General features: G+C 38.2%; 54 protein-coding genes, 1 pseudogene and 1 riboswitch (2 of these 56 cut by a window edge). Of the genes and pseudogenes, 41 read left to right on the forward strand and 14 right to left on the reverse strand.

The features are described 5' to 3' along the window. The 5 genes from AC0C45_RS24200 to AC0C45_RS24220 form a co-directional block, all read left to right on the forward strand. On the forward strand, window positions 1–735 hold the 3' portion of the coding sequence (locus tag AC0C45_RS24200) for a YitT family protein (protein ID WP_013055060.1). It extends 81 nt beyond the left edge of the window; only the last 735 of its 816 coding nucleotides appear in the window; the start codon falls outside the window, past its left edge; the stop codon is at window positions 733–735. A 195-nt stretch (window positions 736–930) separates the two neighbouring features. After that, a complete protein-coding gene (locus tag AC0C45_RS24205) occupies window positions 931–3,669 on the forward strand; it encodes a GTPase domain-containing protein (protein WP_016762786.1) in 2,739 nt (912 codons plus the stop codon). Between the two features lie 13 nt (window positions 3,670–3,682). After that, a complete protein-coding gene (locus tag AC0C45_RS24210; protein ID WP_013055062.1) occupies window positions 3,683–3,913 on the forward strand; it encodes a helix-turn-helix domain-containing protein in 231 nt (76 codons plus the stop codon). Window positions 3,914–4,085: 172 nt separating this feature from the next. Continuing rightward, window positions 4,086–5,069: a BMP family ABC transporter substrate-binding protein gene (locus AC0C45_RS24215; protein WP_016762788.1), complete on the forward strand. Its 984-nt coding sequence runs from the start codon at window positions 4,086–4,088 to the stop codon at window positions 5,067–5,069. Between the two features lie 23 nt (window positions 5,070–5,092). Continuing rightward, on the forward strand, window positions 5,093–6,898 hold the full coding sequence (locus AC0C45_RS24220) for an ATP-binding protein (protein ID WP_472928922.1): 1,806 nt from the start codon (window positions 5,093–5,095) through the stop codon (window positions 6,896–6,898). A gap of 27 nt (window positions 6,899–6,925) precedes the next feature. On the opposite strand, the gene map is transcribed toward AC0C45_RS24220, so the two are convergent. Beyond that, a complete protein-coding gene (map, locus tag AC0C45_RS24225; protein ID WP_034654693.1) occupies window positions 6,926–7,672 on the reverse strand; it encodes a type I methionyl aminopeptidase in 747 nt (248 codons plus the stop codon). A 333-nt stretch (window positions 7,673–8,005) separates the two neighbouring features. Between map and AC0C45_RS24230 the strand changes: the two genes are divergently transcribed. The 4 genes from AC0C45_RS24230 to AC0C45_RS24245 all read left to right on the forward strand — a co-directional run bounded on the left by AC0C45_RS24230 (window position 8,006) and on the right by AC0C45_RS24245 (window position 12,509). Beyond that, a complete protein-coding gene (locus AC0C45_RS24230; RefSeq protein ID WP_013081462.1) occupies window positions 8,006–9,070 on the forward strand; it encodes a lactonase family protein in 1,065 nt (354 codons plus the stop codon). Between the two features lie 252 nt (window positions 9,071–9,322). Continuing rightward, the gene (locus AC0C45_RS24235) at window positions 9,323–10,336 is read left to right on the forward strand and encodes a nitronate monooxygenase (protein ID WP_336439298.1); all 1,014 of its coding nucleotides are present in this window, start codon (window positions 9,323–9,325) and stop codon (window positions 10,334–10,336) included. Between the two features lie 63 nt (window positions 10,337–10,399). Then, complete coding sequence (locus AC0C45_RS24240) at window positions 10,400–11,221, forward strand: MerR family transcriptional regulator (protein ID WP_034654697.1); 822 nt, start codon at window positions 10,400–10,402, stop codon at window positions 11,219–11,221. Between the two features lie 67 nt (window positions 11,222–11,288). Continuing rightward, window positions 11,289–12,509, forward strand: coding sequence for a multidrug effflux MFS transporter (locus AC0C45_RS24245; protein ID WP_034654699.1), 1,221 nt, complete (start codon window positions 11,289–11,291; stop codon window positions 12,507–12,509). A 40-nt stretch (window positions 12,510–12,549) separates the two neighbouring features. On the opposite strand, the gene AC0C45_RS24250 is transcribed toward AC0C45_RS24245, so the two are convergent. Next, window positions 12,550–13,203 (reverse strand): hypothetical protein, encoded by a 654-nt coding sequence (locus AC0C45_RS24250; protein WP_257064072.1) that lies wholly within the window; start codon window positions 13,201–13,203, stop codon window positions 12,550–12,552. Between the two features lie 214 nt (window positions 13,204–13,417). On the opposite strand from AC0C45_RS24250, the gene AC0C45_RS24255 reads away from it, so the two are divergent. From AC0C45_RS24255 to AC0C45_RS24285, 7 genes are all read left to right on the forward strand, one after another. Next, on the forward strand, window positions 13,418–13,939 hold the full coding sequence (locus AC0C45_RS24255) for a M15 family metallopeptidase (RefSeq protein WP_047931856.1): 522 nt from the start codon (window positions 13,418–13,420) through the stop codon (window positions 13,937–13,939). 466 nt (window positions 13,940–14,405) lie between these two features. Beyond that, window positions 14,406–15,134, forward strand: coding sequence for an amino acid ABC transporter ATP-binding protein (locus tag AC0C45_RS24260; RefSeq protein WP_237893319.1), 729 nt, complete (start codon window positions 14,406–14,408; stop codon window positions 15,132–15,134). A 21-nt stretch (window positions 15,135–15,155) separates the two neighbouring features. Beyond that, window positions 15,156–15,971, forward strand: coding sequence for a transporter substrate-binding domain-containing protein (locus tag AC0C45_RS24265; protein ID WP_013055073.1), 816 nt, complete (start codon window positions 15,156–15,158; stop codon window positions 15,969–15,971). Window positions 15,972–16,045: 74 nt separating this feature from the next. Continuing rightward, window positions 16,046–16,684 carry an amino acid ABC transporter permease gene (locus AC0C45_RS24270; RefSeq protein WP_047931858.1) on the forward strand — a complete coding sequence of 213 codons (639 nt, stop codon included), beginning with the start codon at window positions 16,046–16,048 and terminating at the stop codon, window positions 16,682–16,684. A 14-nt stretch (window positions 16,685–16,698) separates the two neighbouring features. Next, entirely contained in the window at window positions 16,699–17,349 is a 651-nt protein-coding gene (locus AC0C45_RS24275) for an amino acid ABC transporter permease (RefSeq protein WP_013081471.1), read from the forward strand. A gap of 223 nt (window positions 17,350–17,572) precedes the next feature. Continuing rightward, window positions 17,573–18,928 carry an amino acid permease gene (locus tag AC0C45_RS24280; protein ID WP_047931860.1) on the forward strand — a complete coding sequence of 452 codons (1,356 nt, stop codon included), beginning with the start codon at window positions 17,573–17,575 and terminating at the stop codon, window positions 18,926–18,928. A gap of 127 nt (window positions 18,929–19,055) precedes the next feature. Beyond that, window positions 19,056–20,333 carry a DUF445 domain-containing protein gene (locus AC0C45_RS24285; protein ID WP_047931861.1) on the forward strand — a complete coding sequence of 426 codons (1,278 nt, stop codon included), beginning with the start codon at window positions 19,056–19,058 and terminating at the stop codon, window positions 20,331–20,333. Between the two features lie 38 nt (window positions 20,334–20,371). Here AC0C45_RS24285 and AC0C45_RS24290 read toward each other — a convergent pair whose 3' ends face one another. From AC0C45_RS24290 to AC0C45_RS24315, 6 genes are all read right to left on the reverse strand, one after another. Further along, window positions 20,372–20,911, reverse strand: a complete 540-nt coding sequence (locus tag AC0C45_RS24290; RefSeq protein ID WP_047931862.1) for a PepSY domain-containing protein — start codon at window positions 20,909–20,911, stop codon at window positions 20,372–20,374. 133 nt (window positions 20,912–21,044) lie between these two features. Further along, on the reverse strand, window positions 21,045–21,620 hold the full coding sequence (locus AC0C45_RS24295; protein WP_047931863.1) for a PepSY domain-containing protein: 576 nt from the start codon (window positions 21,618–21,620) through the stop codon (window positions 21,045–21,047). 72 nt (window positions 21,621–21,692) lie between these two features. Next, window positions 21,693–23,039 (reverse strand): HAMP domain-containing sensor histidine kinase, encoded by a 1,347-nt coding sequence (locus tag AC0C45_RS24300; protein WP_237893327.1) that lies wholly within the window; start codon window positions 23,037–23,039, stop codon window positions 21,693–21,695. 3 nt (window positions 23,040–23,042) lie between these two features. Next, window positions 23,043–23,735: a response regulator transcription factor gene (locus AC0C45_RS24305; protein WP_013081476.1), complete on the reverse strand. Its 693-nt coding sequence runs from the start codon at window positions 23,733–23,735 to the stop codon at window positions 23,043–23,045. A gap of 81 nt (window positions 23,736–23,816) precedes the next feature. Continuing rightward, window positions 23,817–25,571: a sensor histidine kinase gene (locus AC0C45_RS24310; protein WP_472928925.1), complete on the reverse strand. Its 1,755-nt coding sequence runs from the start codon at window positions 25,569–25,571 to the stop codon at window positions 23,817–23,819. Beyond that, window positions 25,568–26,293, reverse strand: coding sequence for a response regulator transcription factor (locus AC0C45_RS24315; RefSeq protein WP_047931866.1), 726 nt, complete (start codon window positions 26,291–26,293; stop codon window positions 25,568–25,570). Before AC0C45_RS24315 ends, AC0C45_RS24310 begins: the two co-directional genes overlap by 4 nt. Window positions 26,294–26,463: 170 nt before the next feature. Here AC0C45_RS24315 and AC0C45_RS24320 point away from each other — a divergent pair, with 170 nt between their 5' ends. The 7 genes from AC0C45_RS24320 (at window position 26,464) to AC0C45_RS24350 (ending at window position 33,255) form a co-directional block, all read left to right on the forward strand. Further along, window positions 26,464–27,678 (forward strand): DUF418 domain-containing protein, encoded by a 1,215-nt coding sequence (locus tag AC0C45_RS24320; protein ID WP_034654721.1) that lies wholly within the window; start codon window positions 26,464–26,466, stop codon window positions 27,676–27,678. 35 nt (window positions 27,679–27,713) lie between these two features. Next, window positions 27,714–28,397, forward strand: a complete 684-nt coding sequence (locus tag AC0C45_RS24325) for an ABC transporter permease (protein ID WP_047931867.1) — start codon at window positions 27,714–27,716, stop codon at window positions 28,395–28,397. Between the two features lies 1 nt (window position 28,398). Further along, window positions 28,399–29,331, forward strand: a complete 933-nt coding sequence (locus AC0C45_RS24330) for an ABC transporter ATP-binding protein (RefSeq protein WP_034654726.1) — start codon at window positions 28,399–28,401, stop codon at window positions 29,329–29,331. Window positions 29,332–29,476: 145 nt separating this feature from the next. After that, window positions 29,477–30,070: an undecaprenyl-diphosphatase gene (locus AC0C45_RS24335; protein ID WP_047931868.1), complete on the forward strand. Its 594-nt coding sequence runs from the start codon at window positions 29,477–29,479 to the stop codon at window positions 30,068–30,070. 152 nt (window positions 30,071–30,222) lie between these two features. Further along, entirely contained in the window at window positions 30,223–30,642 is a 420-nt protein-coding gene (locus AC0C45_RS24340; protein ID WP_047931869.1) for an organic hydroperoxide resistance protein, read from the forward strand. Between the two features lie 105 nt (window positions 30,643–30,747). Further along, a riboswitch (cobalamin riboswitch) is annotated at window positions 30,748–30,930 on the forward strand. 134 nt (window positions 30,931–31,064) lie between these two features. Further along, complete coding sequence (locus AC0C45_RS24345; RefSeq protein WP_047931870.1) at window positions 31,065–31,862, forward strand: HoxN/HupN/NixA family nickel/cobalt transporter; 798 nt, start codon at window positions 31,065–31,067, stop codon at window positions 31,860–31,862. 229 nt (window positions 31,863–32,091) lie between these two features. Then, complete coding sequence (locus AC0C45_RS24350; protein ID WP_034654731.1) at window positions 32,092–33,255, forward strand: M20 family metallopeptidase; 1,164 nt, start codon at window positions 32,092–32,094, stop codon at window positions 33,253–33,255. A 69-nt stretch (window positions 33,256–33,324) separates the two neighbouring features. On the opposite strand, the gene AC0C45_RS24355 is transcribed toward AC0C45_RS24350, so the two are convergent. Continuing rightward, a complete protein-coding gene (locus AC0C45_RS24355) occupies window positions 33,325–33,747 on the reverse strand; it encodes a DoxX family protein (protein WP_016762814.1) in 423 nt (140 codons plus the stop codon). A 305-nt stretch (window positions 33,748–34,052) separates the two neighbouring features. On the opposite strand from AC0C45_RS24355, the gene AC0C45_RS24360 reads away from it, so the two are divergent. Then, a complete protein-coding gene (locus AC0C45_RS24360) occupies window positions 34,053–34,577 on the forward strand; it encodes a type 1 glutamine amidotransferase domain-containing protein (RefSeq protein WP_013055087.1) in 525 nt (174 codons plus the stop codon). Here the strand turns inward: AC0C45_RS24360 and AC0C45_RS24365 are convergent. Further along, on the reverse strand, window positions 34,538–34,864 hold the full coding sequence (locus AC0C45_RS24365; protein WP_013081486.1) for a hypothetical protein: 327 nt from the start codon (window positions 34,862–34,864) through the stop codon (window positions 34,538–34,540). The genes AC0C45_RS24360 and AC0C45_RS24365 overlap by 40 nt on opposite strands. Window positions 34,865–35,210: 346 nt before the next feature. Here AC0C45_RS24365 and AC0C45_RS24370 point away from each other — a divergent pair, with 346 nt between their 5' ends. Further along, window positions 35,211–35,699 (forward strand): DinB family protein, encoded by a 489-nt coding sequence (locus tag AC0C45_RS24370; protein ID WP_013081487.1) that lies wholly within the window; start codon window positions 35,211–35,213, stop codon window positions 35,697–35,699. A 25-nt stretch (window positions 35,700–35,724) separates the two neighbouring features. On the opposite strand, the gene AC0C45_RS24375 is transcribed toward AC0C45_RS24370, so the two are convergent. Further along, window positions 35,725–36,477 (reverse strand): lipase family protein, encoded by a 753-nt coding sequence (locus tag AC0C45_RS24375; RefSeq protein WP_013081488.1) that lies wholly within the window; start codon window positions 36,475–36,477, stop codon window positions 35,725–35,727. A gap of 254 nt (window positions 36,478–36,731) precedes the next feature. On the opposite strand from AC0C45_RS24375, the gene AC0C45_RS24380 reads away from it, so the two are divergent. Further along, window positions 36,732–38,186, forward strand: a complete 1,455-nt coding sequence (locus tag AC0C45_RS24380; protein WP_047931873.1) for an alanine/glycine:cation symporter family protein — start codon at window positions 36,732–36,734, stop codon at window positions 38,184–38,186. 32 nt (window positions 38,187–38,218) lie between these two features. Here the strand turns inward: AC0C45_RS24380 and AC0C45_RS24385 are convergent, their stop codons facing one another. Then, entirely contained in the window at window positions 38,219–39,274 is a 1,056-nt protein-coding gene (locus AC0C45_RS24385) for an aromatic acid exporter family protein (RefSeq protein WP_472928926.1), read from the reverse strand. Window positions 39,275–39,417: 143 nt separating this feature from the next. On the opposite strand from AC0C45_RS24385, the gene AC0C45_RS24390 reads away from it, so the two are divergent. Beyond that, the gene (locus AC0C45_RS24390; RefSeq protein WP_280168798.1) at window positions 39,418–40,584 is read left to right on the forward strand and encodes a M20 family metallopeptidase; all 1,167 of its coding nucleotides are present in this window, start codon (window positions 39,418–39,420) and stop codon (window positions 40,582–40,584) included. 48 nt (window positions 40,585–40,632) lie between these two features. Here AC0C45_RS24390 and AC0C45_RS24395 read toward each other — a convergent pair whose 3' ends face one another. Next, window positions 40,633–41,088: a ferritin-like domain-containing protein gene (locus AC0C45_RS24395; RefSeq protein WP_016762818.1), complete on the reverse strand. Its 456-nt coding sequence runs from the start codon at window positions 41,086–41,088 to the stop codon at window positions 40,633–40,635. A 151-nt stretch (window positions 41,089–41,239) separates the two neighbouring features. On the opposite strand from AC0C45_RS24395, the gene corA reads away from it, so the two are divergent. From corA to AC0C45_RS24410, 3 genes and pseudogenes are all read left to right on the forward strand, one after another. After that, window positions 41,240–42,205 (forward strand): magnesium/cobalt transporter CorA, encoded by a 966-nt coding sequence (gene corA / locus AC0C45_RS24400; RefSeq protein WP_034654740.1) that lies wholly within the window; start codon window positions 41,240–41,242, stop codon window positions 42,203–42,205. 154 nt (window positions 42,206–42,359) lie between these two features. Then, window positions 42,360–43,946: a DcuS/MalK family sensor histidine kinase gene (gene dcuS, locus AC0C45_RS24405; RefSeq protein ID WP_047931910.1), complete on the forward strand. Its 1,587-nt coding sequence runs from the start codon at window positions 42,360–42,362 to the stop codon at window positions 43,944–43,946. Continuing rightward, window positions 43,939–44,271: pseudogene (locus tag AC0C45_RS24410) on the forward strand (response regulator); the annotation flags it as partial. The gene dcuS and the pseudogene AC0C45_RS24410, both read left to right, overlap by 8 nt. 241 nt (window positions 44,272–44,512) lie before the next feature. Here the strand turns inward: AC0C45_RS24410 and AC0C45_RS24415 are convergent. Further along, complete coding sequence (locus AC0C45_RS24415; RefSeq protein ID WP_350494489.1) at window positions 44,513–44,662, reverse strand: DUF952 domain-containing protein; 150 nt, start codon at window positions 44,660–44,662, stop codon at window positions 44,513–44,515. A 142-nt stretch (window positions 44,663–44,804) separates the two neighbouring features. Between AC0C45_RS24415 and AC0C45_RS24420 the strand changes: the two genes are divergently transcribed. The 11 genes from AC0C45_RS24420 to essC form a co-directional block, all read left to right on the forward strand. Further along, entirely contained in the window at window positions 44,805–45,464 is a 660-nt protein-coding gene (locus tag AC0C45_RS24420) for a cobalamin B12-binding domain-containing protein (protein ID WP_013055098.1), read from the forward strand. After that, a complete protein-coding gene (locus AC0C45_RS24425) occupies window positions 45,451–46,203 on the forward strand; it encodes an STAS domain-containing protein (protein WP_034654746.1) in 753 nt (250 codons plus the stop codon). Before AC0C45_RS24420 ends, AC0C45_RS24425 begins: the two co-directional genes overlap by 14 nt. A gap of 80 nt (window positions 46,204–46,283) precedes the next feature. Then, window positions 46,284–47,591 carry an ATP-binding protein gene (locus AC0C45_RS24430; RefSeq protein WP_013081497.1) on the forward strand — a complete coding sequence of 436 codons (1,308 nt, stop codon included), beginning with the start codon at window positions 46,284–46,286 and terminating at the stop codon, window positions 47,589–47,591. Window positions 47,592–47,956: 365 nt separating this feature from the next. Then, the gene (locus tag AC0C45_RS24435) at window positions 47,957–49,162 is read left to right on the forward strand and encodes a DEAD/DEAH box helicase (RefSeq protein WP_034654749.1); all 1,206 of its coding nucleotides are present in this window, start codon (window positions 47,957–47,959) and stop codon (window positions 49,160–49,162) included. A 251-nt stretch (window positions 49,163–49,413) separates the two neighbouring features. Beyond that, window positions 49,414–49,731: a hypothetical protein gene (locus AC0C45_RS24440; RefSeq protein ID WP_013055102.1), complete on the forward strand. Its 318-nt coding sequence runs from the start codon at window positions 49,414–49,416 to the stop codon at window positions 49,729–49,731. Window positions 49,732–49,840: 109 nt separating this feature from the next. Further along, window positions 49,841–50,440, forward strand: a complete 600-nt coding sequence (locus AC0C45_RS24445) for a WXG100 family type VII secretion target (protein WP_472928927.1) — start codon at window positions 49,841–49,843, stop codon at window positions 50,438–50,440. A gap of 61 nt (window positions 50,441–50,501) precedes the next feature. Further along, window positions 50,502–50,894 (forward strand): SseB family protein, encoded by a 393-nt coding sequence (locus tag AC0C45_RS24450; protein WP_013055104.1) that lies wholly within the window; start codon window positions 50,502–50,504, stop codon window positions 50,892–50,894. A 372-nt stretch (window positions 50,895–51,266) separates the two neighbouring features. Beyond that, window positions 51,267–51,560 (forward strand): WXG100 family type VII secretion target, encoded by a 294-nt coding sequence (locus tag AC0C45_RS24455; RefSeq protein ID WP_013055105.1) that lies wholly within the window; start codon window positions 51,267–51,269, stop codon window positions 51,558–51,560. A 93-nt stretch (window positions 51,561–51,653) separates the two neighbouring features. Further along, complete coding sequence (gene yukD, locus AC0C45_RS24460; RefSeq protein ID WP_013055106.1) at window positions 51,654–51,893, forward strand: ESX secretion system protein YukD; 240 nt, start codon at window positions 51,654–51,656, stop codon at window positions 51,891–51,893. A gap of 14 nt (window positions 51,894–51,907) precedes the next feature. Next, entirely contained in the window at window positions 51,908–53,212 is a 1,305-nt protein-coding gene (gene essB / locus AC0C45_RS24465; RefSeq protein ID WP_237893338.1) for a type VII secretion protein EssB, read from the forward strand. A gap of 12 nt (window positions 53,213–53,224) precedes the next feature. Beyond that, on the forward strand, window positions 53,225–57,671 hold the 5' portion of the coding sequence (gene essC / locus AC0C45_RS24470) for a type VII secretion protein EssC (protein ID WP_047931881.1). The gene runs 32 nt beyond the window's last position; 4,447 of the gene's 4,479 nt are visible here — the first part of the coding sequence; it begins with the start codon at window positions 53,225–53,227; the stop codon falls past the right edge of the window.

The raw sequence follows: 57,671 nt of genomic DNA on the forward strand, positions 1-57,671 counted from the left end.
CTAAGCAGCGGTATTAGCGGTATTGCTATGATTATAGGAATTTTAACGCCTGCAAGCACGGGAACAATGAATTTTTTGTTGAATTTACCCCTTTTAATTATTGGTTTTATGAAGTTAGGAAAGCGGTTTGTCTTACATACGCTGCTGTCCGTTGTGGCTTTATCAATTGCTTTATACGTGATTCCCTTGAGAGCTGTTAGTACAGACCCCATTCTGTCAGCTGTTTTTGGAGGAGTTTTAACTGGAATTGGCGTAGGGTTTGTTTTTCGTCAGTCAGCTTCGACAGGTGGATTTGATATTATTGCGATGCTTCTTACGCATAAAAAAGAATTTCCTCTTGGCGCTATATTATCAGCGATGAATGCCGTGGTTGTATTTGTTTCAGGTTTCTTTGTGAATTGGGACGCGGCTTTATATACGATGCTTTCGATTTTCGTCACAGGAAAAGTAGTGGATGCGATTCATACTCGCCATATTAAGCTTACTTTAACCATTATTACGAGAAAAGGCGAAGAAATGAAGCAGCAGCTTCTTACCAATTTAGTGCGCGGCGTGACGTTAATGAACGGTGAAGGAGCTTATTCAAGAGAAGACCGTAAAATATTAATGACGGTGATTTCGCGCTATGAGCTTGCAAACCTCAAGCAGTTAATTCAATCGGTGGATCCCGAAGCTTTCGTAAATATTACGGAAACGGTAGAAGTAATGGGGCTGTTTCGACGGGATGCTTATTAATATATTTGTTATTTCAGCGCGGATTTATGATAAATAGCCATTTTTATAGTATAAAAGTTATAAAAAAAGCCTTAAGAGTAGTTCTTGAGGCTTTTTTTGCGTAAAATATGAGTAAGAAAATATCGTGTATGAAAAGTATAAAAAAGGGAATTTGATAGAGTACATAAAATATTGACATCAAAAAGGAGAGACTATATGACGGTAGAATATCAGTTAACGAAAAAGAAATATTACGAAACGTTTATGCAAGAAAATGAAAATCAGCCGCCTGTAAAAGTCCTTGGACAAGCTTATTACGAAGAGCAGCAAAAAGAGTGGTACGACTTATCGCTCATTCGCTTAGCGCAGGGAGAAGTGTACTTCCATAACCAAGATTTTGAATCCGCGATTTTTAAGTGGGAGAATGTAAATGGCGAGTTTAAGCTGTGGGCGAAGAAAAATACAGCCGACGCACATTATGAATTGGGGTTGTCTACGCTCGCTGAAGAGCTTTACCTATCCATCGAAACGGATTCAAAAGTATTAAAAGCTGAAATAGCGCTAAAGCTGTTTTCACTTTATACGGATCATAACAATATTGAACGAGCTTATGAAGTCATTAACGAGCTGGTTGCTTCTCAGCCAGATTATCCAAACGTCACGGCGATTGCACGCAGATTTTATGAAGAGCAAGAAGACTTTAACAGCGCAGTGGAGCTTGCGGTAGATGAGTGTATTCGGACAGAATCGTTGAATTGGTTTGCGGTATTAAAGACTTACGTAGATAAAGGATATACAGCAAACTTTATCCCTAACTATTTTTATCAAGTGATGATTGCATTTTACAAAGTGGATCAAGTGTATTTCAAACAGCTTGTCTCAGCTTTATGGAAACAATATAAGAGTCAGCCTCCTTATCTTGCTTGGATTAAAACCATCAATGATATTTTCTTGAATATTGAAGTGGGCCTCTATGATTATTGGCAAGAGATTTCAACTCTTTATCAAGAGACGTATACCGACTTGATGGAAAGTGATCATTCTGTAAAGGAATTGCATGAAGTCATTCCGAACGTATTAACAAACTGGCTTAAAATTACCAATAAGTCACGTGCGTTATTTCCGTCTGCGGCCGTGCTTTCATGGAATGAAAAGTTTCCGTCAACTATTGATACCATTACAATCGAAAATGCAGGCAGATTAATTTTTGAGGCGCGTAACGACATTGATGGTCTTGAATATCACTATAAGCTTTGCCATGGCATTATTAAATGGGCTAATGAAAATGGTTTAGAAGTGGGGCACACCTTTAAATGGTGGGTAGATTTTTTATTAGATGCTCATACGACACACTTATTAATTACAGGAACAAATGCTGCAACGTCTTCATTTGTGGGATCGATTACGGAAGAAAAGGTACCGCAAAATCACGAAACAACCTTTGTGTTCATTCATGATGAGGAAGAATCTATCCAGCAAATCGCTGATCAAGAAATCATTCCGATGGAAACGATTGACGGAGCGGAGCAATCTCCTCACCAGGCGCTTGTAGAAGTGAAACAACCTTTTGTGTTCCTTGAGAAGCATAATTGTTCATGCATTGTTACGCCAAGCTTTACAGAACAAGAGGCACGTGAGCAGGATGCATTTAAATATGCTCCTTTAGCAGATGGTTTACTGTTTGTGCTTGATGCAAAAGAATCGCTGCTTGATGAAGAAAGAGAATTATTGCTGGAGATCAAAGAGCATGCGCCAAATACGCCAGTTCATTTTGTCATCAATAATATGGACAGTCTTTATAATCAAGCAACGATTGAGCGAATTACAAAAGAATTTGAAGCAAGCATTGGAGCTGATTTCCCGCAGGCGCATGTATTAGCCTATACGCCTCACTACGTATCGAGTCAGCACCACGGAGACTTGGCTCAGTTTATTAAAGCTAATTTCTATTACGATCCAAACGACGTTGGAGTAGAAGAGCGTGCGCGCAGACTGTTGTTCTTCATTCAAAACATGCTAAAGAGCTTAGTGGAGAAGAGAAATCAAACAGAAAATCATTTGATCGAAAGTATTAAATGGAACGAAGATATGCTTGTACGATTAAATGGCTTCTTGCATCGAGTGGATGACTTAGAACAAGAAAAAGCAAGCAGTATTGTTTCGGCTTATCACGGCATCAAAGAGGATATTAGCAAAAAGCTAAAAAATAAAATTCCTCGTTTACTCAAAAAGTCTTCAGAATTAGTGAAGGAAGACAGTGATTTTAGTACGGTTCATATTGAGCTGAATAAACAAATGAATATGCGCGTGGAAGAGCACTTGCAGCAAGATGTCCTGCCCAAGTTCCGCATTTCTTTAAAGGACTGGATTGCTACATCAAATGAAGAGCTGATTGCGAGTCAAGTAGATATTGAAGAAGTAGCAGAGTCATTAAATAAGATGTACAATGAGCAAAAATTAACGTTAGCCTGCGATTTTAAAGTGCTGGACGACTGGCGCCGCGACGTTAATCGTATGGCTAATCGGGTTCAGCTGGATGAAGAAAATATTTTACTTCGCGTTAATCCAACGCAGCTCTTGTTAAAAGGAGCAGGAAAACTGTTTTCTTCCATTCTTCAAAACCAAACGCTGCTTTATAATCAATATAAAAAATACATTGAAAGTCAAGACTATCAAGATATCACGGAATCAATGCTGGCAAAGTTTTTTATGCAATTTAATTTATTTGAGAAAAATTTAGAAGTTGATATTGAACTATTCTTTGAAAAGCCAAAAGAGGTTTTAAAAGAAACGATTGAAGAAACACAGGCGCATATTAATGAAAATCAAGACGTGTTAAGTCATATGAAAGCCAATCCTGAAGCTTACTATGATCCGTTAACATTATTCCAGCTTCGCTTGCGTCAGTATGAGTTAATGGTTAAAGCTACAGAAGAAGTACACTACAACGTATAAAAGGTGGAGCAGGATGTATTTAACGATAAAAGAAGCAGCAGAGTATCTATCTTTTCCTGAAGAATATGTGCAGAAATTGATTCAAGAAGGAAAAGTACGAGCTATATTTGATGGTGAAAACTACTTATTAAATAAAGAGCAGTTTAACACCCATTTAGAGCAAATGGAAAAGTACAAAAAACAAATTGAAGAATACTTAAATGAGCCTATCCCTGAAGATATGGACGTAAAAGATGAAGATTGAAGGCAGAAGCAGAAAACAGATGTTTTCTGCTTTTTTCTTTTGGAGTGAAAGTGTTAAAAAAGGTAAGATATGAAAGAAATGTCGAAAAAAGTTGGAATTTCGTTAAAGATGTAGTCTTTTTAGATGCTTTTTTTATATAATGAAAGTATGCTAAACAAAAAGGAGAAGGTCTATGCAACGATCAAGACAGTTAAGGCTGATTTTATTGCTTGCCCTGATTGTTGTCGCTTCGTTTTTAATTATTATTATTTCGAAAACACATGGGATTATAAGTCAGCAAACGACAAAAAAAGTAGAAAACACAAGCGTTGCAATTCTCACCTCTGATGTACTGACGGATCAAAGCTGGGGCAGTCTAGCTTATAAAGGAAAAATCAACATTGAGCAGCAGTATCCTGTTTCGGCTCAAGTTATTAGCGAAGTAAATACGAACCAAAAAATGAAGGAAGCTGCTGAAAAAGTTATTCAAAATGGAACAAAAGTCGTAATTGGACATGGAAGAGAATTTTCTACCGTTTTTACAGAACTAGCTCCTAAGTATCCTCATGTTCATTTCGTCACCATTCACGGTACTTCAATGTATAAAAACCAAACTGTATATACATTTGATCAAACAAAAATAGAGCACCTGGCAGGCATGGCAGCTGCCATGAAGACAAAAACGAAAAAAATTGGATTACTCGATACATTTGCAAAAGAAAAAAATCCAGGATTTGAACAAGGAATCAAAGCGTATGATTCATCGATTGCTTTTTATTATCGAGTTGTAAACAGCCGAGACGATGGAGCAAAAGCAGTAAAGCTGCTCCGTGAGTTAAAAGATCAAGGTGTTGATATCGTCTATGCTAAAGGAAATTCGTATAATCAAGAAGTTATTCAAGAAGCAAAAACACAAGGAATGTACGTAATAGGGTATTTAGATGATCAGGCGTACATGGGTAGGTCTGTTATTTTAACCAGCGTGATCAACGATGTTCCTCAAGCTTACAACGTGATTATGAAAGACTATTTCAGTAAAAAAGGTCTTCCATCTGGAGAAGTCAAGCTTGACGCCAGGGATGGTGTTTATAAACTAGCGCCTTTTGGACCGATGTACAGTAAACGGGAAAAACAAATTTTATATTCGAAAGTTAGAATGTCTACACAGCCGAAGTAACTATGAAAAAGAAAGAGATGATTATGAATCAATTATTTCGCAACATGTCATTCCGTAGCCAAATATTAACGATTCTTCTTTTGATTACATTTATATTAAGCGGGTTCTCTTTAGTTTTAGTGCATGCCATTGATAAAATGAATCATGTAAGCAACGAAATTAAAGATGAAGATGTTCCTCAAATGGTGTGGCTTTCTTATTGGGAAGAGCAGCTGAACATAAAAGAATACATTGTGAAAAATAATCTAAAGAACCCCACTGTCTCTTTGATAGAAGAATATCAATCATATGATACAAGAGTTATTGAAGACAATGAAAAGTATAAGCAGCCTGTGCCAAAATCGTTGATTCCACTGAAGGAAAAAATAGAGCTGCTTGATTTTAAGATTTCTAATAACGTGCAGGGACTGTTGAAGTACGGAGATATAGAGGGAGCAAAAGAGTATCTTAAGAGAAATTATTTGCCGGATCTGCACCAGATAAAAAAAGATATTAATAGTTCAAAAGAAGAGACGGTTGATTCACTTGATACACTATCAGATACACTGTCTGTCATTATTAAAGATTCATTATTTTTACTATTAATTTTAACCGTAAGTGCTATTGTGGCTTCTCTTTATGTTTCTTATCGCATGAGTGCGAGCCTTACGAAACCAATTGAACAAATGATTGAAAAAGTGAATGACATTGCAGACGGAGAATACGGTCTTGTTCTTCAAGACACAAAGCAAATTGAGCTGAAGCAGCTTTCGGCTTCTATCAATCAAATGTCGGTTAGTTTAGAAGATTCATTTTGGAAAATCATTAAAGATAAAGCGTATCGCCAGCAGATTTTAAATTCACTGCCTGTTGGAATTATCACAATGGAAGATGAGACAAATAGTATATTTGCCAATACCTCAGCAAAGCAGTTTTTAGATCTCGACGAAAAGGATATTTGCGGGTATATGGAAGAATGTCCTGAATATAATACTGAATTTTGGAGCATGTTGAATTCGGGAGAAATTCACGAAAATAAAAAAGTGTTATTTGGCACGAAAGATACGTGCTATTGCTTTTTAGTCTCTCAAACGCAGCTGTTTAATGAGAAGAACGAGAGCATCGGAAGAATTTTTTATTTTATTGATATATCGGATACCGAAGAATTAGAAAAGCGAATGCATCAGTCTGAAAAACTTGCCCTGGTTGGAGAAGTGGCAGCCGGAGCTGCTCATGAGATTCGTAATCCTCTTGCCGTGATTCATGGATTTATATCTCTTATGAGTCAGTCTCTTTCTGATGAGGAGAAAAAGCGTTTTTACCTGCCTCTGCTTATGAAAGAGCTAGAGAGGATTAATTACATCATCGAAGAAATGCTGTTGTTATCAAAACCAGGGACTCCGGTGATGAAAAAAGTCAGCATGCAGGATATTATTAACGAGCTATTGCCTTTGATTACTCACTCAAGTAAATTTACAGAAAAAGATAAGCTTATCTTTGATGTGAAACTGCAGCCGCATATACTAAAGGTAGATGAAAAACAAATCAAACAAGTTCTTCATAATTTAATTCGAAACAGTATGGAAGCCATGGATGGTGAAGGAGTCATTACAATCTATTCACAGGTTCATGATGATAATTATTGTCTGTATATTGAAGATAATGGAAAAGGAATTCCTTTGCATATGCAGAAGTCGCTGTACCAGCCGTTTTCCACTTCAAAAGATAGCGGAACAGGTCTTGGTCTGCCAATTGCTCAGCGTATTTTAGAAAGCCACAGAGGACAGATTAAATTATTATCTACTTCTTCCCGCGGCACAGTTTTTGTTATTAAACTTCCTCTAAATTAAGAAAACAGCCTCAAAAGGGCTGTTTTCTTAATGTGCCGTTAAAATAAGAGGACCGTTTTTCGTAATCGCAAGCGTATGTTCAAATTGAGCGGATAATTTACCATCTGTTGTACGAGCAGTCCAACCGTTTTTATCCATTTTAGAATGCCATGTACCAGCGTTTACCATTGGCTCAATTGTAATAACCATACCTTCTTTTAAACGTGTACCTTTGCCAGCTTTTCCATAGTGAAGAATTGTAGGCGCTTCGTGCATGGTATTTCCAATTCCGTGTCCTGTGAAGTCGCGTACCACAGAGAATTTTTCGCCTTCTACATAGCTTTGAATAGCGTGGCCAATGTCACCTGTGCGATTTCCTGGCTGTGCTTGCTCGATTCCTTTTAAAAGCGCTTCGTATGTAACATCTACTAGACGCTGCGCTTCGTCTGAAATCTCTCCAACGGTATGAGTCCATGCGGAATCTGCTAAGCCTCCGTTTAAATTTACAACCATATCAATGGTTACAATATCCCCGTCTTTTAACGGTTTAGTTGTTGGAAAACCGTGGCAAATTTCATCATTTAAAGAAGCGCACGTTGCATATTGATATCCTTTGTATCCTTTTTGTTCCGGCGTTGCTCCGTGCTTTGCTAAGTACTCTTCAACAAATTTATCAATTTGCATTGTTGTTACGCCTGGTTTGATCATTTTAGCGATTTCTTTATGACAAGAAGCTAATAATTTACCTGCTTCGTGCATTAAATTAATTTCGCGTTCACTTTTTAATGTGATCATTGTTGTTCACTCCTTTTTTGATGTAACTTTACGAAAAAAGTTGAGCAGCGGTTATAGCGATGGAAGTCGACTATTCATCAGTTCATTCTTCTTTATTTGAAAATCTAAGAAATACAGGAACCGTCTGCTATTGGGCGATATAAAATCATCCTTAATCATAACGCCCAATGGTAGGAAAATGCAAGATGCAGGCTTTAAAAGGAAGGGTTTGACGATAGGCATGTAGGGAAAACTGATAAATGAACGTTGAATTGGAGCATTCTCTATAACAAATGCGATATGATATAGTAAAATAAATGAAACAAAACAATTCTTTAGGAGGGGTATAGGAAAATGAGTGAACATGGAAAATTTATTGGGTTTGCAGGTACATATACAAAAGCAGGCAGTGAAGGGGTCTATACATTTACGTTAGATACGAAGGCTAAAAAGATTGTAGAAGTAAAAGCCGTGGCTAAAATTGAAAATCCTACATACTTAAATGCAAGCAAAGACAACAAACATCTTTATACAGTTATTAAAGAAGGAGAAAAAGGCGGAGTAGCTGCTTTTAAGATTGATCCAAACACAGGGCAATTAAAATTTGTAAATAGACAGCTGCTAGACGGTGCGCCTCCTTGCTACGTTTCAGTGAATGAAGATAATACGCTTGTTTTATCTGCTAATTTTCATAAAGGGAGCGTTGAGACGTATTCTGTTAATGAAGAAACAGGAGAAATTGAATATGTAGCATCCGTAGTGGAACATCCTCATTCAGACCTCAAAAAAGGACAAAAAGGAAAACCACACGTACACTATGCCGATTTTACTCCTGGAGAAAAGCACGTGGCCGTTGTAGACTTAGGTATTGATGAAATCGTGACATATGAAGTGGAAGATAATAAATTGAAGGAAGTCAACAGTCTTTCTACATCTGTTGGTTCGGGCCCTAGACATTTAACGTTCCATCCAAATGGCCGCTATGCCTATGCAATGACAGAATTCAGTTCTGAAGTTTTATTTTTAACTTATGACGAAAGCAAAGGAAGCTTTACTCAACAACAAGCTACTTTAGCGATCCCGGCTGATTTTACAGAAAATAATCAAGGGAGTGCGATCCACATTTCTTCAGACGGCCGCTTTGTCTATGCAGGAAACCGCGGACATAACTCCATTGCAACATTCAAAGTAGATCAGGATTCTGGACAGTTAACATTCGTAGAATGGACAGGAACTGAAGGCGACTGGCCGCGCGATTTTGTTTTGGATCCAACAGAACAATTTATTGTGGCTTCTAATCAAGAAACAGGAAACTTGGTACTGTTTGAAAGAGACCAAGAAAGTGGAAAGCTAACGCTTCTTCAATCTAACGTCACGGTTCCAGAAGCTGTGTGCGTAAAGTTCCTCCACTACAAGTAATCGATGTAGAAAGTCAGACCTGATCCAAAAACAATCAGGTCTGACTTTCTAAACCTAAGCGGATGTCACTCCCCTTGCGGGGTTAGTGCCATCCGCTTAGGTGAACCTTTGAGGGAATAGTCAGGTAGTGCGCGTTCCTTAGCATCATTTATAATCTATCTATATATGGAAGAAAAGCCCTTTTGGAGGGCTTTTTTTTCTGGGATTATAGTAGAATGAAGAGAGAACGCATGAAAGGCTGAGGTGATAAGTGTGAAAAATATATGTGAGTATCCAATTGTACAAGCTCCCATGGCAGGAGGAGTTTCGACGCCTAAACTAGCTGCAGCAGTATCTAATAGCGGAGGGCTAGGGTTTTTAGCTGCGGGATATAAAAGTGCGCGTGAATTGGAGCAAGAAATTACAGAGATGCACTCACTTACGAAAAAAACTTTTGGAGTGAATCTGTTCGTTCCGACAAATGAAAAAATAGCAGTTGATGCACTTGATTGTTACCAAAAAGAACTGTCAAAAGCAGCTGAATATTTGGAGTGTCAAGTTGGTATACCAAAGAATGATGATGATGAATGGAATGCCAAGCTCGACATCATTCAAAAACATCGAGTACCTGCTGTGAGCTTTACATTTGGGTGCCCGGATCGAGAGATTGTAGCAAGTTTAAAAGGAATTGGAAGCCATGTTTTCGTTACGATTACAACACCTCAAGAAGCCGAAGTGGCTTTGAGAGCAGGAGCGGATGCCCTATGTTTGCAAGGAATTGAAGCCGGCGGCCATCGATCTACTTTTTTAGAGAGTTCGGTGGATTACCCGCTTATGAAATTGCTAAAAGAAGTTCGCTCAATCACTAAAAAGCCATTGATTGCTGCGGGAGGGTTGATGACGGGATCTGACATCAAACGTGTGTTACAAGAAGGAGCTTCTGCCGCTCAGTTAGGTACGGCTTTTATTTGTTGTCCAGAAAGCGGAGCGAGTGCTCTTCATAAAGAAAGCATTCTTCAAAAGCGTTTTAATGAAACAGGTGTCACACGAGCTTTTACAGGGAAACGTGCTAGAGGATTTGTGAATGCCTTTTTTATTTCCTATGATAAATCAGCACCATCCGCCTACCCTCATATTCATTACATGACAAAGCCTATTCGAGCAAAAGCTACACAAATGAATAATTCAGAGTATGCTTCTTTGTGGGCAGGAACTGGATTTACGCTGGCAAAAGAACTGCCTGCACATCTTATTGTGGAAGAGCTTGTACAAGAACTAAATGAATGATGAGAATTAAGGCGTTGCTTGCTTTAAGCGCAAGCAGCTTTACATAAAGAAGGTGAACTTATAGTGCAAAACAAATTTACGATTGGACAAATGGCTAGACTGCATGATATTTCGGTTAAAACACTTCGCTATTATGATGAAATTGGTCTATTTGAGCCTTACGAAGTTGATCCACAAACCGGTTATCGATATTATACGTTAGAACAATTTAAGAAATTAGATATCATTGTCTATTTAAAGCTGATGGGAGTTCCGTTAAAAGAAATTAAAAGAAAGATGGAGCACAGCAGCTTGGATGAATTTATTGAAACTTTAGCGGAATATCATCAGGTAACAAAAGAAAAAATTCGTCACCTTCAAAGAGTGAATGCGCAGTTAACAACTCGAATGAAGGAATTAGAACAGACGAGACATATTAACCAAATAGGAGCCCCGTTCATCAAACACCTTTCTTCTCGTGAGGTTGTTCAAGTAAAAGCGGAGGTAGGCACGTTAGACGGGACTGAAAGTGTTCTGCGTGATTTAAAAAAGAAAATTAGTCATATTACCCCGATTATGATTGGGAAAGTAGGGTTTATGCTATCGGTAGAAAACACGAAAAAACAACAGTTTACAGATTACGATGGCATTTTTTTATTGGTCGAAAGCGATATTTCTTTTAAGCATGAACTCGTTACGTTAATACCTGAAGGCGATTACGCATCTATTTATATGAGAGAAAAGAGAGATACCACAGGAGTCTATTACGATGCGTTACTGAACTTTATTAAAGCGGAAGGATACAAAGCAGAAGGACCTTTTTTAATTCGGCGAATTGTAGATTCCTTTATTTCTCATCATGAAGAAGAGCGGCTGACTGAAATTCAAATTCGAATTACGTCTTGACTATCCAGTAGCTGGAGGGTTTAAGATGAGACTATTGTAGAACTGCTGAAGGGAGAGACAACAATAGATGAATCAACAAAGTATTTCCCAAGGAATGTCTTTAAGCCGAGGAAATCGCATTTTATTTATTTTAATTTTGGGTTCACTGAGCGCATTTGGACCGTTATCAATCGATATGTATTTGCCAGCGCTGCCGACGCTTGCGAAAGAATTGCATACTTCAGCTTCTTTAGCGCAGGTCAGTCTGACAGCTTGCTTATTGGGCTTAGCATTTGGGCAAGTGGTCATGGGGCCATTCAGTGATATTCGCGGAAGGAAAAAGCCGCTTGTAGCAGCATTAATCACCTATGCAGTTGCATCTGTTTTATGCGTGTTTGCACCGTCTATTTGGATTTTTATCGTTTTGCGATTTATTCAAGGTATGGCAGGAGCAGCAGGAATGGTTATTTCAAGAGCAAGCGTGCGAGACTTGTTTTCAGGTTCGGATTTAACAAAGTTTTTTTCTATGCTTATGCTCGTAAATGGGTTAGCTCCTATTTTGGCTCCGGTTGCTGGCGGACAGCTGCTGACGATTATGTCGTGGCGAGGAGTATTTGGTGTGCTAGCAGTGATTGGTGCACTAATGTTTTTTGCCGTTTTATTTGGTTTAAAAGAAACGCTTCCGCTCGAACGCCGTAAAGAAGGCGGATTAACAGAAGTACTGCGTACATTTGGCGTATTGCTAAAAGATGGTGTCTTTGTGGGATATGCGCTGGCGCAAGGTTTTATTATGAGTGCCATGTTTGCTTATATTTCAGGTTCTACATTTGTCCTTCAAGATATTTATGGCCTGTCTCCGCAGATGTTCAGCTTTGTTTTTGCTATTAACGGTTTTGGACTCATTATAGCTACTCAAGTGACAGGACGTTTAGCGGGTAAAATAAAAGAAGCTACTCTTCTTATGTATGGGTTGCTTCAAGCAGCCGTTGGAAGCGTGATTTTAGTGGCCGTGATTGCTACTCACATGTCCGTTATTTTGGTCTGCATCTTGCTTTTCTTTGTAGTATCGAGCGTAGGAATTGTGAACACAACCGTTTTTTCACTCGCTATGGAAAATCAAGCTTCGAATGCGGGAAGTGCTTCAGCGCTTCTAGGGTTGCTTCCGTTCTTGCTCGGAGCAGCCGTAGCTCCTCTTGTTGGTCTTGGAGGAGGGCAAAATGCTCTGCCGATGGGCATTGTGATCATGGTCTGTGATTTATTAGCATTAGGTGTGTACATGACGTTAGTGAGAAGGAAAACTGCATCATAAAAAAGCTACTTGGCTTTCAACAGCCAAGTAGCTTTTTTAGTTATTGAACTTTGTGCTCGTGATTTTCAAACGGCATTGTAACGCCAAGCTTTTGAATTTCTTTTTTTGCATTTTCCAAAATGGTTTCAGCTTTCGCTTTTGTTTCAGCATCTACCCCGCTTAGAAAATCTTTCTTTTTAGCAGGAAAATTCACGCCAAGTTCCTTTAATTTTGCTTCCGCTTGTTCCTTAGTCAGCGTGCCGTCGCGAAGCTGATCCATAATAGCCTTCGCTTTTTTCTTTGTAGCCGCATCTAAATTGTTAAAAGGACCGCCTTTATGTTCAGGCAAGTTCACGCCAAGTTCCTTTAATTTTGCTTCCGCTTGTTCCTTAGTCAGCGTGCCGTCGCGAAGCTGATCCATAATAGCTTTCGCTTTTTTCTTTGTAGCCGCATCTAAATTGCTGAAGGGGCTGTCTTTGTGCTGAGGCAAGTTTACGCCGAGTTTCTGTAATTTTTCCTGTGCTTTTTTCATAATATCATCAACTTTTTGTTGTGTTGCATCATCCATATTTGTTGTACTGCCATTTGTTCGCTCTACAACTGTTGAAGAGCTTGTTTCATTTTTGCTTGCTGCAAATGCCGTGGAATTTGCAGCTGCCATAACTCCTAGTGTTAAACCGCTTGCCATGATATAACCGAATAGTTTCTTTTTCATGCTGTTGTCACTCCTTAAAAGTTATAGGGGTGTGGTACAGAGCTGTCCACAATTGCTAATGTAACCACCAATAGTGAAAAAATGGTGAAAATAGATAAAAAACGAAAAAATATAGACGTGTGTTGAACATTACGGCTCTTTTATTGGATAACAAAATGAAATTCGATATGATTTTATCTAAACAGCAGCAAAAAAGAATGGAGACTTTATATAGATGAACATTCTTAAAAAATTGGGAATAGCTTTGATAGTTGCGATAGCGGTAAGCCTGGTATTTTTGTTTCGCGATGAGTTAAAGCCTGGGCCAACGCTAGAAGATTTTTCAGGAGCAACTGAGTTGCATCCTGTCGTAGAAGAAAAGAAAAATAAACTTGTTCAACAAGCAAGTGACCAAGGAATCTCAATTGTCATTACGGAAGGTTTCCGTTCAAAAGAAGAACAAGATAAGCTTTATGCAAAAGGCAGGACAGAAGAAGGCAATATTGTTACCTACTCAAAGGGCGGCCAGTCTTATCATAACTATGGATTAGCTATTGATTTTGCTATTCAGTTAAAAGACGGACGAGTTATTTGGGATATGGAATATGACGGTAACAATAACAATCAGTCTGATTGGATGGAGGTTGTAGATATCGCAAAAAATTTAGGGTTCGAATGGGGAGGAGACTGGCAAGATTTTAAAGACTATCCGCATTTTCAAATGAGTCCGGAAAATATAACAAACCGCACACGCTAATAAAGCGTGTGCTTTTTTGAGGGGTAATATAATTTCGCTATATTTATGTCAGAACCTCTAACACGACTTAAGGCTTGTACTTTCTTTTTTTATTAATTTATAGATACTAGGTTTTTATATATCACTATAACAAAAATGCCGATAGGAAGTTAGTAAGAGGTAGGATTGTAGAGAACTGTTTCATAAAAAGGAAAGACAATTCGTATAAAGATACGCGTTAACTAATATAATCTATTGATTAAGCTTATACAAGTACCTTCAGCCTAGCGAACGTATACTTACATATCGGCAGCTACCGACAAAACCTTTTGTTTTTCTAGCATATTTTATTTGAAGATAGTTCATTTCGATTACAAAAAAGAGATAATTTGTCAACTATTGACTTTATTCTAAGGGTAAGAATATAATTTTTAACATATTTTAAAAATTTTAAATATTTAAACTTTTACAGATTAGGAGGGAGAAAATGATTGTTTTTGAGGGAGTGAATAAATATTACGGTGATTTTCACGTACTAAAAGATATCAATTTAACAATTAAAAAAGGCGAAGTAGTCGTTGTAATTGGCCCTTCGGGTTCGGGGAAAAGTACGATGCTGCGCTGCATAAATTATTTAGAAACAATATCTAATGGACAGTTAACGGTAAATAATATATTGGTCGCGGATAAAAAAACAAATATTAATAAACTGCGCCGCAATATAGGTATGGTGTTTCAGCATTTTTATTTATATCCGCATAAAACAGTTTTAGAAAATATCACTTTAGCACCTATGAAAGTATTGGGACAGTCGTCAGAAGAAGCTAAGAAGACAGCCCTATACTATTTAAATAAAGTCGGAATCGGTGAAAAAGCTAACGCCTACCCGTCCCAGCTTTCAGGCGGCCAGCAGCAGCGTGTAGCTATTGCGAGGGGACTTGCGATGAAACCAGAAATTATGCTTTTTGATGAGCCTACCTCTGCTCTTGATCCAGAAATGATTGGAGAAGTGCTGGATGTCATGAAAACATTGGCTAAAGAAGGAATGACCATGGTAGTTGTAACTCATGAAATGGGGTTTGCAAAAGAAGTAGCGGACCGCATTGTATTTATGGATCAAGGAAAAATCTTAGAAGAGGCAACTCCGGCTGAGTTTTACGAAAACCCGCAAGAAGAAAGGGCACGTTTATTTCTTAGCCGTATTTTAAATCATTAATTGTTTAATAGGGGGAGTAATATGAAGAAATCAAAAACGTTTTTAAAGGCAGCTGTGCTTTCATTAGCAGCGGCTATGATGTTAGCAGCTTGTGGAGGGAAAAGTGAAGAAACGAGTGGATCATCAGCTAAAAAAGATGCGCTCACTGAAATCAAAGACCGAGGGAAAATCGTCATCGGAGTTAAAAATGATACGCGTTTGTTTGGCTTAAAGAATCCAAAGACGGGTGAAGTAGAAGGTTTTGATGTTGATATTTCTAAGCAGCTGGCTAAAGAGATTTTAGGTGATGAAAACAAGGTGGAATTTAAAGAAGTTACGTCTAAAACAAGGGTTCCTCTTCTTCAAAAAGGAGATATTGATGCTGTTGTTGCGACAATGACTATTACAGATGAACGTAAAAAAGAAGTAGACTTTACGGATGTATATTTCCAAGCCGGACAGTCTCTTCTTGTGAAAAAGGGCAGTAAAATTAAAAGCGTTGATGATTTGAAGAAAGGTACTAAAGTGTTGGCTGTTAAAGGGTCAACTTCAGCTATTAATATTCGCGAAAAAGCACCAGAGACAACGGTATTAGAGTTTGAAAACTATGCAGAAGCATTTACAGCTTTAAAATCTAAGCAAGGAGATGCTTTAACAACTGATGATGCTATTCTTTATGGAATGGCTGATGAAGATCCTTCTTATGAATTGGTAGGAAAGCCGTTCACAGAAGAGCCTTATGGCATTGCTGTGAAAAAAGGAAACAAAGAGCTGGTAGATGCATTAAACGATGCGCTTAAAAAGATAAAAGACTCTGGAAAATATGATGAAATTCACGACAAGTGGATCAAACAATAAGCGTACAGTTTTCTTTTCTCAGGATGAGCAGCATTATGCTCATCCTGCTTGTTTAGTTGAAAGGAGGAAGAAAATTGTTGGATTTTTCAATTCTGACGAACAATATGGATCTTTATTTAGAAGGTTTTAAGTACACCATTATCGCCAGTCTGATTGCTTTAGTGGCCAGTTTTGTACTTGGTACAATCATTGCGGTAATGCGAATAGCCCCTCTCAAAATAGTAAATGTAATTGGTACGGTCTATGTAGAGTTCATTCGAAATATTCCCCTTGTGGTTATTGTCTTTTTTATTTTTATTGTGGCGGGAATCAGCGGTACAGCCGCCGGAGTGATGGGACTAACTATTTATACGGCAGCTTTTATAGCCGAAGCTATACGAGCGGGAATTATGGCAGTTCCAAAAGGGCAGCTTGAAGCGGCACGTTCATCTGGCCTTACGTACGGTCAGGCGATGCGGTTCATTGTATTGCCTCAAGCCATTAAAATCGTCATTCCTCCTCTTGGGAATCAATTCATTAATTTAGTCAAAAACTCATCGGTGTTAGGGATTGTTGCTGGTTTTGATTTAATGTATCAGGCAGATCTTGTTTCCTCTCAAACTTACGTAGTGTTTGATGTGTATATTTTTGTGGCTCTGTTCTATTTAGTTCTAACGATTCCGTTAAGCTTAGGAGTTGGTTATCTTGAGAAACGTCTTGGTAAAACAAGCTGAAAGGAGTGAAAGTGATGGATTTTATGGGTGCTTATTCTCCTGATCACCTTTCCTTCTTAATGGAAGGATTTTGGGTCACTTTAAAAGTAGCATTCATTTCGATTGTATTAAGTTTTCTTATTGGAAGTATAGTAGGTATTTTAAGGTATGCCCGTATTCCAGTTCTGTCTCATGTACTTGCTTTTATCGTAGAAATTATCCGGAATTTGCCGCTGCTGTTAATCATCTTTTTTACATACTTTGCTTTACCTGAAATCGGAATTGATATGGAAATTACGTCAGCAGCGATTGTGGCCCTCACTGTATTTGAATCTGCTATGATTTCAGAGATTATCCGAAGCGGATTAAAATCAATTGAAAAAGGACAAATCGAAGCGGCGCGATCATCAGGTTTAAACTATTATCAAACGCTTCGTTTCGTTGTGCTGCCCCAAGCTTTGCGGAGAATGGTGCCTCCTTTAGTTAGTCAATTTATTTCCTTATTGAAAGATACGTCGCTTGCAGTAGTGATCGCACTTCCTGATTTGCTGCATAACGCTCAAATCATTTACGGCCAGAAACAAAGTTACGTGGTGCCGATGTTTTTGATCATCGCGATGATGTATTTTATTGTAAACTATGCTTTATCCATCATTGCACGAAGACTAGAAGTCAAAAGGGTGTAGATACTCTTTTGACTTTATTTTTGGAAAATAAATAACATTGACAATGTATTGATTCAACGCATAAAATGACTAAAGTAACAGTGGTAAAATCAGATCATTTTCATTCATCATAGAGAAGAAAAACAGTGTTGGTTCACCCCCTACTGAATATCCGGTAGGGGTTTTTGCGCAAGAAGTGATTTGGTTAAACTAACACGTAAAATGAACAGAAGGGACGGGCATCATGGAAAAACAAGATCAAAATTTAAAAAAAGGTCTGTTGCCTCGCCATGTGCAGCTCATTGCGCTTGCCGGTATGATTGGGACAGGCATTTTTAAAGGCAGTGCTGATACGCTAGGTATTGCAGGACCAAGTGTTGTACTGGCGTATTTATTTGGCGGTCTTATCTTATTTATTGTAATGACAGCATTGGCGGAGATGGCAATTGTCTATCCGAATATGAACGTACAAAATTTAGTGCATAAGGCATTCGGTACGCAAACCTCTTTTATTGTAGGGTGGCTGTACTGGGTGAACTGGATTGTCGTGACAGTTGTTGAACTGCTTGCGGGGGGAAGCTTTTTGAAGTTTTGGTTCCCTTCTGTACCTCTTTGGCTCTTAAGCTTTCTCTGTGCAGTGCTGATTGTAGGGATGAATTTATTTCAAGTGAAGTATTACGGAGAAATTGAGTTTTGGTTTGCCGGTATTAAAGTAATTGCTCTTACTGCTTTTATCATTTTGGGAGCTTTCATTTTATTCGGTGTGATTCCAAGTGAGGTGCAAAACCCCTGGGCAAATTATACGGCCCATGGAGGCTTTTTTCCTCACGGCATGAGCGGTGTGCTGAGTGCCTTTTTAATTGTGATGTTCTCTTACGGCGGAGCTGAATTAATTGGTGTGGCCGTAACGGAAACAAAAGATGTGAAAAACGTCTTACCGAAAGTGATCAAAGGCACAGTATGGCGAGTGATTGGTTTTTATATTTTGCCTATTTTAATTATTTGCGGCCTTATGCCCTGGAATTCTGTATCCGGACAGGACAGTCCATTTGTCCAAGTTTTTAGTATCACCGGACTGCCGGGTGCGGCTCATATTATGAACTTCGTTTTATTGACGGCCGTTTTATCAGCAGCGAATTCAGGAATGTATGCAACTTCTCGTACGCTCTATGCTATGGCTCAAAGCGGAGAAGCATCAAAGCGCTTCTTGAAAGTTTCGAAAAACGGTATTCCGATTAATGGTTTGATGATTACGGCTGTTTGTATTTTAATGGGTGTGTTTTTAGCGTATAAGACGCCGGATAATGTAATTAGTTATTTAATGACTATTCCGGGTTTCACGATTATTCTTATTTGGGTAAGCATTTGTTTAGCTCAATTAAAGTTGCGTAAAGGGTATAAAGAAAAGCCGTTTTTTGCCTTGAAGTGGTTTCCTTATACAACGCTTTTTGCAACAGCAGCACTGCTTGTTATTTTTGTATCGTTTATGTTTAATAAAAACAATGTGATTGGATCAAGCGTATGTGCAGTTATTCTCGTTGTACTCCTCATTTTTTCATTTATTAATAAAAGTCAAAAAGAAAAAAAGTTTGAAGTATAGCAAAAAGGCAATATACTAGAAAGACGAGGGTAAAAGCTTGTCTTTCTTTTTTTGCGGAAGTTTCTGTATCACGTTACATATTTCTAGGTGAAATGTTTAGTTAAATAAATAAAGGATGAGGACTATAATGGAATCAAATAATGTATTTACAACAAACCCAAAGAAGAAATCAAAGCACTTAGCCGTGATTTCTTTGGCGATTATGGGAGTGGGCTTCGTTGCCACAATGCCTTTTGGTGATTCGATTTGGGGACGTTTGCTTCAAGGTGGATTCGAAGCTGGATTAGTCGGAGGACTAGCGGATTGGTTTGCTGTTACGGCTCTTTTTCGTCACCCTTTAGGCATTCCTATTCCACACACTGCGTTGCTTCCTAAAAACAGACAGCGTATTACAAGAGGGTTAGTCTCAACGCTTGAAAATGACTGGCTGTCAAAAGAAAGTATTCAAGAAAAAGTAAAAAGAATTGCGTTTACAAAGCGTTTGCTTCCAATTGTTCGAAAAGGTGTTCATTCGGAAACGATTCAAACAAAAGGAACAGCACTGCTTGTTGATGCCATTAATCGTGTGGATACAGAGAAAGTCGTTCCTATTATTGAAAAAGAGCTTAAATCATCGCTTTCAGCAATAGAGTTAAAGCCTATTGTGCATTCAATTGTTGGAGAAGTGGTAAAAAATCAGTATGATAAAAAAGCGCTTGATGTTCTTTTAAATAAAGGAGAGAGCTGGATTAAAAAAGAAGAAACGCAGTATCAGCTCGGAAGTATTGCTAAAAATGCGCTTGATAATATTGAGCTTGATGGTATTTTACAATTTGCTCTCAAATCATTTCAAAGCATGATTAATGAAGAGAAGCTAGGGTCTATTTTGCAAAATTTATTGCTTTCTATTACAGGACGTCTTCGTAACGAAGAGGATGAATACCGCCTTGCTTTGGTAAATGGAATTAGAAAAGAGCTGCAAGGCTTGGAGCAGAATGAAGAACTTCTTGAAAAATTAGAAGCATGGAAACAAAAAACGATTAATGAATTAAATGTAACGAATAAATTAACAGAAATCGTCGATAAAATGAAAGCGAAAGTGACAGTATTCATTGAAAGCCCTGAATTTATGAAAAGCTACGCGGTTCCTTACGTAGAGAGCTGGCTGAATGCTCTTGAAAAGGATGCACAGCGTCAAGGAGCAATTGATATGGCTATTCAAAAGCAAATCATGAGCTTTGTAGAAGAGAATCATTCGAAAATTGGACAGCTTGTTCAAGAAAACTTAGATAAATTAGATGATGAAACACTTGTGGATATGATGGAAAACAATGTCGGAAAAGATTTGCAGTGGATTCGAGTGAACGGAGCTCTATGTGGATTCTTGATTGGTATTGTATTAACGGTTATTAAATTAGCGGTGTAAAAAAAGAAGCACGCTCCTTTTGGAGTGTGCTTTTTCTATTAATCATCTAGTTCTACACTGATTACGTTACCGTTTTTGGCATCTACTGAAACAGTTGCTTCACGTTTATCAGCTGTGTCAATTTCAATTTCATATACTAAACGGTTGTTTTCTTGGTCTAGATCCGTTTCATTGACGGCTCCTTTAGCACTCTTTAAAGCTGTTTTTATCGCTTGATCTAATGAAATAGCAGGGGAAATGTTTTGAAGTTCCTCTTCTTTCTCATCTTCATCGTCTTTTTGCTCTTCATCAAATTCAATGATTTTACCGCTGCTGCTGTCAATGTCTACATCGTATTCTTTATTACCTTTTGTGACGTCTACTTCATATTGTTTAACGCCGTCATCTATGGCTAATTGGATATTTGTAATGTCGCCGCCGTCTGTTTTTTGAAGGGCAATGTCTTTTGCCTTTGCTTCTTCAATCGTTGTGGTTTGCTTCTTATCATTGCTTTTGGACTGGTCTGTCATTGCATATGCGCTTGCACCTAATCCACCGACTAGTACTGCACTGGCTAAAACGGTTGTAATAACTTTCATATGTTATGGCCTCCTCGATTTGTTGTTAAAACTATCTTAGCCAATGAACTTTAAAGGAAAAGAAGAAGAAGTTTAAAATTTTCTTAGAAATAAATAAAAATGGATAAAAAAAGCACAGCTTTCCGCTGTACTTTTAATCATCGTCATTTTCATAGGTGATGGAATCTACATGTCCAGAGTAAGCATTGATCATCACTTTAGCTTCTCTTGTTTTAGACTGATCAATTTCGACTTCGTAGAAGATTTGGCCTTCTTCCTCTTCTATTTCAACTGAGGAAAACGTTCCTTTTACTTTTTGTAAAGCAATGTCTCTTGCTTGTTCCATTGAAATGAGAGGCTCGTCGGATGTAGGAGAAACTGGTGGCTGCTCGCTCTTTTTTTGCTCTTCTTCTATATTATTTTTAGTTTGAGTAGACGTTTGTTTCTCTACTCTTTGTTTGATTAATGACTGGACTTCTCCATTTTCTCCATTTACTGTGATGTGGTATGGAATATCATTTTTAAGCAAAGTGATTCGATAAATCGGTTCATCATCTTTTTGGGAAAAGCTTGCATTTTCAATAGTGCCGCCATATTTTTGCTGAATCATACTGCTGACGTCTGATTCCGATAAAATTGTATCAGGCCGATTCACTGCTTTTGCTATTCCGTAAAAGCAAGCTGAACCAACAGCAAGAAAAATAAGTATAAAAAGCACCGTTTTCTTCATACATTCACCTCCAGTATCTTAAAAAATAGTATAGCAGGCAATTCTTAAAAATCTCTAAGAAAAGGCGAGAAATCAAAGAGGAAAGGAAACCGTTACTGATGTCCCTTTTCCTTCTTGGCTGTTAATCTCAATACGCCCGCTATGGGCTTCTACAATCTTTCGAGCAATGGATAATCCAAGTCCAGAACCGCCGGTTTCTCGATTTCTTGCTTTATCTACGCGAAAAAAGCGTTCATACACGTTTGATAAGTCTTCTTTTGGAATACCAATTCCTTGATCTGTGACCGTAATCATAAAGCTTTCGCTTCTTGTTATGGTTACCTCTACCGCTTTTTCACTATATTTAATGGCATTATCTAAGAGGATGTACAGCAGCTGCTTTAAGCGTTTTTCATCCGCTGTTACGACGGGATGATCCGTTTTTATATTTAAATAAATGGTTCGTTCAAAAGCTTGTTCTAGATGCTTAATTGTTTGGTTACAGACGGCCGCCGCATCTACGTGTTCCATGTGAAGCTCCCGCTGCGACTCATCTTTCGCAAGCACCAGCATTTGAGACGTAAGCTGTTTCATGCGTAAAGACTCAGAGTGAATGGCTTCGATGGCTTCTTCTAAAATATCAGGCCGCTTCATTCCCCATCGTTTTAGCATATTGGCATAGCTTTCTACAACGGTCAGGGGTGTTTTTAATTCATGAGAAGCATCGGATACGAACTGCTCTTGCTTTTTATAGTTTTCCTCTAATAAATCCATCATATTATTGAAGGTGCTGGCCATTTGATCTAACTCATCTTTAGAAGGAGAAGAGAGGTCAATCTTTTTGAATGTGCGAGACACTTGAATTTCTTCCATAGTATGAATAAGAGATTTGATAGGCCGCAATATAATTTTACTTAAAAGCCGTCCAGCAAATATAGTTGGAATTAATATAACAAGAGAGGCAATGAGCAAGATAAATTTTAATGTCTGCAGAGATTGTTCCACATCTGCCAGTTGTTCCGTGACTTCCAAAGAAACAACTTCACCGTTCGTCCAAATGACAGGGGTGTGTGAAATCGCGTATAGATGGCCGTCATCTTCTTTGATGCTTGTTTGTTCATTTGAATAATAGGAATAAGGTAAGTCCTGAAGCTCTTTCGTTTGATCTGTAACGGATACAACTAAAGGACTGCCGGATTTAGGTAAAATACGAATCATCCCGTTAGGAGGCAAATAGGCACGAAGCAAATTGGCTTGTTTAACCGTCGCACTCGTTTGCTTTAGCCCATTTGTTACATTGCTTGTTTCTGCTTGCAAACGTTCAATTGCGTTGTCTTCCATGGTCTTCTTGAAAATGAAGTAAATCGAACTGTTTGCAATTACTAGCAGAATAAAAAGCAGCGCAGTTGATGTAAGAATAATCTTTGTTTGTAGTTTCATAAGCTACTCCTTCAGCATGTAGCCAACGCCGCGCACTGTTTGAATGTAAGGAGTTGAAAATGAAGCATCAATCTTTTTACGTAAATAACGGATGTATACGTATACAATATTTGTGTCTCCGTAATAATCAAATCCCCAAACGTTTGTAAGAAGCTGTTCAAAGCTCAGCACTTGATTTTTGTTTTGAAGCATATAGACAAGTAAATCATATTCTTTAGGAGTCAGCTCAATAGCTTCATTTTCACGCGTAACTTCTCGCGTTTTTTCGTTAACGACTAAATTGCCTAGTTGAAGAGTGGCTGTTTCTTGTTCAGCAGTCGATGTTGATGCAGGATGGCGAAGCCATACGCGAATGCGTGCAAAAAGCTCTTCAATTTGAAAGGGCTTTGTAATGTAGTCGTTTGCTCCTAAATCTAGTCCGCTTACCTTATCAGGAAGGGCGTCTCGAGCTGTTAATAAGATAACGGGCGTTTGATCATCATTTGCTCGAATGCGACGAAGTACTTCGAGTCCGCTCAGTTCAGGAAGCATCACATCTAAAAGCAGCAAATCCCAATCGTGTTCTTGAAACTCTGCCAATCCTTCTGTTCCCGTGTAAGCCATGCCCGTTTCGTACCCTTCATGTTCAAGCTCGAGCTGAATTAAACGAGCAATTTTGCGCTCATCTTCTACAATTAAAATTCTGCCTTTACTCAACAAAAATTCCCCCTTGTGTCTATGTATAGTTGCGTACATTATAGCACGGAGAGATTGGAGGTGTATAAAAACAGCCGGAGGTTAGTCCGGCTGCTGATCTACTGAAAGAGGAAGGTGCAAGATAATGGCAGTGCCTTCGTGAAGAGTAGATCTTACTTCGATATGGCCTTTATGAAGTTCACAAATAGCCTTTGCGATGCTCATGCCAAGTCCAGAACCTTCTGTTTTTTCCGTTGTATTTGTGCCGCGGTAATAGCGGTCAAATAAATTTTTCTTCGTTTCTTCATCCATTCCAATTCCATCATCTTGAATCGTAATCAAGACGCGGTCACTTTTTATCACGGTCGAAATTGTAATGGTAGTGTTCTTAGGGTTATGTTTAATAGCATTAAAAATTAAATTATCAAGCATTCGTTCAAACCAGCGCGGGTCAGCTTGAGTAAAAGGTTGAAGATGAGCGGGCACATAAGAGAAGTGAACATTTTCAATGGTTCTATCGTTAACGAATTTTAAAACAATATGCTGAAGTAGTTGATGAACGTCCACTTTTTTTGTTTCTAAAACAACCACGTTATTTTTAAGCTTAAAAGCCAGTGAAAAATCCTCTACAAGCTCCACCATGTATTCACTTTTATCACGGAGTGTTTGGCCAATTTCTTTTAACTCTTCTTCGTTCCAATTGTAATGGCCGCTTTCAAGCATATGCCCATATCCTTGAATCGTCGAAAGAGGTGTGCGCAAATCATGTGATATTCCTGTCATCCATTCTTCGCGAGTAGTCTCTAGCTGCTTTCGTTCTTTTTCAGCTAAGCTAAGCTGCTCTGCCATCTCATAAAAGGCTGTAACTACTTCTGAATAGAGGCGATATTGAAAACGTACTTTTCCATTCTTCCGAAAGACGCGCTTCCGCTCTTTTTCTGTTAGCACTTCTGAATAGTTTCCGCTTCCCATGCGCCCGAGCCAGCTGGTGAAGAGAAGTAAGGGTCCGCCGTAGCGAAAAGCGTTCCAGATGGAGAAAGCGATGGTGGCTATAAGAACGGAAACAGCCACGATGATGGAGATCATCCAAGCTTTTCGAATAATAGATTCATCAGTTATACTGTGGTGATTATTGGGAGTGTAAAAAATCCATGAAATTTTCTTCTTCGAGTCATGGAATACAGTAGCTGTTGAATCATATTTATCTTGTTCAATTTTTCGGGAAATAATTTCTAAAGGATCGTAACTTGTTTTTTCTTTAGACATTCTAATTGAAGCTAAGATATCACCTTTATCATTTAAAATTTGAAGCGAAGCATTTTTTTCTTTTAATGCCTTCTTGATAAGAGGAATATCGCTTTTTGGAGGCACACCTTCCTTATTATAGTTAGCATACATAGCATATAGCTGGTCTTTTAAATCACTTTTATAGCCCAAAATATAATAAGTAGGTGTAGTCAAAAAGGTATCAAGTTCTGTTACTACATTATAGTCTTTAAATTTTTTGGTTTTATCCATTTCTAATAACTCTGAAAGACCGTAGTGCTTAGGTAAGTCTTTTGGGGAGTTAATTTCTCCAATTACTTTTCCTTGTTTGTTCAGTACTTGGTACCATAGTCCTTCTTGTTTAAGTTGTTTTGCTAAATCATCTGAAACGGTTGCTTTTCCACCTTCAACTGTTGTATCCCCCGTTAACACGCTAAGTGATCCAGAGGGTAAGTCTCTTTTTATATCTTGCTTTGAAAGGTAATAAGCTAGAAACATTAAAGCGCAAAAAAGAACGCAGCAAACACATGCAATAATCGCAATAAACTGAAATGAAAAATGAAAGGTCAACCTTCTTTTAATGGATTTCATAGCGCTTTTCCGTTCACTAATTTATACCCAAGCCCTCGTACCGTAACTAAATGTTTTGGGTTGCTAGGATTATCTTCAATTCGTTCTCGAATTCTTCGAATATGCACGGTTACTGTATTATCGTCTACAAATTGATTATATCCCCAGACGGCTTCAAGAAGCTGTGATTTAGAAAGAACAATATTCATATTTTTACAAAAGTGAAGAAGCAATAAAAACACTTGGGCGGGGCAAGAAACCGTTTGACCATCCACAATGAGTTCTCCTGCCGATTCATCTACAGTAAAACGATCAAACTCATAGCGATTTGACGATTGTGGTTCCGTTCTTATAAAAGTTCCTTCAGTCAGCACTTGCTTTCTGCGCAGTCGTGCTTTAATTCGTGCCGCAATTTCTAAAGGATTAAACGGCTTAGTTACGTAGTCGTCTCCTCCCATGGCGAAACCCGTTAGTACGTCCAGGTCGGATACTTTGGCTGTTATGAATAAAATATACGCGTTTGAGAGCTCACGAATTTTAGGACAGATATCAAATCCGCTTTGATCGGGAAGCATTACGTCCAACAAAATAATATCAATTGTTTGATTATGTAAAACATCCAGCGCTTCTTGAGCGGTGTGAGCTTTATAAATTTGGTTGAATCCTTCTTTTTTTAATACTGTCTCCAGCATTTTGACGATGGCAACTTCATCATCAACTAGCAATATAGACGCATCTTCCAACGTAAATCACCTCTGTTTCATTTCATACGTATTCGATTTTAGCATAAGAACATTACGAAAAGATTAACAAAATTGGAAAATGTTAAGGAAAAGATAATCTCCTGGTTATTTTCTTGAAAACTTCATTTCATATACTAAATGCACAGACACATAGTAAAGGAGTTAAAAGGATGAGTAATGATTTTAGGCGGGTTAAAGTAATTGATAGTATGAGAGGATTCAGCTTGTTTGGTATTTTACTAGCGAATATGCTGATTTTTCAATATGGCATTTACGGAAAGGATATGATTCATCTCTTCTCGCTATCACCAAGTGATTCAGCAGCCTATGTCTTTTTAAAAGTCGCGGTAGAGGAAAGTTTTATGCCGATTTTTACCTTTTTATTTGGCTATTCAATGGTGAAGATGAAAGAAAGCTTAGAAAGAAGGAAGCTAGGCGTAAAAAGGCATTTCTTTCGCCGTTTTCTTCTGCTTCTAGGGTTTGGCTTACTGCATGGAGTGTTTTTATGGGAAGGAGATATTCTTACGTTTTACGGAATGATGGGAGTATTTTTACTACTTTTCTTTTTAAAGCGTAAAGCCAAAACACTTTTGGTGTGGGTATCGATTTTGCTGGTCCTTACAGGAGCAGCCGGATACGGTTCATTAAACGATAATATGTATCTTCTTAGCGATAAACAAACGCTTACGACATATGTAAAAGATACGATTCATGTGTATGGAAGTGGAACTTATGAACAGATTAAAGACCACCGCAACAATGTTGATCCGATGAATATAACAGGATATAAATTTGCTTTTGCCTTCTTGTTTACGCCATTTATAATGGGCGCTTTGTTTTTATTTGGTATGTATGCAGGAAAGAAAAAGTGGTTTTACGATGTTTCAGCTAATCAAAAACAGTATGGCCGTTGGGCAGCCGCGCTGATTCCGCTTGGCTTGCTGTTAAAAGGGACTATGTACGTATGGCCAGATGCTAATTGGGCTGGTTCTACACATATGTTAGGTGGAAGTCTTCTATCTCTTGGTTATATTGCAGGCTTTGCTTGGTTATATGCAAAATACGAGAAGTCATTTTTGATAAAGGCTTTTGAAAGTGTAGGCAGGATATCGCTTAGTAATTATTTAATGCAAACGGTCATATGCACGACGATTTTTTACGGTTATGGATTAGGTTATTTCGGAAAGCTCGGCATGATTGCAGGGATTTTTGTCTGTATAGGTATTTACGGAATTCAGCTTATCGGCAGCTATATGTACGTACAAAAATTTCAAACTGGACCGGTGGAGAAGCTACTGCGTATATGGACAAATTTTTCTTGGAGTGGAAAGCCCAAAGAAAAAAAAGCTTTACCGGCGGAAGTAAATCATCCTTTTGTTGGATGATAGCAGTCAAACTTATTTAAAAGGAGATTTTGGAAATGTGGGCTATTAGTTTAAAAGAGTTTCAAAGCTTATTTAAAAGTATTAAATCAATTATCGTTATCTTAATCGTATGCGGTGCTTCCTATGGAATAGCCCATATAGTTAGTCAACTTGGAGATCAGCTGACGAGTGCACAGATTCAAGATGGAGCCAACGGGGGAATTTTGGTGATGCTTCTCGGGTTCGGACCTTTATTTATTTCAAGTCTTTCTCATAATGTTATTAATCAAGAAATTAAGACAAGAACAGCAAGGTTTTTAGTTACCAAAACATCAAGAGAGCGTATTGTACTAGGGAAATTCTTAGGTATTTGCTGTTTCTGGCTTGTTTGTATCTCTATTTCATTTCTACTGATTGCGTTTATTTCGCATCATTTTTCTTTTTATATATTTTTAGAGTGCCTGCTATTCACCGTTTGTATCATTTCATTTGTTTTAATGCTTTCAGCTTTAATGCCAAGCCCAACTCATACTATGTTTTTATCAATTATTTTATCGTTTGTTCTACCGGTACTGAGCGTGTGGAGCATATTTTCATCAAAAGCGTACATTGCATGGTTTAAGTATGTGACACCCTACTACTATTTAAAGCTGGAGAAAGGGTATCTAACAGTTCTTCTTATTTTTGCAGCACTTTGTTTATGTACGGCACTTTGGAGTTTTAAAAGGAGAGAAGTATAATATGTATGCTATTGAAACAAGTAAGTTAACTAAAAAATATGGATCTAAAACAGTTGTTAACGGTATTAATTTACAGGTATCACAAGGGGAAATTTACGGATTTTTAGGAAGAAACGGAGCAGGAAAGTCTACATTTATTAATATGCTTACCGGCGTTTCATTTCCTTCAGCAGGAGAATTTACGCTGCTGGGACAGAGTGATATTGATTTAGAGCTTCAGAAGAAAATAGGTGTGCTTCCTGACTATGCTAACTTTTATGATGAGATGACAGCGCTCAATCATTTGCGCTATTTTTTAAAGGTAAACGGCCATCGTTTTTCGAAAGAATACTGTAGTAATGTACTGAAGAAAGTAGGACTAGAAGGACATGAGCATCAGAAAGTTGGAAAGTTTTCATTTGGAATGAAAAAGAAGTTAGGAATTGCTCAAGCAATTGTAGCAGACCCAGATCTTATCTTTTTAGATGAACCAACTTCTGGAGTAGATGTTGAATCTGCTCTCCACATTCATGAACTAATAAGAGAACTCCAAAATCAAGGCAAGACAATTTTTATGACGTCTCATAATTTAAATGAAGTTGAGAAGATTTGTACACGTGTAGCGATTATGAAAAATGGGGTCATTTTAATAGAAGGTACAATGGAAGAGCTGCGCTTTCAATATCAAGCGAAAAAAACGGTGATGATCAAACATGATCCTTATCCAAACAGTCACAAAGAATACATTCAACAGTTTTTCCGTACGTTGAGTCCCGAAGTTGAATACCATCACATGTACACAAAAGTGATGCTTCAAAAAGAAAGAAATATTCCTCTTATTATTCGCGAATTGATTCAATGCGGTATCGACATTTATCAAGTTCACGTCGAAGAACCTTCTTTAGAAGAGATCTTTTTGCAAAAAAATATTGTGGATCACTCACAGGTGAGTTAATAGGCGAAAGGCGTTGATTTACTACTGAGCTTGAGTACATTATTTATAAATACCAGTTAGGAAGCTTCTGACAAAAACATGTTCATTTTCTCAAGAAACTGATAAGATAGCTAATGACATTTAAAAATAAGAAAGGATTTCGATTATGTTATCAGCTATTAATTCAGTAGATTATACCATCTTCCACGCGGTGAATCAGTATGCCTCACACGTAAAGCCTCTAGATTCGCTGATGGTATTCTTTGCAGATTATGCCCAGTATGTACTTATCGTTTTACTCGGCTTGTTTTTACTTATTAATAAAAACGGCAGCCGTGTTGTAGCATTTCAAGCTTTATGTGCTTGTGCCACAGGAGTCATTATCAATAAAGTGATTAGTTTATTTGCTTATCGAGATCGTCCGTTTATCTCTCACCACGTGAATCAGCTCATTGATCACGCCGCGAATTCTTCATTTCCAAGCGATCATGCTACATCTGCATTAGTTATCACTTTTACCATTTGGCTGCATTTCAAACGCTCAGGACGCATGTGGGTTGTAATAGGTGCACTTATTGCATTTTCACGCGTATGGGTTGGCGTTCACTATCCATTCGATGTGTTAACAGGAGCTATTTTAGGATGCGTGCTGGCGCTGTTTATTCATTATGTTATTTTTAATACGAAACTGATGAGGGCTATTACCAACTTGTCTATTTTTCGGAAATCTGCTTATGACGAACAGTCTCAATATTATTAAGAAAAAGTCGCAAATACGCGGCTTTTTTTATTGGGAAATTTTTAATGTATTTAATACTTGTTTTTTAAAATTAAATTGTGTACAATTAAATTACAGAAACGATAAATAAAAAACTTTTAATAAAATTAATGGAAAAGAGGAGCGGTTTATACATGAAAGCTTTATATGAAACAACAGTCGTTAACACAGGTGGAAGAACAGGAGAAGTTCACTCTTTAGATAACATCTTTAACTTAGATGTTGCAACACCTCCAGCGCTTGGTGGAGAAGCAACAACAGCAACAAACCCAGAACAGCTGTTTGCAGCTGGATACAGTGCTTGTTTCAACAGCGCGTTAGAATTTATGTTGAAAAAACATAACGTAGAAATCAAAAGAAGTGAAGTAAAAGCTACTGTTCAGCTGCTTCCCGATAAAGCTGATCAAGGAGTGAAAATTGGAGTAGCGCTTGAAGCTCATATCGAAGGTTTAGATTTAGAAACAGCGAAAAAATATGTAGACCTAGCTCACTCATACTGCCCGTATTCAAAAGCAATCAGCGGTAACGTAGACGTAACGGTAGAAGTAGTTTAATTGCTTTAAAAAGCCCTGCTAAGCATGTAAAGTTTAGCAGGGCTTTTCTATTTGAATTTTCTCTATTCATTTGTAAGCGGTACTAGTATAATGAAGAAGAAAATGAATTATTCGCACAGTTTAGGTGCTCTTACATAGCGTAAGAGGTAACAGGGAATCGAGTGCAAATCTCGAGCGGTCCAGCCACTGTAAGCAGGGAGTTTTCTATCTTATCGTCACTCAAAACGGGGAAGGCGGTAGAAAATGATGATCTCAAGCCAGGAGACCTACCTATTCTGTACACTTGACTCTTCTAGGAAAGAGGCGGTGTATCAAGGTACGCAGTGAGCAATTGCTGTTTATTTTCATATGCCGACACATCCTCAATTTCTATAGAATTGAGGCTTTTTTACGTTTTATTTTTAAAAAAAGGAGTGTAGGAAATGGAAGGTTTATCAGTTTTTTTACTTGTCTTTTTATTAGGAATCAGGCACGGATTGGATGCAGATCACTTAGCTTTTATTGATGGCCAGACTCGATATAATTGGCGAATGGGCAGCCGTTTTGCCCCGTGGGTCGGAACGCTGTTTTCACTAGGTCACGGAGGAATGGTGGCCGTCACGGCCGGGATGCTGGGCGTGGTGATGAAGAATTTTACGTTTCCATCGTATTTCGATCATTTTGCATCTTGGGTATCCATTATCTCTCTCTTTCTAATCGGGACATTAAACACATATCATTTGCTTCGAACCAAAAATAAAGAGGAAGAGTTTCAGCTGAGCGGGTTAAAAGGGAAGTTTATTCCGAAAATCGCAAAAGGAACAACGAATCCTTTTTTAATTATTCTTGTAGGAGCATTGTTCGCTTTAGCAGCCGAAACGGTCAGTCAAACGGCCGTGTGGTCTCTAGCTGTAGGGAACGCAGGCAAGTATACGCCGCTTTTGTTGGGGCTAGTGTTTATGTTTGGTATGATGCTAACAGATACAATCGATTCATTGATTGTACATAAAATGGTGAATGAATCGAGTAAATTTGGACAATCTGCTTCTCGCTTGATGGGCTGGGTTATTGTTGTCCTCGCTTATGGTGTGTCGTTCTATTTAGCATTCACTTTCTTTAACCCATGGGCCGAAGTAAACTTTGAAATGGTTGGCGTTATTCTGTTTGTTTTTTTAGTGTCTATGTTTGTTTTTGTGAGTGTGAAGTCAAAAGGGAAAAATATTAAAATAAATGTCAATTAGTCAAACGAAAGCTTTAATCTGTTGAAGATTGAAGCTTTTTTGTATGAATTTGTTGAAGTTTATGGCTATTTTCGGTCGGTTATGAATAAGTTAAAGTATTATCTGTATTTAAAGGATGGAAAATTGTCTGAAAACCATTATAATTAAGGATAATTTAAGATCGTTATGTGAAACGTAGAACATAGTTATACGTACGATAAATAAAAGCATTTAATGCAAGCAGCAGGGGTTGTTTGGAGGAGGAATTGATTTGAGTCAGGTAATGGTAGAACAAAGTGTATTTAGTTATTTAAAAGAACACGAACAAGAGATGCTTGAAGATTTAGTCGGATTTGTGAAAAAAGAATCACCGTCCTACAGCAAAGAGTTAGTAGATCAGTGTGGAATGTATTTAACGCAGCTATTTCAAAAGCGTTTAGGGGTAGGGTACGAAATCATAGAAGAAAAAGAAGTAGGAAACCATTTGAAATTTACGATTGGAGAAGGAGAAAAGCAGCTTTTAATTATCGGTCACTTTGACACGGTATGGGAAAAGGGAAGGCTGAGTCTAAGAACAGAGGGAAACAAGCTGTACGGTCCGGGAATTTTAGACATGAAAGGCGGCATTGTCCAATCTATATGGGCGATTAAAGCGATTCAAGAGCTTGGCTTATCGCTCGATAAAAAAATTGTGTTTTTCTGCAATTCGGATGAAGAGATTGGGTCAATTTCTTCTAAAAAATACATTGAAGAAGAAGCACAAAGAAGTGAAGCAGTGCTAGTAGCGGAACCGGCGGTGGCGGGTTCAGGTGCGTTAAAAACGTCGCGCAAAGGAGCGGGGATTTTCACCGTAAAAGTATGGGGACGAGCAGCACACGCGGGTAATCACCACAAAGAAGGAATCAATGCGATTGAAGAGCTGGCGCGCCAAGTGATTTTTCTGCAGAGCTTAACTGATTATGAAAAAGGTACAACGGTAAACGTTGGGACGTTTACGGGAGGCAGCGGTACAAATGTAGTGCCGGAATATGCAGAAGCGCACGTGGATTTACGTGTTTCTACAGAAGAAGAAGCAAAACGCATGACGGATATTATTTTGAATTTAACACCCATTTTAAAAGGGATTAAGCTCGAAGTAACGGGAGGTATGAATCGTCCTCCGATGGTCAAGTCTAAACAAACGGAAGAGCTATTTGAATGCGCTCAGTCAATCGCGGCGAAACTGGGTATGAAATTGGAAGAAGCAGCTGTGGGCGGGGGAAGTGATGGCAATTTTACAGCGGCCATTGGCGTTCCCACGTTGGATGGATTAGGAGCATGCGGAAAAGGAATACATGCGGAATATGAACATATTCAAATTGATACGTTGTCCGAGCGTTCTTCTTTATTTGCGAATTTGCTGCTGCAAATATAAAAAAAGCCCGCCTCAAACGGCGGGGACTAATCTCAAAGCTTATATTGGGAGAGTATAAGCTTTCTTTTTTTATTTACTGCTTTCTTCTTGAAGAGAAAAGGCAGTTTCTTTCTTTTTGAATACCACTGCATCAAGAGCAAGGAACTGGCTTCCTGCAAGAAATAAGTGAGCAGACATGGCAATTAAGGCAATATCAAACTCAAACCCGCCAACAAATCCGCTTTTAAGCTTGGCTGTAAAAATGGCGCCAAGCATAACTGCCACAAATAAAGCAGATACGACTCTTGTTGCTAGGCCAAGAATAATAAGAATCCCACCTACGAGTTCAATGGTTGCAACAATATATGCCATGAAACCAGGGATTCCTAAGCTATCGAAGAACCCTACTGTATTTTCAATCCCGCCTTGCCATTTTTGAAAGCCGTGTACTAAAAATGTAAAACCTAATACTAAACGAATAATAAGTGAACCAATTTCGACGTTTTTATTCAATTTACTTCCTCCTTTAAGTGTATTTGAAAAACACTACATTATGTAGTGTAAAAGCCCGAAAAAAGAAATGTAGCAATTAAATCAGAAAGTCTTTCTTATTTGGATAATTTTACAACATTACAAACATCACACTACAAATTGTAGTGTGATGTTTGTCCTCAGTCAAGTGAAAATATAAAATTAGACCATTTGGCATACGAAAATTTTCTGAAGAGCACTTGAAAAATCCTTTAATTATGTACAATTTAGTCCCTTATTTTCAATCTTATTCTCCAACATGCTATACTGATGGCGGAGGTGTTACGATGCGTTTAGAAAATAAAAGAGTTATTGCGCTTGTTAGTGCAGACTTTGAAGATCTAGAACTATGGTATCCAGTGATGCGTCTTCGAGAAGAAGGAGCAGAAGTACATTTAGTTGGAGAAAAAGCAAACGAAACGTACATGGGGAAATACGGTGTTCCAGCCGTATCGGACTACGCGTTTAAAGATGTTGATCCAGCTGAATATGACGCTATTTTAGTACCTGGGGGCTGGGCGCCGGATAAACTGCGCCGCTATCCTGAAGTAATTGAAATGGTTCGTCATATGGATGAACAGCAAAAGCCAATCGGCCAAATCTGCCATGCAGGATGGGTATTAATTTCTGCAAAAATCTTAGATGGCCGAAACGTAACAAGTACGCCAGGAATCAAAGATGATATGGAAAATGCGGGAGCTATTTGGCATGATGAAGCAGTCGTAATCGACGGCCACATTATTTCAAGCCGCCGTCCGCCAGACCTTCCTCCTTATGCAAAAGCATTTGCTGATGTACTAGCAGAGCAATAAGAAAAAAGCCGAAACCACATTGGTTTTGGCTTTTTTATAAGATCCGCTAAAAAAAGAAATGATAAAGTAAATAAAAAAGTATCATTAAAAAAGCGAGCAGATGCATCTGCTCGCTTTTGTTCGTGTTTCTTATCAGTAACTTGCTTTTGCAAGTGTAAAAACAAAATGATTACTTTCTTTATAAAATCCATGATTACGGTTTTTGTATGTTTCGTTGTTGTTAGGGCACAATTAGCATTGATTGTGCTTGCATGGATTTCATCCATTGCCGCGGTTTGTTTTTCCACATGATCGATTAACCTAAACGACGCAAGCCCTACCTCTCTTGCATCCTTACGGCTCCGAAGCCGATCCAGTGTGAATAAGTTTTGTTCAAAGACATGTGTCGAATGCCAGTATTTTTACCTTGCATTGTACGATACATCCTTTCAAGTTACTTTCACTATGTCCAGCTCTTAAAGAAAAGCCAGAAATCTAAATATAACACTTCAGTTGATCTATGTCAAATAGAAAGTGTGATTTTTTCACGTGAAACAATTGCAGCTAAAACATGGTTAAATAAAGGGATATCTTTTTTATATGGAAGAGTTTTTTGATACGATAAGTTAGAGGAATCCTAGAGGAGGATGAAAAATGAATAAAAATGAACAGTTTCGAAATGATGTATTGAGAAGTGTAGAATCATTAACATATGAACAATTAAATCAACAGCCAGCATCTAATACATGGAGCGTTATGCAAGTATTAGAACATTTATATTTGATGGAGCGCATGATTGTTTCACGTGTAAAGGATCAGTTAGAAAACGGTGTGGATCAGCCGACTGAAGATAAGCCGTTTCATTTAGCGGTAGACCGTTCGCGAAAAGTAGATGCACCGGCTCAAGTTACGCCTTCTAATGAAAAGCAGACATTAGAAGAAATGAAGAGTAAGCTGGCAGAATCAAGAGCAGCTTTAATAGAGCTAGAAGAAACAGCAAGTGAAGACAAGCTAAAGCAAAAATCATTTCCACACCCTGTGTTTGGGTTAATGGATTTAAAGCAGTGGATTGATTTTATTGGCTATCATGAAAAGCGTCATCAAGAACAAATAGAAGAAATCAAAACAGCAATTGGTGCATAAAAAAACAGGCAGTCCGCCTGTTTTTTTATTTTTGGACCAAAATAGGATAGTCCGACATCATCCAAATACCAACACTATATGTTTGGGGATTATGATTCCCTACGGTAGAGCCTGTTTGAATCGTAAACGAGAGTTGCAGAGGATCTTGATCGTAATAAATAGTTTGCTTGGTGGAAGGGGAATAAAGGCGCTTCGGAGGGATTTTAGGAACCGTATCCGTCGTGTTAACAAAACAGCGGCTATTTGAAACAAGATTTGTGTATGTTTGAACGAATTGAGGATCACCTACTCGAGGAGCTCCGTAGTTATACATTGTAACTTCCGGAAAAGATGCGTTTGTGGCGACATCTAAGGCATGAAGAGCAGCGAGTGCACCACCTAGGCTATGCCCCGTTATATAAAGTGGCTTGGGGGTAAGGGACTGATACGTTTCAAAAATTTCATCGCGGCATGATTCGTAAACGGCTAAAAAACCTTCATGGACGAGACCGGCTTGTTGATTGTATGGATAAGGGCGCTGCCTAATGCGAGCATCAGCAATCCAGTCTGCCTCAGATTGAGTTCCTCGAAAGGCAATTACGATAGAGTCATCAGATTCTAAAATAAAACCAAACCATTCTTGCACCCCTACGGCAGAAGCTTTAAACGATTTAATAAGCCGGTAGCCTTCAGGTACATCAAATGTGCCTCCCTGTGCGTATTGCTTATAAGCTAAGACGCACGCATAAAGAAGGTCTAGAGCTAAAGGACGATAAAATAAAGGCTCTATTCTCATCATTGTTTTTCACACCTTCTAATAGAAAATAACTCCTATAGCCTATGTGTTCCTGAGAAGAAAGGTGCAGATACCTCTCTTTTGAAAGCGATAATGACGGAATGTAAACGGTTTATCGTTGGATGTTTTTGAGGATTTTACAAGTTTTTTTGTATATTTTAACTAAAAATTAGTTTTAATTTAGAGTTTTATTGTTAAAATTTATAATTTAACTTATAATTTAAAATAGTCTGAATGTAAAATAAGGGGGTTATCGTTTGGAGCAATTTGTAACGAGTTTGAATAATGTGCTATGGAGCACGCCTGTTATTTATGGGTGTCTTGCGATTGGCCTGTTTTTCTCAATTTTAACGAGATTTTTGCAGGTGAGACACTTAAAAGACATGATTATGCTGATGTTTCAAGGTAAAAGTTCAGAAGCAGGAGTTTCTTCCTTCCAAGCCCTGTCTCTAGCGCTGTCGGGACGAGTCGGAACAGGAAACATTGCTGGAGTTGCAACAGCTATCGCGTTTGGAGGTCCAGGGGCTGTATTTTGGATGTGGGCTGTTGCTTTTATTGGTGCTTCTAGCGCATTCATCGAATCAACACTTGCTCAAATTTATAAAGTTAAACAAGATGGCCAATATCGAGGTGGTCCAGCGTACTACATTGAAAAAGGAACAGGTATGAAATGGTATGGCATTTTATTTGCTATTGCAGCACTTGTTGCGATGAGTATCTTAATGCCGGGTGTTCAGTCTAACTCCATCGCGCTTGGAATCGACAACGCATTTGGTGTTAGTCCAACGGTTACAGCAGTAGGATTAGTTATTATTCTTGCTTTTATTATCTTTGGAGGCGTTAAGCGTATTGCAGGAGTGGCCCAATTCGTTGTACCTTTTATGGCACTTGGGTATATTATTTTAGCTCTTATTATTATTGCCATGAACATTTCCGAGTTGCCGGGAGTTATCGCTCTTATTTTTAAAAGTGCTTTTGCATTAGATTCTGCTTTTGGAGGAATCGTTGGTTTAGCTGTTTCTTGGGGAGTTAAGCGCGGCATTTATTCAAACGAAGCAGGACAAGGGACAGGTGCACACGCAGCAGCTGCAGCAGAAGTTTCACATCCGGCGAAACAAGGCCTTGTACAAGCTTTTTCGGTTTATATTGACACACTGTTCGTTTGTTCAGCAACAGCGTTTATGATTTTATTCACAGGCATGTACAACACGGAAGGACCAGGCGGTTCATTTATTATTTCAAATTTACCAGGTGTAGAAGCAGGGCCTGGATTTACACAAGCTGCTATTGAAACAGTGTTGCCGGGATTTGGAGCTGGCTTCGTGGCAGTTGCTCTATTCTTCTTCGCGTTTACAACGATTATGGCTTATTATTACATTGCTGAAACAAATATTGCTTACCTAACTCGCGGAAAGAACGGAAAGTGGGCTATGTTTGCATTAAAGCTTGTCCTTCTAGGAGCTACGTTCTACGGGTCAGTTAAACAAGCATCACTAGCTTGGGCGTTAGGAGATGTCGGACTTGGTATCATGGTATGGCTAAATTTAATTGCTATCTTAATTTTAGCTAAGCCTGCGTTAGTTGCATTAAAAGACTATGAAGCTCAGAAAAAACAAGGGGTAGACCCTGTGTTTGATCCCGTTAAACTAGGAATTAAAAATGCAGACTACTGGGAGAAAGAATATAAGAAAGATGAGTCACAAGTTTCGTAAACAAGAAAATCCTCACATATGTGAGGATTTTTTTATGAAGAAAGCGAGACAGATGAGTTATTTAAGTTATATCGATCCTTCAAACAATGAATACGGTGTAGTTCTTCAAGCAGATGGTGAATTGCAAGCAGTTCGTAAAGCATTGTTGTTTCTGTTGAAAAAGGGTGATCCCCTCTGTTTTCTTCCTGCTTATGTGCCCAAAACCTTTGTTTTAAAGTCAAAACAAGCGTTTGATGATGCAAAGAGCTTTTATATTGTTCATTTTGTAAGACGTTATGAAAGGAAATGAATGTATCCCATATTACTTGATGTCTTGCACTTTGCAGCTGATGAGCAGGCAAGTAAATTAAATTACCAATATAGTAGACAAGCTGCCTCATAAGAGAAAGTTTCTTATATTCATAGTGGAATTTTCTCATAGCTGTACGAGTGAAATGATGAAACTTCCATTCTTTTCGCTGGTATTCACAAAGAGTCTCAATTTTTTCAATTTCAGCGGAAAGCTGCTGAAATTGAAGCTTTGTTTGTTTATGACAAGCATGTACTTGGGAAAGTTCGCTTCCTCTTTGCTGTAGAACGCTGCTCATTTGTTTTGAGAGATTTTGAATTTTCCTCGTAATAATCGGTGTATAATTAGGAGGAAGAACGATGATATTCACAAGTGAAGAAGTAAGCAGCCCAATACTGGTGGTCGCTAAGCGAATTAAAAACGAGATAAAATAATGATCGTGCACAATCGTCAGCATAGCCACTCCTGTTAGCGTGGCAACGAGTGTTCCTGCATGCAAACGCAATTTAGAACAGGATATAATAGTAGAAACAGCAACAAGCATATAGGTAAGCGGCGTCACTCCTAATAGAAATGTGTAAAGCATGGCAAAAGCAGCTCCGATTGCTGAAGCAGGAAAGCGGATGAACGCTTTTTTAATAGAATCGGCAGCTGTTGGTTCAATCGTAACAATAGCTGTAATAACAGCGAGCATATAAGGCCAGCCAATAGACTGGCAGATGAGTGCAGTCAAAAAGACGGCAATACCTGTTTTAATAATACGACCGCCTAAAAAATTAAATTTTTTTATGTTAATCATTATACATACCTTCTTTAAAACAGTTAGTAGTTTAATTATAAGGCATATTAAGGTGATAGGAAAACCCGTCTTAAAAACTAGCTTTCAAAAAACGAATAAATATACTATAATTTGTTTAAATATTTAAAAGGAGAGTACCACTAATGAAACAATTAATAAATGAAGCAATTAATAAATTACAAGATACATTTTATGATATAAGCAAATATATTGGAAAAAACCCTGAGCTTGGTCACGAAGAATTCAAAGCGTGCAAAGCATTAACGGATGTTTTAAAAGAACAAGGGTTCACAGTTGAAATTGGTACATGTGACTTGCCAACGGCTTTTACTGCTGTTTATGACAGTCAAAAGCCAGGTCCGTCGATTGGGTTTATGGCTGAGTACGATGCTTTGCCGGATCTCGGACATGCATGCGGACATAACTTAATTGGAACCATGTCGATTGCAGCTGGTATTGGTCTTAGTAAAGCAGTTGCAGAAACAGGCGGTAAAGTATACGTATATGGAACGCCTGCAGAGGAAACACGAGGCGGCAAGGTAACGATGGCCGAGCAAGGCATTTTTAATCATTTAGACGTAGCTATGATGGTACATCCTTATTACTGTCACCAAAAAAGCGGACGTTCTCTTGCGATGGATGCCATTCAGTTTGAGTTCTTCGGAAAATCCGCGCACGCAGCTGCTGCTCCTCATGAAGGAATCAATGCGTTAGACGGCGTATTACAAACGTTCAACAGCATTAATGCGCTTCGCCAGCATGTGAAGCCGGATGTACGCATTCATGGAGTGATTACAGAGGGAGGCAAGGCGGCCAACGTTGTACCGGATTATGCAGTAGCACAATTTTATGTCCGCGCTTCAACTCGTGCATATGTAGATGAAGTGACAGAGAAGGTGAAGGCATGTGCAAACGGCGCTGCTCTAGCCACGGGAACAAAATTAAAAATCTCAAACTATGAGTTTTCGTATGATGATATGCAAACGAATCAAACATTATCCGATGTCTATACAAATAATCTCATCTCATTAGGCGTGAGCGAACAAAGCATTACGGAAGACCAAGGCGATCATGGATCTTTAGATATGGGAAATGTAAGTCAGGTCGTTCCGGCTATTCATCCGTATATTCAAATTTGTAATGATTATTTTGTTTGTCATACGCACGAATTTAGAGAAGCAGCTTTAAGTGAGCAAGGAAGAGAAGCAATGATACTCGGGGCAAAAACAATGGCATTAACAGGGTATGACGTATTAACAAACCAAACGCTGCTCCAAAAAATCAAAGAAGAATTTAATGCTACAAAGTAAGAGGTAATGATAAAACCAATAATACGCTTGCGACTGCAAGCGTATTATTTAGTATGAGAAGTGGGACTGAATGGTTCGGAAAATTTGACCGTGGCGCTGTTCATCGCTCGCGGCTCGAACAATGCGGCTTTGAATTCGAGCATTTGTGATTCTTCTAGCGATTGATTGATAAAATGGAACGGTTTCTACTTCATCTTTAATGGATTCAGAGACCCCTTCTTGAAAAGTATTTGGCAGTTTTATGTTTAATGAAATTTGTGGGTAGCTGCCTGATAAATCATAATAGGCCTTAGAAAACCAGTCAAAGTGTTTAATTTCATCCTGCCGAATACCTAATATAGCTTGTTGAACCTGATTATTAGGAGCCAGTTCTGCTAAGCGTGTATAGTAGTGAATAGCGGAAAACTCATCGTTTACAGCTTTGTTTATATCTCTTAGAAGCTGTTCGTCTAGCCTTGTATCATCTTCCCAATATTCTTCATGCCGGGAGTAAAATTCATACATATGGATATACCTCCTCACCGTTTTGTTCTCTTGTCGTCACCATCATCGTATGTATAGACGAGAAAAGACGTACATTAAAAGAAAAAAGTTTAACAAAATGGTAAAAAGGGTATGTGCAGAGAATAGTATCAAAAAAGACAGAGGTTATCTTATGATTAAAATTGTAGCTAAAACCAAAGAAGGAGCTATTAAAGAAATAGAAATGAATGAGATTCGTTCAAGCCATGACTTTCAATGGTATTGGGTTGATTTTTACAATCCCACCGAGGAAGAAAAAAAGCAGCTTGAACAATTTAATTTTCATCCTTTAGCAGTTGAGGACTGTTTAAATCAAGGTCAGCGCGCTAAATTTGAGTTGTATGATGAGCATTATTTTTTAGTCTATTATGCCCTTCATAAAGAAGAGCTTGAGCACTTAGAAGTATCTGCGTTTGTAGGGGATAACTTTTTAGTCACTTACCATATGGATAAGCTAACGAGCGTGGCTAGGGTATGGGAGCTTATCAAAAAAGACCCTGAGGCTACCGAAGATGGAACATGGGATATCATGTATGAACTCTTAGATCATACCGTTGACGAATACTTCCCCGTGCTTTATAAATTTGAAGATCACATAGACGACATTGAAGACAATGCAAAAGACGAACCTATGGATGAATTAATGAGACAGCTTTATGACATCCGAAGTGATTTGTCACGAATGCGCCGCATTTTAAACCCCATGAGAGATTTAATGTATCGTATTATGTCAACTAATGCGTTAAAAGCAAAAGAGCAGGTTCGCTATTTTAATGACATTTATGACCACTTATTAAATATGATTGAAATTATGCAAGCAAGCAGGGATTTGTCAAATGATATTCGAGAAAGCTTTATGTCCATTAACTCGGATCGTATGAATTCAATCATGTTTACGCTAACGCTTATGTCAGCTATTTTCTTACCGTTGACGTTTATTGCTGGCCTCTATGGCATGAACTTTTCATATATGCCGGAACTGACGGGGAAATATAATTATTTTATTGTACTTGGCATTATGATTGGGCTTGTAGGCCTAATGGTCTTTGCCTTTTATAAAATGGGATGGTTTAAATATCGAAAAGGGCCGAAACTATAAAGTAGATTGTTAACCTTCCTGTATAAATGTTAATCAACTCAGTAAAAATGAAATTAAATAAGCGAAGATCTTATCTGACTCTAGATAAGATCTTTTTCTTGTGCTATAAACAAGAAAAGCAGGGAAGCGAGGGAAGAATGTGAAACACGGAAGAATGGGTCTGCGAAGCATCACGGTGCTGCTTGTATGCATGGTGGTGATTCTATCGCTATTGTTAACGGATTTATTAGTTAGCAGTTCAATTGGAAAAAATATTCGGGATCAACAGGCTGAAAAAGCTCGGACTATTGCTGCGATTATTTCAGAATCCACGAACGTAAAAGAAGGACTAGAGACAAAAACACCTCAGTCAATTCAAGAATTCACTAAACGAATTCGTAAAAAATCAAGCGTCTTGTTTATCGTTGTTATGGATATGAATGGAATTCGGCAATCTCACCCAGATCCTAAAAAGATAGGAAAGAGGTTTGCCGGAGGCGATGAGCAAAAATCATTGCACGGGAAATCTTATGTATCTGTATCAAAAGGAACGCTCGATAAATCTCTGCGCGCTTTTGCACCTATTTATAATGAAAAAAATCAACAAATTGGCGCAGTAGCTGTGGGGATTTCTTTGAATAATGTAAATGAAGCAATTAGAGATGGGCATCGTCGAATTGTTTTAGGTTCATTAATTGGTTTACTTGTAGGCATTCTTGGTGCTATTTTATTAGCGAATTACATAAAGAAAATTTTATTTGGCTTGGAACCTTCTGAAATTGCTAAAATTCTAGAAGAGAGAAGTACCATGCTGCAGTCGGTTCGTGAAGGAGTGATAGCTGTTGATAAAGAAGGTAATATTACACTTGCTAATCGTTCTGCACGCCGCTTATTTGTTAAAGCAGGGTTAGCACCAGAGCCAATCGGTTTGTCTATTCAAGAATATATGCCCACCTCCAGGCTGGACGACGTTTTGTCTACGGGGGAATCTCATTACGATGAAGAGCAATTCATAAATGGAGTAGCCATTGTGGTTAACAGGGTTCCGCTAGTAGTAAACGAAGAGATTGTAGGGGCACTCTCTACGTTTCGGGATAAAACAGAAGTTAACATCTTAGCAGAACAGCTAACAGGTGTTAAAATGTATGTGGAAGCGCTTCGAGCACAATCGCATGAATTTATGAATAAACTTCATGTGATTTTAGGAATGGTACAGATGAATTATTATGATGAGCTAAAAACGTATATTCATCAGCTTGTTAATCATCGTGTCGATGAATCTAGTTCAGTGACTAAATCTATTAAAGATCATGCGTTGGCAGGGTTCCTCATGGGCAAAATGAGTTATGCTAGAGAGGAAAGCGTAGAACTGACGTTTTCCGCTGATGAAGTTATTCCAGAACCTTCAGATCCACACGTTACTCATTATCTCATTACCATTATTGGAAATTTAATTGATAATGCAATTGATTCAGTTCGTCATCAAGCCTCTAAAAAAGTGTCCGTTATGCTTGTGTATAAAAACAATAAACTTACAATTCAAGTCACGGATACAGGCTGCGGCATTCCTTCCGATACAATGAATCAGATTTTCAAGAAAGGCTTTTCTACAAAAGGCACGAGCAGAGGGTTTGGGCTGCATTTAGTGAAGCAAACGATTGATGAACTAGGTGGCCAAATCGTCATTGACTCATTTATAAATAGCGGTACCACATTCTATATTGATATTCCGTACGAAACAAGGAGAGATCAAGTTGATTAAAGTATTAATTGTTGAAGATGACCCAATGGTTGCTCAGTTTAATCAAAAGTACATTGAAGAGATAGAGGGGTTTACAGTGGTCGCTGTTGCTCATTCGGGTCATGAAGCCTTGGTGAAGGTAAATGAATATCAAGTTGATTTAGTGATGCTTGATGTCTTTATGCCTGGACAAAATGGTTTGAAAGTTTTAGAAGAGATTCGAACAAAACAAGAGGAAATAGATGTCATTTTTATCACCGCTGCTTCGGATGCCCAAACGATTCAGCAAGCTCTACGCTACGGAGCGATTGATTATTTGATTAAGCCTTTTACATTTGAACGCTTTTATCAAGCACTTTCGGCTTACAAACAAACATTTTGTACGTTAAAACAGCAACCTCAGCTTAACCAACAGGAATTAGACGGGCTGCTGTCTAATAAAAAAATAAAAGAAGCTCGGGTAGAGCCGTTGCCTAAGGGTTTAACGACAGGAACATTAGAAGTTATCGTAGAAGCCATTGAGCATCTTAAAGATCATCCTTTTTCGACTGATGATGTAGCTGAAAAAACGGGAATTTCAAGAGTGTCTATTCGGAAATATTTAAAATTTCTAACAGATATAGGTCTTCTTGGAGAAAGAATGACTTACGGCACAATAGGACGACCTGTGTATGCGTACTTATACAATGAACAAAACCGTCACTTGCTGCATCACTACCTCGTTGACTTTGAAAAATAAAGAGATTGACCTGTCAGAGACGTCCGGTGCTATCTTGTCAGTGTGAGAATATTTTACTGTAGAGTGCGGGTGAGTTAAGTGGTATGGTTGATAATAACAAAGGAAAAAACAAGTCGTTTGACTGAAAAAGAGGTGGTTTCTTGATTGAAAGCATAGAACGCTTGACTGAATTACTGTTATCAGGGAATCAAGATGAAGCTTGGAATATTGTGTGGAAAAAAAGACAGCAGGGTTTCGATACATTTTATATTTTTCAGCAATTCATTTCAGTGTCAATGGCTCAAATTGGTATGATGTGGGAAGAAGATGAAATTTCAGTGGCTGATGAACATTTAGCTACTACTACCTGTGACTATGTTTTGTCACGCTATCAATTGTGTATAAGACAAGAAGTTATTAAAAATGAAAAAAAAGGTCTGTTTTTGTGTATAGAAAATGAACAGCATTTTTTAGGTTTAAAAATGATTTCCATTCTCTTTGAAGAGCACGGATGGCAGACGAAACTTTTAGGGGCAGATTCTCCGCTTTTACATGCAACACACGCTGTTGAACAGTGGAAACCTGATTTAGTAGGAATCTCGTTCAGTTTAACTCATCATATAGAAAAAGCAAGCGAATATATAGAAGGATTACAAAAGACAAAACATCAGCCGCTTATTTTAGTTGGAGGCCGAGTAGTTTCAAACTATAAGTTTCCTCTTGTTCAAACAAATCAAGTTCGATTTATTGCACAGTTAGAGGAGTTGAAAGAGTTTTTTCATTATCAATCAATTAGGGGGATTAAGGTTGTCGACTATTAAATATTCTCCGCTTCCCGTTTTTATTATGGATGAGGAAATGAATATTCTAGCGCAATCTGATGAAGCAGCCGCTTTATTCGGAGAGGTTCAACATTTTTTAGAAATTGTTGACGAAGATAGTCAGATCAAAGCTAGAAAACGATTAGGGCAGAAGAAAAAAATAAAAACAGAATTAGTCATGCATTCGCGCAAAGCTAAAATGTCTCTTTATACGGTGAATTGCAAATGGGAGCAAGGTAAGGCGCATGTAATATGTGTAGAGGAAGATTCTCAAATTAGAATTCTTTCAGAAAAAATCCAACAACATACAGCGCGTTTATCTGAAACAGACTTAGAACTGCTGCTGCAAAAAGAACGATTAGAAAAAGCAATGAACCGAGTTATAGAACTGTCGGGACCGTTTATTCATTTATCGAACAACATGGTGCTTATACCTCTGTTTGGTGATTTATTTGAGGAAGTCATCATGAAAAATGAACATCGGCTGCTCAGACAAATAGATGAAGAAACGGTTGATCGAGTTATCATTGACTTTAATGGAATAGGTCAAATTGATGAACGAGGTGTTGCAGCCCTAGAACATTTAATATGGGAATTCCAGCTAATGGGTGTACAGATTTATTTAACAGGTGTGACACCCGATCATAGTCAATGGCTTCACCAGTATCATTTTCAAGCAAATGTAAAATCTATTAGTAACTTAGGTCAGGCCATTCATCAATTTTTTACAACGGCATGAAATGGCTACAAAAAGTGAACACTTCATATAAAGACAATAAGACAGGGGATCAATATTGATAAACAGGTGATTAAAATTTGGTGAAACACGCGCGTAAAGTAGCTTTAAGAATTTCAATTATATATATCATTATTGGCGCTGTATGGATCTTGATATCTGATAATATATCTAGAACATTAGCGCAAGGTCGTTTTGAAGTATATATTTTTTTTCAACAATACAAAGGTTGGCTTTTTATTTTAGCTACGGGGATTATTTTGTATGGGTTGGTATATAGGAGAGCTTATAAACTAGTGGAGTCCCAGCAAGAGCTCGTAGTAAAAGAACACGAACTTCAAACGAGCAATCAGCACTATCAATCTTTATTTAAACATAATCCCGATGGCGTTTTTGAAATCAGTAAAACGGGTGAAGTTCTTCTTGCTAATCCAGAAGGTGAAGCAATCGTTGGATACTCCAGTGAAGAATTGCAAAAGATGAAACCTTCAGCTCTTATCGCAGCTGAAGAGTTTGATATGTGTAAAGAGTATTTTAAAGAAGTGCTGAATGGAAAAGGTGCTAAGTTCGAAATGAATGTGATCAATAGAAAGCGAGAAAGACGGTTGCTTAGGTGTTCTTTGCTTCCCATCATCGTTCATAAGCAGGTAGTAGGTGTATTTATGATTGCACGCGATATTACTACATACCGTCAAGATGAAGAGCTTATGATAACCTCGGAAAAAATGTCCGTTATTGGACAAATGGCAGGTGCCGTCGCACATGAAATTAGAAACCCGCTTACTTCTTTAAAAGGCTTTGTACAGGTTATGCAAGCCTCTAAGGAAACAAATGACACATATTTAGATATTATGATGTCTGAAATCGACCGCATCAACTTAATCTCCAGTGAAATGCTCATTCTTGGAAAAAAGCAGCATGTATCTTTTGAAAAGACCAATTTATGCGAAATTTTAAAACAAGTTGTTACGCTAATGGAAGCGCAGGCAAATTTAAATAATGTTTCTATTTTATTGAAAGAAACAGCCAAAAGGCCTATTTATGTTTCTGCTGATTCAAATCAGTTGAAACAAGTTTTCATCAATGTGATTAAAAACGGTGTAGAAGCTATTATGGAGAAAGGTCATATTACAATAACAGTTGAAGAAAAAGATACACGAGCATTGATTCACTTTGAAGACAATGGAATCGGAATGAGTCAAGAGAGGATTGAACAAGTAGGAACGCCGTTTTATTCTACAAAAGAAGCTGGCACTGGCTTAGGGCTGGCCGTGTGTTACAAAATCATGGAGCGTCATCAAGGTACCATGCATTTTAAAAGCGGTAAAGGAAAAGGGACAACGGTTATTATTGATATGCCAATTATAGAACGAAACAGCCGCCTCTCGTAGCTCAGAGAGGCGGCTGTTTTCTTGAAAAAGAGGAAGTAAGCAGCTGAACCCTTTGCGTCTAGATCCATATAGGACATAAAACCTCCTTCTTATACAAGTTTTCGTCCATAATAAAGAGGATCATATTGTTTTCTATAGAAGCAATAGTGTATCATAGTTGAAGCTATGTTTATTGATGTAGAAAAGTTAAGGTAACAACCGATTTTTCTACTGACGCATTGACAGGGTCCCTTGGGATAAGAAAGGTTTATTTATAAATAGAAATTAAGGTCAGTATTAACGCACATGGCCACTGATACATTCGTTTAACTGAAATGAAAAAAATCGTTTATAATATCGAGAAAAGCATGGAAAAGGAGATAGATATGAGTCAGTTTATAGAGACTTTACAGCCTTTTTTACAAGAGGCGTGGAAAAAAGCAGGGTTCAATGAGCCTACTGTTATTCAAACGAAAGCTATTTCAGAGATTTTAGCTAATAAAGATGTAATAGGAGAATCCCCAACGGGAACAGGAAAGACGCTGGCATATTTGTTGCCTGTCTTACATCGCATTCAGCCGGGACCATCTCATATTCAAGCTGTTATTTTAGCATCTTCCCATGAATTGGTTATGCAAATTCACGGTGAAATTCAAACTTGGTCGCAGGGAAGCGGTATTTCAAGCGCTGCGTTTATTGGCGGAGCAAATATGAAACGGCAATTAGAAAAACTCAAAAAACGTCCCAATATCATTGTTGGTACCCCAGGACGTTTGAACGAGCTAATTAAAATGAAGAAATTAAAGATGCACGAAGTCAAAACAATTGTGATTGATGAAGCGGATCAATTGTTTGTACCTGAGCATGTTCAAACGGTTCAACAGATTGTAAAAATGGCGTTAAGTGATCGTCAAATCCTAGTCTTCTCAGCTACTGTATCAGAACGTACCAAATCGCTAGCGAAAGATATGATGAACCACCCTCTTGAAATAGAGGTAGGAAGAGATGAACTTCCGGCTTCAAAGGTAGAGCATGTATACATCAAAAGTGAAGCTAGAGATAAAGTGGACGTGCTTAGAAAACTAGTTCGTCAAGAACAAATGAAAGCTTTAGCCTTTTTTAAAGGAATTGATACTCTAATCGAGTTTGAAGAAAAATTAACATTTAAGCGTGTAGAAGCAGGGTCTTTACACAGTGAAACGAAAAAAGAAGATCGTGCTACGACGATTAAAGGGTTTCGAAAAGGAGATTTCCCTGTCCTATTAGCAACGGATGTCGCAGCTAGAGGATTAGACATTAAGGGGTTGACGCATGTAATTCACATCGATGTTCCTCAAGATGCAGATCAATACGTCCATCGCTCAGGTAGAACAGGCAGATCGGGAGCAGAAGGTACAGTCATTTCTCTTGTGACTGAACGTGAAGAGCGAAATTTAAAACAAATCGCACGTGAACTTCAACTTTCATTAGTGAAAAAAGAGCTTTATATGGGTGAAATCGTGGATGAAGGAACAAAAGAGCAGTCCCGTACAGCTAAAAAACCTTCAAAAAAGCCATTTAACAAGAAAAAGAAACAAAAAGGTCGAATGTAAACTAGGTATTCTTCCTTTTATAACAGCAGTGTCACAACCTAAAAAGCAACGTCTACTGCTTTATTACAGCAGCCTGGCGTTGTTTATTTTCTCTATTTTACCTGTATAAATAAGTAAAAAAAGAGAAATGTAGATATTTTTTCCTAGGTATGAAAATAGTTTGAATGATGGATTTTGTTTTTTGCAACCTTATTTTAACATTACTTTAAGAGACTTCTAATAAAAGAGGAAGAAGGACGTGGGGACATTTTATGGATGCAATTGATGATCTCTTTGACGACATAGAGCGAAGAAGAAAAAGTAAAGAATATAGTCGAGATGCAGATCAATTAGAATCATATTTACATGAAGTTCAACGTATCATGGAATTTCTTGAAGAGGGTATCTATCTGTTTCAAAATTCGCACCAACAATATGCGTCAGATTGGTCAGGGCGTTCTAAGAGCTCATATGAGGATATTTATAATGATATTACGCAATCTACTTTTCATCTGTACGACGTAAGGGATGAATTGTTTCAAACTTTACGCTTAGAAATTTCACGATTAAGAGAGTTAGCATCGGCGTAATAAATAACATTATCGACTCACTCCTTTAGAAAGTGAGTCTTTCCGTATAGGCTTAAAAAATGTTTGGATGATGACTGAAGGCTTACAAGAGATAGGGGGACGGACATACATGGAGATAAAAGTAAATCCAGAGGAGCTGCGGACATTTGCAGAGCGAATTCAGCACTCTCATTCACAGACGGCTGATGCACTTCAAAAACTAAGCTGGGAAGCTACAAATCTACATTTCTTGTCTGTTGCAGATATTGATAAAGTGCTGGACTTGCAGGAAGAGTTACAGCATATGATTCGCAAACTTGATTCGCTAACGGAAAACGCACATTTATTAGTAAAAGACACTGCAGAACAAATGAGAAAAGCAGATGGAGAGCTAGAAGGCTCTTCAGGCTGGACGGAGTTTTGGTCGAGCGTGTGGAGCAATAGGGGCACACATTCACAAGATACGTGGAATGACATAAAGAACTTAAAAGAATGGAATACGTATGACAATATGCATAGAACAATTGAAAAACCTTTAGGTACTCTTAATGTTATGTGGAATTCGCTTTCTATGTCTTGGGAAGAAAAAGTAGTGAATGGTTCTACATGCAGTCGAACCGAATTTTTTACTTATGGCGTTATTCAAATGGGGTTGGGCATTTTAAGTCAGGAAATGAATCCTTCAAACATTATGTTTAGTGACAGCACAGAGGAAGTGAAGAGAGAATGAATGAAGTATATGATGGCGCTGGAAGTGAAATGGTACAGTTCCTTACAGGGTTGTCTCGGCAATGAAATATACATTTAACTTATTAGAAAAATCATTAATTGAAGCAATGAAAGATAATAAGAAGATTGCTCAATTTTATAAGACTTTAATGAATAGCAATTTATGGCTAGTTGTTAGTTCAGAGCATGGAGCATCAGATATATTAATTGCAGAGCACTACGTTCAGACGATGAAAAGCGCAGCGTACCGATATTTACCTGTTTTTTCGTCAAAATATCCGATTGAACAGATGCTGAAAGATGAAAAGACCGTATGCGTATCATTTAAGGATATGCTGCCTGTATTAAATGAAGAAATAGCGATATTACTTAACCCTGACACGCCTCTCTCAAAATTATTCATCCCCGAAGAAATAAGGATGTTAAAAGAAGATCAAAATTATTTTAAGCAGTAGCCAAAAAATAAAAAGCGCATGTGCTTTTCCCAAGCATGTCTGAATCTTAAATAAATAGAAGATATATAAAGGGGCAGGGCCTTAAATAGGCTGCTGCTTTTTTATTACTAGTAAATAGTTCTATAGATAATGAACAAAAATGTAATTTAATAGACTTATAGTTTTTATTTTCCTTTAAATAGGTACCTATAGATCATATGGAAAAGATTTAAATGAGAATAAAATCTTGGTTGTTTAGGTTTTATTTGCATTTTTTAGGGGTATTTGTAGATACATATTCTCATTTTTGGAGGCTTTTGCAAGTAACCTTTGACCTTATCATTAGAGTTTCTTACAATAATAGTAAATATATAAACCGAAGGAGAGATATGTATGTCAGGAATTATTCGCGTAACACCAGCAGAGCTTCGCGACATGGCAGGTCGTTATACTAACGAAAGCGGTCAAGTTCAAGAATTAGTAAGTCGTCTTGATACAATGAAAAATCAACTTCAAGACATGTGGGAAGGTGCTTCAAGCGAAGCGTTTGCTGCTCAATACGAAGAATTAAAGCCTTCTTTCGTTGAAATGTCTAACCTACTTACAAAGATTGCTAAGCAATTAGATGACTCTGCAAACGTTCTTGAAGATACAGATAACCAAATCGCTAGCCAAATCCGCGGTTAACTTCATCTAATAATCTAAGTGAAGTAATAAAAGGAGCGCCCTATTCTCAAAAGATGAAGGCGCTTTTTCTATGTTTTGAGGTGATGAAACCCTATGTATATAGAAGTAACAGTAGACTTAAAGCACTATACAGGTGATCGGTTCGATTTGCGACTATCAAACTATCATTCACTCAAAAAAGTAGTCGAGATCGTTTGGCAAGCTAAAAAGATTACTCAATCACCAAAGGACGGTGCGTGGATACGTGTTTCAAATAAAAATCTTATTTTCTCGGGAAATGAGACGATGATTAACTGCGGAATTACCACAGGTGATTGTATCGAAATTCTCTAAAGGAGTCTATTAGAATGTCAGAGAAGAAACCGACTTACTTAGAAGAACAGCTCGAAGCTGTAATGACACGTCATAATAATGAATATACATTTGTTTTTCAAAAAGAAAAAATTCGACTTAATCGTTCTGTTGAAATTGAAATGTTAAAGGATGTAAACACGGCTTTTCAAAAAGAAATCATGATGAGCGATGATGAACTTAAAATAACAATTAAGCCTACCTCTGAATTTCAACCTTTTACAGCATTAAGAGGAAAAGAAGAACAGCAAAAGTGGCTGTTTGCAGATCAGCTTATCAAACAGGTAAAGCAGCATTCTTTTTCAAGGCTGCATTTGTTGATTTGTCCAGAAAATATCATTTTTGATAAAAGTTTAAGTCCGGCTTTTTTACATTATGGAGTCAAAGAAAGTTTACCTCCTTATGAGTCTAACGGGGAACAAAGTTTTCAAGAGTTAAAGGCTACGATAGCAGCGGCCGTTGACTCATCGCATACATTTGAACAGTATTTTAAGTTATATGAGACCTTGCAATTAAAAGAAGAAGCTAAAAAAATAATGCATATCAGCAATGAGGAAGAGTTGAGTCAATTTGTTCAGCATAAGCTAACTCAAATTGAAAAGCATCAAAAGACACTGGTTCAACTTCCTCAAAAACGCTGGACCATTTTTAAGTTTTCATCTGTAGGTATACTTGTCTTATTAATTCCAGCTCTTATTTATACTTTTTACTCTTACTTTTTTGCTCAGCCGAAACAAGAAGCATTTGTAGAAAGCAACGAATACTTTCTTGAAAAAAACTACAGCAAAGTAGTCGACACACTTGAAGATTACGACATTGAAAGCATGCCTAAAATTGTGCAATACGAAATAGCAACTTCCTATCTTGTTAATGAAAAGTTAGGGGAGGAGCAAAAAGCAAATGCTTTAAAGACTATTACGCTTCAGTCAGATCCTCAGTATTTTGCCTATTGGTTTTACATTGGCCGAGGAGACAACAAAAAAGCGCTAGAAGTCAGCAGGTTGTTAGAAGAACGTTCGTTAATTATCTATGCACTAATGAAATACGAAGGTCAGCTAAAGACAGACAACGATTTAGCGGCTGATAAAAAGCAAGAGGAGCTTGATAAAGTAGCGAACGAACTTGAAGAATTTAAGAAAGAAAATGATCAGCAAGAAGCTGAAGCAGCCAAGCAGCAAGAAGAGAAACAAGCTGAGGAGGCACAGGCGGCCAAACAGCAGGAAGAAGAACAGAAAGCTGCAGAAGCTGAGAAAAAGAAACAAGAAGAGCAGAAAAAACAGCAGGAAGATCAATCGAAGTAGGGAGGTAGTTGTATGAATATGCTTTGGGTAGTTAGTGGGCAAACGTATCAGCAGCTGCCTGTAGATTTTAAAACCTTTCGCCAAGCAACGGTAGGAAACACTCAGCATCAAACTTTTACGTTTTCCTATCCGTTTGAGAAAGGACAAATGACGCTGTCATCTGAAAAGAACGGCCGGCTCTTGATTTCCTACGGAGAAAAAAGGATAGCAGAGCTATCTGTTTCTGAGTCGTTTGTATGGCGAGAACAAGGACATGCTTTAACCTTTGTCCTTACAGACACGGCTGTTAAAGAAGCGGTCTATTATATTGATTACGGATCAGAAGTCTCGTTTTCCACAAGTGATGAAACAGCTGATGTGTATCAGCAGAAAGAAAAGTGTGTAGTAGAGCCAAAAGAAGGATTTTACTTATCAAAGATAAACGGGAAGTGGAAGGTCTTTTATAACCAAGAACCGCTTTATCTTAACGGACACCGACTAGAAGAGAATACGAACCTTCAGCCCGGAGATCTTATTTTATGGTCTTCTATGACGATTCAATTGATCGAAAAAGATTTGCTGAAGATTCAAAGCTGCTATGATTATGCATCTAAGCTTCCAACTACGGCACAGCCTATTTCTGAAATGAAAAAGAAGTACCCGGTTTATAGACGGACACCGCGCATGATATATGATTTGCCTAATGATAAGGTGAGCTTGTCCTTTCCGTCTCAAGACAATGATGAAAATAACCGAAGCTTGTGGCTTACCATTTTACCGCCATTAGTCATGCTTTTAGTCATGGGTACGGTCTCGATTATTCAGCCTAGGGGAATTTTTATTATTATATCTGTCATGATGTTTACGACCACGCTGATTGTATCTACCGTTCAATACTTCAAAGATAAAAAACAGCGCAAGAAGCGGCAGGAGCGTCGTCGTCGAATTTATACCAAGTATTTAGAGAACAAGCGCGAGGAATTACAAGAACTAGTATCAGTTCAACGAGATGTATTATCTTATCATTTTCCGACGTTTGAACGAATGAAATATTTAACAGAACAGATTTCTGATCGAATTTGGGAACGAACTGTAGAAAGCAGTGATTTTTTACAGGTGCGCCTTGGAACAGGAACAGTTCCGGGAAGCTACCAAATTTCTTTGAATAGCGGAGATATGGCTAATCGAGAAATTGATGATTTGCTTGAGCAGTCTCAGCACATGGAAAAGGTCTATCGAGAAGTGAAAAATGCCCCTGTTACCGCTCATTTAGGTTTAGGCTCTATCGGTCTGGTAGGAAAGATGAAAACGGTGAAGAATGAACTGCATCAGCTTGTAGGACAGCTGGCATTTTCCCACAGTTATCATGACGTAAGATTCGTATTCATTTTTGATGAAGAAGAATATAAAGAGTGGGAATGGATGAAATGGCTTCCTCATTTTCAGCTTCCGCATTCTTTTGCGAAAGGTTTCATCTATAATGAACAAACGAGAGATCAGCTTTTATCTTCTATTTATGAAATGCTGAGAGAACGCGATTTAGATGAAGCAAAAGGAGAAGGGGTTTTCTTGCCTCACTTTGTTTTTATTATTACGAATCAGCAGTTAATTGCAGATCACGTTATCTTAGAGTATTTAGAAGGATATCACCCTCACCTTGGGTTTTCTGCGATATTTGCGGCAGAGACAAAGGAAAGCTTAACGGAGCATGTTCATACACTCGTCCGTTATATTAACGAATCCGAGGGGGATATATTAATTCAAAAGCAAAAAGCTGTGAATATTCCATTTCAGCTTGATAAACACACGCTTGATTATAATGAAAGATTTGCAAGGATGCTGCGGACATTGGATCACCAAGTTGGTATGACCAACTCAATTCCAAATAGCGTTTCATTCTTAGAATTATTTAAAGCAAGAGAAATTGGTGAGTTGGATATCGTGCAAAGGTGGCAAAGCAATGAATCAGCTAAGTCGCTAGCAGTTCCCATTGGTTTAAAAGGAAAAGAAGATATTGTTGAACTAAATCTTCATGAAAAAGCTCACGGCCCTCATGGATTACTTGCAGGTACGACGGGGTCAGGGAAAAGTGAATTCTTACAAACGTACATTCTTTCTCTAGCGGTGAATTTCCACCCCCATGAAGTCGCGTTTTTATTGATTGACTATAAGGGCGGAGGAATGGCTCAGCCGTTTAAAAATATGCCTCATCTGCTTGGAACTATTACAAACATTGAAGGAAGTAAGAATTTTAGTACGAGAGCCCTAGCTTCTATTAAAAGTGAATTAAAGCGACGCCAGCGCTTGTTTGATAGATATGAAGTCAATCACATTAATGATTATACAGATTTATATAAGCAAGGTATGGCAGAAGAACCTCTGCCTCATTTATTCTTAATCTCGGATGAATTTGCCGAGTTAAAAAGTGAAGAACCAGAGTTCATTCGGGAATTAGTCAGCGCGGCGCGCATTGGACGTAGTCTGGGCGTTCATTTAATTTTAGCGACGCAAAAGCCAGGCGGTGTTATTGACGATCAAATTTGGAGTAATGCGCGCTTTAAAGTAGCTTTAAAAGTCCAAGATGCCGCTGACAGTAAAGAAATCTTAAAAAATGCGGACGCTGCTTCTATTACGGTGACGGGTCGAGGCTATCTGCAGGTTGGAAATAATGAAGTGTATGAACTGTTTCAGTCAGCTTGGAGCGGCGCGCCGTACATGGAAGATACGTATGGGGCGGAAGATGAAGTCGCCATTGTCACAGATCTCGGATTGATTCCTTTATCTGATGTATCTACTCAGCAGACTTCATCTAAACAAGCGGAAGCAGAAATTGATGTTGTGGTGCAAAAAATTGAAAAAACGCAGCAGGAACTAGCTATCAAAAAATTAAATAGTCCATGGCTGCCGCCTCTTAAAGAGAGATTGCTTCGCAGTGAGTACACAGAGAAGCGAGACGGCGTATTCCCAATTGGCTTGATTGATGAACCGGAAAAGCAAAGTCAAACGGTATACAACTATCAGCTGATGGACGATGGAAACATTGGTATATTTGGTTCGTCAGGATACGGTAAATCGTTTACAGTCATGATGTTGCTTCTTAATCTAGCTGAAAGAAAGAGCCCGGAGCAGCTTCATTATTACATTTTTGACTTTGGAAACGGCACGCTGCTGCCGCTTCGTCAGCTGCCTCATACGGCGGATTATTTCTTAATGGATCAAATGCGTAAAATTGAAAAATTCATGACGATTATCAAACAAGAAATCGCAAGGCGAAAGCAGTTATTTCAACAGCGGGAAGTTAGCAATATCAAAATGTATAATGCTCTAAGTTCAGAAGAGCTTCCTCTAATTTTTATCACGATTGATAATTTTGATCTTGTCAAAGAAGAAATGCAAGATCTAGAAATGCAGTTCACACAGCTCGTGCGTGACGGTCAGTCTTTAGGAATTTATATGATCTTTACCGCGACGCGCGTGAATTCTATTCGTCAGTCGCTTATGAATAACTTGAAAACGAAAGTTGTTCATTATTTAATGGACCATTCAGAAGCGTATTCTATTTTAGGACGTACGCCGTATGCGCTAGAGTCTATTCCAGGCCGGGCTATTATTAAAACGGATCAACCTTATTTTGCGCAGCTGTTTTTACCTGCGGAAGGAAAAGATGATTTTGAAATCTTTGATGCAGTTAAGCTGCATATTCAACGATTAAAGAATCAATATGCTGATGCTATTGTTCCGGAGCCTGTACCAATGCTGTCATCGAAACTTGTACTTGTCGAGTTTATGACGGACAGAAGGGTTATTAGGGAAAAAGGAGTCATTCCTCTTGGATTAGATGAAGAGTTTGTTCGACCGGTGCATATGAACTTTACGAAAAATAAGCATTGCATCGTCATGGGGCAGACGCAAAAAGGAAAGACAAATGTAGTGAAGGTCATACTGCAAACAGCGCTTGAACAAGGCGTGAAGCAAATCGGACTATTTGATTCGGTTGACCGCAGTTTATCAAGCTATGCAGCTGAAGAGCAAGTTGTGTACATGGAAACAAAAGAACAGATTATCGACTGGCTTGATTTAACTGAAGAACGATTGCAGCGACGTGAAATTAAGTATTTGGAAGCAGTGCAGGAAGGAACGGTACACAGTCTTTCATTTGCCCCGATCATGCTTGTAGTAGACGGATTTGTACGATTCCAGCAAAACTTAGATAGCGTCCTGCAGGATCGTATTACAAAATTGATGAAAAATTATAGTCACCTGGGCTTTAACTTGATTGTTGCAGGGAACAACAATGAGTTTTCAAAAGGATTTGACGCGTTAACAACAGAAGTGAAGCAAATTAGCCAAGCTGTGTTGCTGATGAAGAAAACAGAGCAAAGCTTATTTACACTTCCTTATGACCGAAAAGAAGCCGACATTAACCCTGGCTTCGGTTATTATATTAAAAGTGGAAAAGAAACAAGAATTCAAATCCCGC

It is taken from the genome of Priestia sp. VA7 (assembly GCF_055710015.1).

Coding starts and splice junctions, on each gene's coding strand:
- essB (WP_237893338.1), top strand. CDS start 51,908: ATGTCAGAGAAGAAACCGACTTACTTAGAAGAACAGCTCGAAGCTGTA.
- AC0C45_RS24310 (WP_472928925.1), bottom strand. CDS start 25,571: ATGAAATCCATTAAAAGAAGGTTGACCTTTCATTTTTCATTTCAGTTT.
- map (WP_034654693.1), bottom strand. CDS start 7,672: ATGATCACATTAAAAAGTGAACGCGAAATTAATTTAATGCACGAAGCA.
- AC0C45_RS24300 (WP_237893327.1), bottom strand. CDS start 23,039: ATGAAACTACAAACAAAGATTATTCTTACATCAACTGCGCTGCTTTTT.
- AC0C45_RS24390 (WP_280168798.1), top strand. CDS start 39,418: ATGAAACAATTAATAAATGAAGCAATTAATAAATTACAAGATACATTT.
- AC0C45_RS24265 (WP_013055073.1), top strand. CDS start 15,156: ATGAAGAAATCAAAAACGTTTTTAAAGGCAGCTGTGCTTTCATTAGCA.
- AC0C45_RS24230 (WP_013081462.1), top strand. CDS start 8,006: ATGAGTGAACATGGAAAATTTATTGGGTTTGCAGGTACATATACAAAA.
- AC0C45_RS24285 (WP_047931861.1), top strand. CDS start 19,056: ATGGAATCAAATAATGTATTTACAACAAACCCAAAGAAGAAATCAAAG.
- AC0C45_RS24330 (WP_034654726.1), top strand. CDS start 28,399: ATGTATGCTATTGAAACAAGTAAGTTAACTAAAAAATATGGATCTAAA.
- yukD (WP_013055106.1), top strand. CDS start 51,654: ATGTATATAGAAGTAACAGTAGACTTAAAGCACTATACAGGTGATCGG.
- AC0C45_RS24345 (WP_047931870.1), top strand. CDS start 31,065: ATGGAAGGTTTATCAGTTTTTTTACTTGTCTTTTTATTAGGAATCAGG.
- AC0C45_RS24260 (WP_237893319.1), top strand. CDS start 14,406: ATGATTGTTTTTGAGGGAGTGAATAAATATTACGGTGATTTTCACGTA.
- AC0C45_RS24385 (WP_472928926.1), bottom strand. CDS start 39,274: ATGATTAACATAAAAAAATTTAATTTTTTAGGCGGTCGTATTATTAAA.
- AC0C45_RS24335 (WP_047931868.1), top strand. CDS start 29,477: ATGTTATCAGCTATTAATTCAGTAGATTATACCATCTTCCACGCGGTG.
- AC0C45_RS24205 (WP_016762786.1), top strand. CDS start 931: ATGACGGTAGAATATCAGTTAACGAAAAAGAAATATTACGAAACGTTT.
- AC0C45_RS24375 (WP_013081488.1), bottom strand. CDS start 36,477: ATGATGAGAATAGAGCCTTTATTTTATCGTCCTTTAGCTCTAGACCTT.
- corA (WP_034654740.1), top strand. CDS start 41,240: ATGATTAAAATTGTAGCTAAAACCAAAGAAGGAGCTATTAAAGAAATA.
- AC0C45_RS24215 (WP_016762788.1), top strand. CDS start 4,086: ATGCAACGATCAAGACAGTTAAGGCTGATTTTATTGCTTGCCCTGATT.
- AC0C45_RS24245 (WP_034654699.1), top strand. CDS start 11,289: ATGAATCAACAAAGTATTTCCCAAGGAATGTCTTTAAGCCGAGGAAAT.
- AC0C45_RS24320 (WP_034654721.1), top strand. CDS start 26,464: ATGAGTAATGATTTTAGGCGGGTTAAAGTAATTGATAGTATGAGAGGA.
- AC0C45_RS24290 (WP_047931862.1), bottom strand. CDS start 20,911: ATGAAAGTTATTACAACCGTTTTAGCCAGTGCAGTACTAGTCGGTGGA.
- AC0C45_RS24455 (WP_013055105.1), top strand. CDS start 51,267: ATGTCAGGAATTATTCGCGTAACACCAGCAGAGCTTCGCGACATGGCA.
- AC0C45_RS24250 (WP_257064072.1), bottom strand. CDS start 13,203: ATGAAAAAGAAACTATTCGGTTATATCATGGCAAGCGGTTTAACACTA.
- AC0C45_RS24450 (WP_013055104.1), top strand. CDS start 50,502: ATGAAATATACATTTAACTTATTAGAAAAATCATTAATTGAAGCAATG.
- AC0C45_RS24210 (WP_013055062.1), top strand. CDS start 3,683: ATGTATTTAACGATAAAAGAAGCAGCAGAGTATCTATCTTTTCCTGAA.
- AC0C45_RS24370 (WP_013081487.1), top strand. CDS start 35,211: ATGAATAAAAATGAACAGTTTCGAAATGATGTATTGAGAAGTGTAGAA.
- AC0C45_RS24255 (WP_047931856.1), top strand. CDS start 13,418: ATGAACATTCTTAAAAAATTGGGAATAGCTTTGATAGTTGCGATAGCG.
- AC0C45_RS24325 (WP_047931867.1), top strand. CDS start 27,714: ATGTGGGCTATTAGTTTAAAAGAGTTTCAAAGCTTATTTAAAAGTATT.
- dcuS (WP_047931910.1), top strand. CDS start 42,360: ATGGGTCTGCGAAGCATCACGGTGCTGCTTGTATGCATGGTGGTGATT.
- AC0C45_RS24360 (WP_013055087.1), top strand. CDS start 34,053: ATGCGTTTAGAAAATAAAAGAGTTATTGCGCTTGTTAGTGCAGACTTT.
- AC0C45_RS24395 (WP_016762818.1), bottom strand. CDS start 41,088: ATGTATGAATTTTACTCCCGGCATGAAGAATATTGGGAAGATGATACA.
- AC0C45_RS24340 (WP_047931869.1), top strand. CDS start 30,223: ATGAAAGCTTTATATGAAACAACAGTCGTTAACACAGGTGGAAGAACA.
- AC0C45_RS24445 (WP_472928927.1), top strand. CDS start 49,841: ATGGAGATAAAAGTAAATCCAGAGGAGCTGCGGACATTTGCAGAGCGA.
- AC0C45_RS24275 (WP_013081471.1), top strand. CDS start 16,699: ATGGATTTTATGGGTGCTTATTCTCCTGATCACCTTTCCTTCTTAATG.
- AC0C45_RS24295 (WP_047931863.1), bottom strand. CDS start 21,620: ATGAAGAAAACGGTGCTTTTTATACTTATTTTTCTTGCTGTTGGTTCA.
- AC0C45_RS24440 (WP_013055102.1), top strand. CDS start 49,414: ATGGATGCAATTGATGATCTCTTTGACGACATAGAGCGAAGAAGAAAA.
- AC0C45_RS24280 (WP_047931860.1), top strand. CDS start 17,573: ATGGAAAAACAAGATCAAAATTTAAAAAAAGGTCTGTTGCCTCGCCAT.
- AC0C45_RS24435 (WP_034654749.1), top strand. CDS start 47,957: ATGAGTCAGTTTATAGAGACTTTACAGCCTTTTTTACAAGAGGCGTGG.
- AC0C45_RS24220 (WP_472928922.1), top strand. CDS start 5,093: ATGAATCAATTATTTCGCAACATGTCATTCCGTAGCCAAATATTAACG.